This is a genomic window from Mycobacterium sp. SMC-4, from assembly GCF_050205565.1.
In the GTDB taxonomy this organism is placed as follows: Bacteria; Actinomycetota; Actinomycetes; order Mycobacteriales; family Mycobacteriaceae; genus Mycobacterium.
The window spans coordinates 57,672-112,991 of sequence record NZ_JBNMQU010000007.1; the positions used below are offsets into that span (position 1 = coordinate 57,672).

The 55,320-nt window shown below is 68.5% G+C and carries 57 protein-coding genes (2 of these 57 running past the window's edge); 22 read left to right on the plus strand and 35 right to left on the minus strand.

The features are described from left to right. The 6 genes from ACQI46_RS13710 to ACQI46_RS13735 form a co-directional block, all read right to left on the minus strand. On the minus strand, positions 1-250 hold the 5' portion of the coding sequence (locus ACQI46_RS13710) for a sulfate/molybdate ABC transporter ATP-binding protein (protein WP_427094784.1). The gene continues 776 nt to the left of window position 1, outside the view; the window shows 250 of its 1,026 coding nt (coding positions 1-250); the start codon lies at positions 248-250; its stop codon lies off the left edge, out of view. Between the two features lie 43 nt (positions 251-293). Continuing rightward, the gene (cysW, locus tag ACQI46_RS13715) at positions 294-1,088 is read right to left on the minus strand and encodes a sulfate ABC transporter permease subunit CysW (RefSeq protein ID WP_427094785.1); all 795 of its coding nucleotides are present in this window, start codon (positions 1,086-1,088) and stop codon (positions 294-296) included. Positions 1,089-1,102: 14 nt separating this feature from the next. Beyond that, the gene (gene cysT / locus ACQI46_RS13720) at positions 1,103-1,948 is read right to left on the minus strand and encodes a sulfate ABC transporter permease subunit CysT (protein ID WP_427094563.1); all 846 of its coding nucleotides are present in this window, start codon (positions 1,946-1,948) and stop codon (positions 1,103-1,105) included. Then, positions 1,945-2,970 carry a sulfate ABC transporter substrate-binding protein gene (locus ACQI46_RS13725; RefSeq protein WP_427094564.1) on the minus strand — a complete coding sequence of 342 codons (1,026 nt, stop codon included), beginning with the start codon at positions 2,968-2,970 and terminating at the stop codon, positions 1,945-1,947. The genes cysT and ACQI46_RS13725 overlap by 4 nt, the downstream gene beginning before the upstream one ends. Before the next feature lie 112 nt (positions 2,971-3,082). Further along, positions 3,083-3,175 carry an Ms4533A family Cys-rich leader peptide gene (locus tag ACQI46_RS13730; RefSeq protein ID WP_427063580.1) on the minus strand — a complete coding sequence of 31 codons (93 nt, stop codon included), beginning with the start codon at positions 3,173-3,175 and terminating at the stop codon, positions 3,083-3,085. A gap of 109 nt (positions 3,176-3,284) precedes the next feature. Continuing rightward, positions 3,285-3,500, minus strand: coding sequence for a hypothetical protein (locus ACQI46_RS13735; protein ID WP_427094565.1), 216 nt, complete (start codon positions 3,498-3,500; stop codon positions 3,285-3,287). 172 nt (positions 3,501-3,672) lie between these two features. Here ACQI46_RS13735 and ACQI46_RS13740 point away from each other — a divergent pair, with 172 nt between their 5' ends. Further along, positions 3,673-5,679 carry a glycoside hydrolase family 15 protein gene (locus ACQI46_RS13740; RefSeq protein WP_427094566.1) on the plus strand — a complete coding sequence of 669 codons (2,007 nt, stop codon included), beginning with the start codon at positions 3,673-3,675 and terminating at the stop codon, positions 5,677-5,679. A 74-nt stretch (positions 5,680-5,753) separates the two neighbouring features. Next, complete coding sequence (locus tag ACQI46_RS13745) at positions 5,754-6,014, plus strand: ANTAR domain-containing protein (RefSeq protein WP_427094567.1); 261 nt, start codon at positions 5,754-5,756, stop codon at positions 6,012-6,014. 8 nt (positions 6,015-6,022) lie between these two features. Here the strand turns inward: ACQI46_RS13745 and ACQI46_RS13750 are convergent, their stop codons facing one another. Further along, positions 6,023-6,742: a sensor domain-containing protein gene (locus ACQI46_RS13750; RefSeq protein ID WP_427094568.1), complete on the minus strand. Its 720-nt coding sequence runs from the start codon at positions 6,740-6,742 to the stop codon at positions 6,023-6,025. A gap of 371 nt (positions 6,743-7,113) precedes the next feature. On the opposite strand from ACQI46_RS13750, the gene ACQI46_RS13755 reads away from it, so the two are divergent. The 6 genes from ACQI46_RS13755 to ACQI46_RS13780 are packed head-to-tail and all read left to right on the plus strand — an operon-like array spanning position 7,114 to position 13,828. Continuing rightward, on the plus strand, positions 7,114-7,848 hold the full coding sequence (locus ACQI46_RS13755) for a GntR family transcriptional regulator (RefSeq protein ID WP_427094569.1): 735 nt from the start codon (positions 7,114-7,116) through the stop codon (positions 7,846-7,848). After that, a complete protein-coding gene (locus ACQI46_RS13760; RefSeq protein WP_427094570.1) occupies positions 7,848-8,075 on the plus strand; it encodes a 4Fe-4S dicluster domain-containing protein in 228 nt (75 codons plus the stop codon). Before ACQI46_RS13755 ends, ACQI46_RS13760 begins: the two co-directional genes overlap by 1 nt. 14 nt (positions 8,076-8,089) lie before the next feature. After that, entirely contained in the window at positions 8,090-9,511 is a 1,422-nt protein-coding gene (locus tag ACQI46_RS13765) for an ABC transporter substrate-binding protein (protein WP_427094571.1), read from the plus strand. Beyond that, positions 9,508-10,371: an ABC transporter permease gene (locus tag ACQI46_RS13770; protein ID WP_427094572.1), complete on the plus strand. Its 864-nt coding sequence runs from the start codon at positions 9,508-9,510 to the stop codon at positions 10,369-10,371. The genes ACQI46_RS13765 and ACQI46_RS13770 overlap by 4 nt, the downstream gene beginning before the upstream one ends. Before the next feature lie 5 nt (positions 10,372-10,376). Next, entirely contained in the window at positions 10,377-11,111 is a 735-nt protein-coding gene (locus tag ACQI46_RS13775) for an ABC transporter ATP-binding protein (protein ID WP_427094786.1), read from the plus strand. After that, positions 11,111-13,828: a fumarate reductase/succinate dehydrogenase flavoprotein subunit gene (locus tag ACQI46_RS13780; RefSeq protein WP_427094573.1), complete on the plus strand. Its 2,718-nt coding sequence runs from the start codon at positions 11,111-11,113 to the stop codon at positions 13,826-13,828. Before ACQI46_RS13775 ends, ACQI46_RS13780 begins: the two co-directional genes overlap by 1 nt. A 143-nt stretch (positions 13,829-13,971) precedes the next feature. Here ACQI46_RS13780 and lepA read toward each other — a convergent pair whose 3' ends face one another. Continuing rightward, positions 13,972-15,861, minus strand: a complete 1,890-nt coding sequence (lepA, locus tag ACQI46_RS13785) for a translation elongation factor 4 (protein ID WP_427094787.1) — start codon at positions 15,859-15,861, stop codon at positions 13,972-13,974. Between the two features lie 68 nt (positions 15,862-15,929). Between lepA and ACQI46_RS13790 the strand changes: the two genes are divergently transcribed. Then, entirely contained in the window at positions 15,930-16,544 is a 615-nt protein-coding gene (locus ACQI46_RS13790) for a type II toxin-antitoxin system PemK/MazF family toxin (RefSeq protein ID WP_427094574.1), read from the plus strand. A gap of 101 nt (positions 16,545-16,645) precedes the next feature. Here the strand turns inward: ACQI46_RS13790 and ACQI46_RS13795 are convergent, their stop codons facing one another. Further along, on the minus strand, positions 16,646-17,251 hold the full coding sequence (locus tag ACQI46_RS13795; RefSeq protein WP_427094575.1) for a GNAT family N-acetyltransferase: 606 nt from the start codon (positions 17,249-17,251) through the stop codon (positions 16,646-16,648). A gap of 28 nt (positions 17,252-17,279) precedes the next feature. Then, positions 17,280-17,708 carry a CBS domain-containing protein gene (locus ACQI46_RS13800; protein ID WP_427094576.1) on the minus strand — a complete coding sequence of 143 codons (429 nt, stop codon included), beginning with the start codon at positions 17,706-17,708 and terminating at the stop codon, positions 17,280-17,282. Positions 17,709-17,837: 129 nt separating this feature from the next. Between ACQI46_RS13800 and ACQI46_RS13805 the strand changes: the two genes are divergently transcribed. Beyond that, a complete protein-coding gene (locus ACQI46_RS13805; RefSeq protein WP_427094577.1) occupies positions 17,838-18,698 on the plus strand; it encodes a ribonuclease Z in 861 nt (286 codons plus the stop codon). Here the strand turns inward: ACQI46_RS13805 and ACQI46_RS13810 are convergent. Genes ACQI46_RS13810 through ACQI46_RS13820 form a run of 3 tightly spaced genes read right to left on the minus strand, consistent with a single transcriptional unit; the run spans position 18,682 to position 22,021 of the window. Beyond that, positions 18,682-19,521, minus strand: coding sequence for a transglutaminase family protein (locus tag ACQI46_RS13810; protein WP_427094578.1), 840 nt, complete (start codon positions 19,519-19,521; stop codon positions 18,682-18,684). The two genes, ACQI46_RS13805 and ACQI46_RS13810, sit on opposite strands and share 17 nt — an antisense overlap. A 1-nt stretch (position 19,522) precedes the next feature. Next, positions 19,523-20,497: an alpha-E domain-containing protein gene (locus ACQI46_RS13815; protein WP_427094579.1), complete on the minus strand. Its 975-nt coding sequence runs from the start codon at positions 20,495-20,497 to the stop codon at positions 19,523-19,525. Positions 20,498-20,506: 9 nt separating this feature from the next. Then, positions 20,507-22,021, minus strand: a complete 1,515-nt coding sequence (locus ACQI46_RS13820; RefSeq protein ID WP_427094788.1) for a circularly permuted type 2 ATP-grasp protein — start codon at positions 22,019-22,021, stop codon at positions 20,507-20,509. A gap of 313 nt (positions 22,022-22,334) precedes the next feature. Between ACQI46_RS13820 and rpsT the strand changes: the two genes are divergently transcribed. Continuing rightward, positions 22,335-22,595 (plus strand): 30S ribosomal protein S20, encoded by a 261-nt coding sequence (gene rpsT, locus ACQI46_RS13825; RefSeq protein ID WP_427094580.1) that lies wholly within the window; start codon positions 22,335-22,337, stop codon positions 22,593-22,595. A gap of 6 nt (positions 22,596-22,601) precedes the next feature. Here the strand turns inward: rpsT and holA are convergent, their stop codons facing one another. Genes holA through ACQI46_RS13840 form a run of 3 tightly spaced genes read right to left on the minus strand, consistent with a single transcriptional unit; the run spans position 22,602 to position 25,832 of the window. Continuing rightward, positions 22,602-23,543 carry a DNA polymerase III subunit delta gene (gene holA, locus ACQI46_RS13830; protein ID WP_427094789.1) on the minus strand — a complete coding sequence of 314 codons (942 nt, stop codon included), beginning with the start codon at positions 23,541-23,543 and terminating at the stop codon, positions 22,602-22,604. 14 nt (positions 23,544-23,557) lie between these two features. Continuing rightward, positions 23,558-25,018: a ComEC/Rec2 family competence protein gene (locus ACQI46_RS13835; RefSeq protein ID WP_427094581.1), complete on the minus strand. Its 1,461-nt coding sequence runs from the start codon at positions 25,016-25,018 to the stop codon at positions 23,558-23,560. A gap of 4 nt (positions 25,019-25,022) precedes the next feature. Continuing rightward, positions 25,023-25,832 (minus strand): helix-hairpin-helix domain-containing protein, encoded by an 810-nt coding sequence (locus tag ACQI46_RS13840; RefSeq protein ID WP_427094582.1) that lies wholly within the window; start codon positions 25,830-25,832, stop codon positions 25,023-25,025. A gap of 131 nt (positions 25,833-25,963) precedes the next feature. Here ACQI46_RS13840 and ACQI46_RS13845 point away from each other — a divergent pair, with 131 nt between their 5' ends. From ACQI46_RS13845 to ACQI46_RS13855, 3 genes are read left to right on the plus strand one after another with little or no spacing between them, the layout of a single operon-like run. Beyond that, a complete protein-coding gene (locus tag ACQI46_RS13845) occupies positions 25,964-26,596 on the plus strand; it encodes a hypothetical protein (protein ID WP_427094583.1) in 633 nt (210 codons plus the stop codon). After that, positions 26,597-27,718 (plus strand): acyl-CoA dehydrogenase family protein, encoded by a 1,122-nt coding sequence (locus ACQI46_RS13850; RefSeq protein WP_427094584.1) that lies wholly within the window; start codon positions 26,597-26,599, stop codon positions 27,716-27,718. Then, on the plus strand, positions 27,715-28,713 hold the full coding sequence (locus tag ACQI46_RS13855) for an acyl-CoA dehydrogenase family protein (protein WP_427094585.1): 999 nt from the start codon (positions 27,715-27,717) through the stop codon (positions 28,711-28,713). Before ACQI46_RS13850 ends, ACQI46_RS13855 begins: the two co-directional genes overlap by 4 nt. A 1-nt stretch (position 28,714) precedes the next feature. On the opposite strand, the gene ACQI46_RS13860 is transcribed toward ACQI46_RS13855, so the two are convergent. The 9 genes from ACQI46_RS13860 to ACQI46_RS13900 are packed head-to-tail and all read right to left on the minus strand — an operon-like array spanning position 28,715 to position 36,432. Then, the gene (locus ACQI46_RS13860; protein WP_427094586.1) at positions 28,715-29,521 is read right to left on the minus strand and encodes an SDR family NAD(P)-dependent oxidoreductase; all 807 of its coding nucleotides are present in this window, start codon (positions 29,519-29,521) and stop codon (positions 28,715-28,717) included. Further along, complete coding sequence (locus tag ACQI46_RS13865; protein ID WP_427094587.1) at positions 29,518-30,369, minus strand: DegV family protein; 852 nt, start codon at positions 30,367-30,369, stop codon at positions 29,518-29,520. Before ACQI46_RS13865 ends, ACQI46_RS13860 begins: the two co-directional genes overlap by 4 nt. Before the next feature lie 6 nt (positions 30,370-30,375). Next, positions 30,376-31,110 carry a diglucosylglycerate octanoyltransferase gene (gene octT, locus ACQI46_RS13870; protein ID WP_427094588.1) on the minus strand — a complete coding sequence of 245 codons (735 nt, stop codon included), beginning with the start codon at positions 31,108-31,110 and terminating at the stop codon, positions 30,376-30,378. Next, a complete protein-coding gene (gpgP, locus tag ACQI46_RS13875) occupies positions 31,110-31,781 on the minus strand; it encodes a glucosyl-3-phosphoglycerate phosphatase (RefSeq protein ID WP_427094589.1) in 672 nt (223 codons plus the stop codon). Before gpgP ends, octT begins: the two co-directional genes overlap by 1 nt. After that, the gene (gene rsfS, locus ACQI46_RS13880; RefSeq protein ID WP_427094790.1) at positions 31,778-32,167 is read right to left on the minus strand and encodes a ribosome silencing factor; all 390 of its coding nucleotides are present in this window, start codon (positions 32,165-32,167) and stop codon (positions 31,778-31,780) included. The genes gpgP and rsfS overlap by 4 nt, the downstream gene beginning before the upstream one ends. After that, the gene (gene nadD, locus ACQI46_RS13885; RefSeq protein WP_427094590.1) at positions 32,164-32,823 is read right to left on the minus strand and encodes a nicotinate-nucleotide adenylyltransferase; all 660 of its coding nucleotides are present in this window, start codon (positions 32,821-32,823) and stop codon (positions 32,164-32,166) included. Before nadD ends, rsfS begins: the two co-directional genes overlap by 4 nt. Before the next feature lie 7 nt (positions 32,824-32,830). After that, positions 32,831-34,273, minus strand: coding sequence for a vWA domain-containing protein (locus tag ACQI46_RS13890; RefSeq protein ID WP_427094591.1), 1,443 nt, complete (start codon positions 34,271-34,273; stop codon positions 32,831-32,833). Next, the gene (locus ACQI46_RS13895; RefSeq protein ID WP_427094592.1) at positions 34,273-35,169 is read right to left on the minus strand and encodes an AAA family ATPase; all 897 of its coding nucleotides are present in this window, start codon (positions 35,167-35,169) and stop codon (positions 34,273-34,275) included. Before ACQI46_RS13895 ends, ACQI46_RS13890 begins: the two co-directional genes overlap by 1 nt. A gap of 15 nt (positions 35,170-35,184) precedes the next feature. Next, positions 35,185-36,432, minus strand: a complete 1,248-nt coding sequence (locus ACQI46_RS13900; protein ID WP_427094593.1) for a glutamate-5-semialdehyde dehydrogenase — start codon at positions 36,430-36,432, stop codon at positions 35,185-35,187. Between the two features lie 63 nt (positions 36,433-36,495). Between ACQI46_RS13900 and ACQI46_RS13905 the strand changes: the two genes are divergently transcribed. From ACQI46_RS13905 to ACQI46_RS13915, 3 genes are all read left to right on the plus strand, one after another. Continuing rightward, entirely contained in the window at positions 36,496-37,374 is an 879-nt protein-coding gene (locus ACQI46_RS13905) for a ribokinase (protein WP_427094594.1), read from the plus strand. Continuing rightward, complete coding sequence (locus tag ACQI46_RS13910; protein ID WP_427094595.1) at positions 37,371-38,189, plus strand: enoyl-CoA hydratase/isomerase family protein; 819 nt, start codon at positions 37,371-37,373, stop codon at positions 38,187-38,189. The genes ACQI46_RS13905 and ACQI46_RS13910 overlap by 4 nt, the downstream gene beginning before the upstream one ends. A gap of 65 nt (positions 38,190-38,254) precedes the next feature. Then, the gene (locus ACQI46_RS13915) at positions 38,255-39,637 is read left to right on the plus strand and encodes a WS/DGAT/MGAT family O-acyltransferase (RefSeq protein ID WP_427094596.1); all 1,383 of its coding nucleotides are present in this window, start codon (positions 38,255-38,257) and stop codon (positions 39,635-39,637) included. Positions 39,638-39,644: 7 nt separating this feature from the next. Here ACQI46_RS13915 and ACQI46_RS13920 read toward each other — a convergent pair whose 3' ends face one another. Then, positions 39,645-41,687: an NAD(+) synthase gene (locus ACQI46_RS13920; protein ID WP_427094597.1), complete on the minus strand. Its 2,043-nt coding sequence runs from the start codon at positions 41,685-41,687 to the stop codon at positions 39,645-39,647. A gap of 43 nt (positions 41,688-41,730) precedes the next feature. Between ACQI46_RS13920 and ACQI46_RS13925 the strand changes: the two genes are divergently transcribed. From ACQI46_RS13925 to ACQI46_RS13945, 5 genes are all read left to right on the plus strand, one after another. Continuing rightward, the gene (locus ACQI46_RS13925; RefSeq protein ID WP_427094598.1) at positions 41,731-42,270 is read left to right on the plus strand and encodes a cysteine hydrolase family protein; all 540 of its coding nucleotides are present in this window, start codon (positions 41,731-41,733) and stop codon (positions 42,268-42,270) included. Positions 42,271-42,305: 35 nt separating this feature from the next. After that, a complete protein-coding gene (locus ACQI46_RS13930; RefSeq protein ID WP_427094599.1) occupies positions 42,306-43,148 on the plus strand; it encodes an NAD-dependent protein deacetylase in 843 nt (280 codons plus the stop codon). After that, the gene (locus tag ACQI46_RS13935) at positions 43,145-43,780 is read left to right on the plus strand and encodes a hypothetical protein (RefSeq protein WP_427094600.1); all 636 of its coding nucleotides are present in this window, start codon (positions 43,145-43,147) and stop codon (positions 43,778-43,780) included. The genes ACQI46_RS13930 and ACQI46_RS13935 overlap by 4 nt, the downstream gene beginning before the upstream one ends. Positions 43,781-43,824: 44 nt before the next feature. Next, positions 43,825-45,150: an HNH endonuclease signature motif containing protein gene (locus tag ACQI46_RS13940; protein WP_427094601.1), complete on the plus strand. Its 1,326-nt coding sequence runs from the start codon at positions 43,825-43,827 to the stop codon at positions 45,148-45,150. Positions 45,151-45,261: 111 nt separating this feature from the next. Continuing rightward, a complete protein-coding gene (locus ACQI46_RS13945; RefSeq protein WP_427094602.1) occupies positions 45,262-46,221 on the plus strand; it encodes an alpha/beta fold hydrolase in 960 nt (319 codons plus the stop codon). Between the two features lie 35 nt (positions 46,222-46,256). Here ACQI46_RS13945 and proB read toward each other — a convergent pair whose 3' ends face one another. From proB to ACQI46_RS13990, 9 genes are all read right to left on the minus strand, one after another. Further along, the gene (proB, locus tag ACQI46_RS13950; RefSeq protein WP_427094603.1) at positions 46,257-47,393 is read right to left on the minus strand and encodes a glutamate 5-kinase; all 1,137 of its coding nucleotides are present in this window, start codon (positions 47,391-47,393) and stop codon (positions 46,257-46,259) included. Next, the gene (gene obgE / locus ACQI46_RS13955) at positions 47,393-48,832 is read right to left on the minus strand and encodes a GTPase ObgE (RefSeq protein WP_427094604.1); all 1,440 of its coding nucleotides are present in this window, start codon (positions 48,830-48,832) and stop codon (positions 47,393-47,395) included. Before obgE ends, proB begins: the two co-directional genes overlap by 1 nt. An 86-nt stretch (positions 48,833-48,918) precedes the next feature. Next, a complete protein-coding gene (rpmA, locus tag ACQI46_RS13960) occupies positions 48,919-49,185 on the minus strand; it encodes a 50S ribosomal protein L27 (protein ID WP_427060742.1) in 267 nt (88 codons plus the stop codon). A gap of 17 nt (positions 49,186-49,202) precedes the next feature. Then, the gene (rplU, locus tag ACQI46_RS13965) at positions 49,203-49,526 is read right to left on the minus strand and encodes a 50S ribosomal protein L21 (RefSeq protein WP_427094605.1); all 324 of its coding nucleotides are present in this window, start codon (positions 49,524-49,526) and stop codon (positions 49,203-49,205) included. A 158-nt stretch (positions 49,527-49,684) separates the two neighbouring features. Next, entirely contained in the window at positions 49,685-52,729 is a 3,045-nt protein-coding gene (locus tag ACQI46_RS13970; protein WP_427094606.1) for an Rne/Rng family ribonuclease, read from the minus strand. A gap of 333 nt (positions 52,730-53,062) precedes the next feature. Continuing rightward, positions 53,063-53,473, minus strand: coding sequence for a nucleoside-diphosphate kinase (ndk, locus tag ACQI46_RS13975; protein ID WP_427094607.1), 411 nt, complete (start codon positions 53,471-53,473; stop codon positions 53,063-53,065). 21 nt (positions 53,474-53,494) lie between these two features. Next, positions 53,495-53,884 (minus strand): DUF4233 domain-containing protein, encoded by a 390-nt coding sequence (locus ACQI46_RS13980; protein ID WP_427094608.1) that lies wholly within the window; start codon positions 53,882-53,884, stop codon positions 53,495-53,497. Further along, positions 53,881-55,299 (minus strand): bifunctional tetrahydrofolate synthase/dihydrofolate synthase, encoded by a 1,419-nt coding sequence (gene folC / locus ACQI46_RS13985; RefSeq protein ID WP_427094609.1) that lies wholly within the window; start codon positions 55,297-55,299, stop codon positions 53,881-53,883. The genes ACQI46_RS13980 and folC overlap by 4 nt, the downstream gene beginning before the upstream one ends. After that, a protein-coding gene (locus tag ACQI46_RS13990) for a valine--tRNA ligase (RefSeq protein WP_427094610.1) crosses the window boundary here: on the minus strand, positions 55,299-55,320 show its 3' portion. It continues 2,672 nt past the right edge of the window; the window shows 22 of its 2,694 coding nt (coding positions 2,673-2,694); the start codon falls outside the window, past its right edge; its stop codon occupies positions 55,299-55,301. The genes folC and ACQI46_RS13990 overlap by 1 nt, the downstream gene beginning before the upstream one ends.

The window sequence follows — 55,320 nt, forward strand, 5'->3', positions numbered from 1 at the left end:
CGGCGTAGTGCTGGAACACGAACCCGATGCCACGCTTCTGCGGCGGCACGTTGGTGACGTCGCGGCCGTTGATCGTGATGCTGCCGGTGTCCGGCTGGTCCAGTCCGGCGATGGCCCGCAGCAGCGTCGACTTGCCGGATCCGCTGGGCCCCAGCAGGGCTGTCAACGAACCCGCGGGCACGTCGAAGTCCACGTTGTCGAGCGCGGCGAAATCGCCGTAGTGCTTGTTGGCACCTTTGACGGTGATCATCGACTGGGTCATGGGCCGTCTGCTCCAAACTCCTCGGAAGCCATCATTTTGCCGCCCGTTTGCGGCGTGCGTCGAGAATCACCTGGGCGATGAGCACCAGCACCGCGACGGTCATCAACAGCGTCGAGATCGCGTAGGCGCCGTATTCGGCGCCGCGGGTGTAGCGGTCGTGCACCAGCAGGGTCAGCGTCTGCGAGGAACCGGGCAGGTTCGCCGCGACCATGAGCACCGCACCGAACTCGCCGAGCGTGCGGGCGATGGTCAGCACGACACCGTAGGTCAGACCCCACCGGATCGAGGGCAGCGTGATCCGCCAGAAGGTCTGCCACCACGTCGCACCGAGGGTGGCCGAGGCCTCCTCCTGGTCGGTGCCGATCTCGTGCAGCACCGGTTCGACCTCGCGGATGACGAACGGGACGGTGACGAAGATGCTGGCCAGCACGATGCCCGGGAAGCCGAAGATGATGGTCAGGCCCGCGTTGTTCTCGACGAAGCCGAACAGCCCGGCCGAACCCCACAGCAGGATCAGCGCGACACCGACGACCACCGGGGACACCGCGAACGGCAGGTCGATGACCGCCTGCAGCATGCTTTTGCCGCGGAACTTGTTGCGCGCCAACACCAGTGCTGTCGGCACCCCGAACAGAACGTTGAGGGGCACGACGATCGCGACCACCAGCAGCGACAGGTTCAGCGCCGAGATCGCCGCCGGGGTCGAGATCGAGGCGACGAACGCGCCCAGGCCCGGCGCGAAGGTGCGCCACAGGATCAGCCCCACCGGGACCACCACCAGGATCCCGATGTAGGTCAGGGCCACCCACCTCAACAGATGGCGCATCACCGGGGACAGCGTCACTGCTCGCGCTCCCTCCGGGCGGCCCGCGCGCCGATGGCGCGCAGGATGAACAGGATCACGAACGAGATCGCCAGCAAGACGATCGAAACCGCCGCCGCGCCGACGCGGTCGTCGTTCTCGATCAGCGTCCGGATCCACTGCGACGACACCTCGGTTTCGCCGGGCACGGCGCCGCCGATGAGCACCACCGACCCGAACTCCCCGATCGCCCGGGAGAACGCCAGTCCCGCACCCGAGAGCAACGCCGGCAGCAACGACGGCAGGATCACCTTCGTCAGGATCGTGAAGTTGTTGGCGCCCAACGACGCAGCAGCTTCCTCGACCTCGCGGTCGAGCTCGAGCAGCACCGGTTGCACCGAGCGCACGACGAACGGCAACGTGACGAACAGCAGCGCGACACCCACGCCCCAGCGGGTGTGCTGCAGGTGGATGCCGACCGGGCTGCTCGGCCCGTACAGCGCCAGCATCACCAGGCTCGCGACGATGGTCGGCAACGCGAACGGCAGGTCGATGACCGCGTCGACCAGCCGCTTACCGCGGAAATCGTCTCGAGTCAGAACCCACGCCACCAACAGCCCGAAGAACGCGTTGACCACCGTGACGCCGATCGAGATGATCAGCGTCACCCGCAGCGAGGCCACCGCCGACGGCGACGACACCGCCGCCCAGAACGCCTCGGCGCCACCCTCGGCGGACTGCCACAGGATGGCCGCCAGCGGCAGCAGGACGATCAGCGACAGCCACATCGTGGCGGCGCCGACCCGCAGGGAAGTGTTGCCGTACCGGCTCCCCCGCGTCCCCGGCGACGGCTGGGTCGCCGCCGGGTCGAGCGCAGTCGTCATCCAGTGGCCTGCTTGTAGATCTTGGTGATGGTGCCGTTGTCCTTGTCGAACAGTTCGGCGTCGATCTTGGCCCACCCGCCGAGGTCGTCGATGGTCCACAGCTTCTCCGGGGCGGGGAACTTGTCGGCGAACTGCTCGGCGACGGCCGGGTCGACCGGCCGGAAGTTGGCCTCGGCCCACAACCGCTGCGCCTCGGCGGTGAACTGGAAGTTCAGGAAGTCGGTGGCCTTGTCGAAGTGCTTGCTGGTGTTCACCACCGCGACCGGGTTCTCGATCTTGAAGGTCTGCGGCGGGTTGACGTACTCCAGGTCGAAGTTCAGCGCCTCGTTCTCGTAGGCCAGCAGCACGTCGCCGCTGCCCTGCTTGAACACGTCGGTGGCTTCCCGACCCGAACCCGGACGCAGCCGGACGTGCTCGGTGACGAGCTTGTTGACGAAGTCGATCCCGGCCTTCGGATCCGCTCCGCCGCGCGACGCCCAGGCGTACGGCGCCAGCAGATTCCACTTGGCCGCCCCGGAGCTGAGCGGGCTCGGTGTGATGATCTCCAGTCCCGGCTGCAACAGGTCGTTCCAGTCCCGGATGTTCTTCGGGTTGCCGGGGCGCACCGCGAAGCTGACCACCGACCCGAACGGGATGCCCTTGGTGACGCCGACGTTCCAGTCCTGATCGACCTTGCCGGCCTTGACCAGGCGGGTGATGTCGGGCTCGACGGAGAAGTTGACGATGTCGGCGGGCTTGCCGGCCTCCACGGCGCGTGACTGGTCGCCGGAGGCGCCGTAGGACCCGGTCACCGCGACCCCTTTGCCGTCCTCGGTCGCAGCGAACGCCGGTGCCACCTTGGCCCAGCCCGGTTCGGGGACCGCGAAGGCCACCAGGGTCAGCGTCGTTTCGGCGTTCTCCGCGCCTCCACCTTCGCCGGCCACATCACTGGCGCCACCCCCGCAGGCGGCCAGCAGCGTCGCCGAGAGGGCGAGCGCGGCGGCTGCCCGCAGGCGCCCACCGGATCTGGAAATCTTGTGCATGGATGACCTTTCGACGTTCGGACTTCGGGGATCCGTTCGTCGGAAGGTAAGCGGCCACTGATGGCGTCACGCCACAGCCGTCACCGACACTCGAGCCGCGAACGGACAAGGGTCAGCGACAACAACAGACATCTGCAACGGCGGAAAAGCCCACGGCGATGAGAGCCACGATGTGGCCGCTCTTGTTGCCGGACGCCGATTGCATGGCGCGAAGAATAACAGGTGGCCAGCTCAGCGCGTGAGCAACCACATCACGATGACCAGAACGATCAGCGCGACCAGCGCCAAGGTCACCCTGGACCGCGGCATCCCACTCATGCGTCGCCTCCGTCTGTCTCGCTGGTGCGCCCGCTGCCGTGGCGGGCCTGTCGGCGGAGCCGGATTCCGTGGCCGAGGGCGACGTCCAGCACCACGGCCACGCCGTAGGCCAGCGCCAACACCACCGGCATCACCACGGCGGTCTGCACCACGAAGGGCAGACCGGTCAGCCACAGCTCGACTCCGTCCCACCAGTTGAGGAACCCGTCCACCCGGCCAGCCTAGGCGCGTGGGTTCTCCTCCCCGCCGCCCCTCCGCCGAACTTGCATTCCACGCGCGTCAAGTCGGCATTTGACGCGCGTGGAACGCAAGTTCGGCGGGGTGAGGTGCGGGCGATACGCGCCCAGCTAGACGCCGTAGCGGTCGGCAGTCGATGATGAGCAAATGGTTGTGCAGCAGTCCGAGGCATCCGGTGAGACCTTCCGCAATGGCGAGTCCGCATTGACCCTGACCCCCGCGACGGCGCCCTACCAGTCGACGAGTCCGCTGCGGAACCCGTTCCCGCCGATCGCCGACTACGCGTTCCTGTCCGACTGTGAGACGACGTGCCTGATCTCGTCCGCCGGGTCGGTGGAGTGGATGTGTGTGCCGCGGCCCGACTCGCCGAGTGTGTTCGGCGCGATCCTGGATCGCGGCGCCGGACATTTCCGGCTGGGCCCCTACGGGGTGTCGGTGCCCGCGGCGCGCCGCTACCTGCCGGGGAGCCTGATCCTGGAAACCACCTGGCAAACTCACACTGGCTGGCTGATCGTGCGTGACGCGCTGGTGATGGGACCGTGGCACGACCTCGAGTCGCGGTCGCGCACGCACCGGCGCACCCCGATGGACTGGGACGCCGAGCACATCCTGCTGCGCACGGTGCGCTGTGTCAGCGGCACGGTCGAGTTGGTGATGAGCTGTGAGCCGTCGTTCGACTACCACCGCAACAGCGCCACGTGGGAGTACTCCTCGCATGCCTACGGCGAGGCGATCGCGCGGGCCCGCCAGGACCCCGACTCGCATCCGACGCTGCGGCTGACCACCAACCTGCGCATCGGACTGGAGGGTCGCGAGGCGCGGGCCCGGACTCGCCTGAAGGAGGGCGACAACGTCTTCGTGGCGCTGAGTTGGTCGAAACATCCGGCCCCGCAGAACTTCGAAGAGGCCGCCGACAAGATGTGGAAGACCAGCGAGGCGTGGCGGCAGTGGATCAACGTCGGTGACTTCCCCGACCATCCATGGCGGGCGTATCTGCAGCGCAGCGCGTTGACGCTCAAAGGTCTGACGTACTCGCCGACCGGCGCCCTGTTGGCCGCGCCGACGACGTCGCTGCCGGAAACCCCTCAGGGCGAACGGAACTGGGATTACCGCTACGCGTGGGTGCGCGATTCGACGTTCGCGCTGTGGGGCCTGTACACGCTGGGACTCGACCGCGAGGCCGATGACTTCTTCGCGTTCATCGCCGATGTCTCCGGCGCCAACAACGGCCAGCGGCATCCGCTGCAGGTGATGTACGGCGTGGGCGGCGAACGCAGCCTGGTCGAAGAGGAACTCAACCATCTGTCCGGCTACGACAACTCGCGCCCGGTGCGGATCGGCAACGGCGCCTACAACCAGATGCAACACGACATCTGGGGCACCATGCTGGACTCGGTGTATCTGCACACCAAGTCCCGCGAGCAGATCCCCGACACGTTGTGGCCGGTGCTCAAGGAGCAGGTCGAGGAGGCCATCAAACACTGGCGCCTGCCCGACCGTGGCATCTGGGAGGTGCGCGGCGAGCCGCAGCACTTCACCTCCAGCAAGATCATGTGCTGGGTCGCGTTGGACCGCGGCGCCAAACTCGCAGAGCTGGAAGGCGAGAAGTCGTATGCGCAGCAGTGGCGGGAGATCGCCGAGGAGATCAAGACCGACGTCCTGGCCCACGGCGTCGACTCCCGCGGGGTGCTGACGCAACGGTACGGCGACGACGCTCTGGACGCGTCGCTGCTGCTGGCGGTCCTGACCCGCTTCCTGCCGCCGGACGATCCGCGGATCCGCGCCACGGTGATGGCCATCGCCGAGGAGCTGACCGAGGACGGCCTGGTGCTGCGGTACCGCGTCGAGGAGACCGACGACGGGCTCTCCGGCGAGGAGGGCACGTTCACCATCTGTTCGTTCTGGCTGGTGTCGGCGCTGGTCGAGATCGGTGAGATCGAACGGGCCAAGCACCTGTGTGAACGGTTGTTGGGCTTCGCGAGTCCGCTGCATCTCTACGCTGAGGAGATCGAGCCGCGCACCGGCCGCCACCTGGGCAACTTCCCGCAGGCGTTCACGCATCTGGCGCTGATCAACGCGGTCGTGCACGTCATCCGCGCCGAGGAGGAGGCCGACAGTTCGGGCAATTTCCAGCCGGCCAATGCCCCGGTGTAACGGTGTCGTCGCGGTTTGAACTCTGCCCGCGCAGAAGACTCCCGCCGTTCACCGAAGGGGTGGACGATACCGGCATGAGTTTCTCCGGGACAGACCACACGTCTCGTCAGGTCATCGACGTCGCCGTCGGCATTCTCGTCGGCCTGCGCGGCTGCTCGCGCCGGGCGGCCTTCGACGAGTTGGTGGCAGTCGTGCACCAGACCGGCATCGGCCTCGGGACGGTCGCGTCGGGACTGGTCGCGGTGGCCAGCAATTCGGCCTCGGCCGATCACGCCGAGGCGTTCAGCATCTGGGGCGATCTGATCCAGCGGCGGACCGCCGTCGGCGCGGTCTGAGCGCTCCCTCAGCGGCGCGCGTCGATCTTGTCGACGATGAGATCGGCGACGCCGACCGCGCCGCCGCGGTCGCCGGTGACGCGCGGATCGGTCAGCTCCACCTCGACGATGCAGTCGCCGGCCACCGCCACCGCCCGCTGACCACCGGGCGCCGCAACGCCCTGCGTCGCGTGCAGGACGCTGGCCGACACGATCGTGCCCGCCAGTGCCACGTCGGTGATCCTGCTCAGTTCCTCGGGTTGCTGCCGGGTCAACGTCTGCCCGTTGCAGCGGTGCCAGTCGTCGGCCAGTGTCGCGAAGAAGTCCTGGGCTGCTGTCGCCGACGCCATCTGCACGATGCCGAAATGGCCGGTGACGGGTGGGCCGTCGAACCCGCCGCCGGCCCACGTGTTGGTGGCCACCGACTGCACCGGGCTGTCGTCGTAGACGACGTCCTGGAGCCGGTAGGCCGCGCTGACACAGTCGGCCGGCACGGCCTGGGTCTCGTCGACGCTGCGCAGCAGTACGTCGGCGTCCCCCTCGACCGGTTTGCCCAGCAGCCCGGCAGCCCCGGTGCCCAACTCGGCGGCCAATTCCTGGGCGGTGGGCAGGAAGCCGCCCAGCGGGATCGCCGGGGACGGCTGCGCAGCCTCGGCTATCCGTACGACGGGCCGGTTGTCGACGGGCGCGGCTGAGCACCCGGCGACCACCAGGCACGCCGCGGCGGCAAGGACCGCTCGCTTCGACATACCACTTCGATAGCACGCCGCAGCCACGCGCGCGACCGGTTCGCCCCAGAACGCTGCTCCCCCTGCACCGCGAGCGCGCGTGTCTGTCCCCCGACACGCCGGCGCCGAGCAGCAGTCAGCGCGCGCTCGTCGACCGCGAGCGGCACCGATTTTCGCTCAGCCCGATCAGAAGTCGCGCCCGGCCTCCCGAGGTGGCGCAATGGTGTCCCAACCCGGAGTCGACGCAGGTCACCGCAGTCGGCCGGCGGCGCAATGCCGCAACGTCCGCCATGGTCCCGGATCGACGCCTTTCCCGCCCCGGGCAGGTGCGAATTAGCGTCGCCACAGCACTTTTCACCGCTCGCGCAGCCCACGACGAACGAGGTGACCCGGTGGCCGAACCCACTCCGCTGCGTCGGCCGCGCGCCGACCAGGCGCGGCTGGTCGCCGACATCCTGCGCCATCAGATCCACGCCGGTGGCTACCCCGACGGGCTACCCGCCGAATCGGATCTGGCTGCGGAGTTCCTGGTGTCACGCAACGCGGTGCGGGAAGCGCTGACCGTGCTCAAGACCGAAGGTCTCATCGATCGCGAACCCAAGGTCGGCACCCACGTGGCCATCCGCAAGTACGACCACGGCCTCGACGCCCTCGTCGGACTCAAGGAGACCTTCAAGGACTACGGCGAGATCCGCAACGAGGTGCGCGCGACCATGACGGTCACCGCTCCACCCTCGGTCGCCAACAAGCTCGAGGTGCCTGCCGGCGAGCCCGTCCTGTTCGTCGAGCGGCTCCGCTACCTCGGAGACCTGCCACTGAGCCTGGACATGACCTACCTGACGCACGACATCGGCGAGGCCGTCGCCGGCCACGCGCTCGAGACCAACGACGTGTTCGCGCTGATCGAACTCGTCACCGGTCGGCGACTCGGGCAGGCCACCGTCGCTGTCGAGGCGGTGCCCGCGGATCCGCACTCGGCGGCCATCCTGCACGTACCCGCCAACTCGCCGCTACTACTGATGGAGCGGTTGACCCACCTCGACGACGGCAGGCCCGTCGATCTCGAATACATCCGGATGCGCGGTGACCGAATCACGCTGCGCAGCAATCTGATCAGGGGAAACTGATGGCTCAGGTCAACCAACGCGTCGATGTGCCCGTCACCGTCGACGAATCGCTGTGCATCCAGGGATGCACGCTCTGCGTCGACATCTGTCCGCTGGACTCACTGGCAATCAACCCCGAGAGCGGCAAAGCGTTCATGCATGTCGACGAGTGCTGGTACTGCGGGCCGTGCGCCGCTCGCTGTCCCACCGGCGCCGTCACCGTCAACATGCCTTACCTCCTCCGCTGACCACAGGACAGACCATGAAACGCACACTTGCCACCGTCCTCGTCGCCGCGACCGTCATCCCGCTGGCCGCGTGCTCGCTGGACTCGGCCGCACAGTCCGATGACACCGTCCGCGTCGTCGTCGGATACCAGTCCAAGACCATCAACACCGTGACCGCGGGAACCCTGTTGCGGGCCAAGGGCTTTCTCGAGCAGCGTCTCGCCGATGCCGGCGAATCCTCGGGCGTCGACTACGTCGTCGAGTGGCAGGACTACGACACCGGCGCGCCGATCACCGCACAGATGGTCGCCGAGAAGATCGACATCGGCTCCATGGGCGACTACCCCCTGCTGATCAACGGGTCCAAGACCCAGGCCAACGAACGTGCCCGCACCCAATTCGTGTCCGTCACCGGATACAGCCCCACCGGCGCGTTGAACATGATCGTCGTCCCGCCCGACTCGACCGCGCGCACCGTCGCCGATCTCGAAGGCCAAAAGGTCTCGGCCAGTGTGGGATCGGCGGGCCACGGCACCCTGGTCCGCGCGCTCGACAACGCCGGGATCGACCCGAGAAGCGGCGTCGAGGTCCTCAATCAACAGCCCCAGGTGGGTGCGTCGGCCTTGGAATCCGGCCAGGTGCAGGCACTCTCGCAATTTGTCGCGTGGCCGGGGTTGTTGGCTTTCCAGGGTAAGGCGAAGCTGCTTTATGACGGCGCCGAAGGCAACTATCCGACCTTTCACGGCGTCGTTGTGCGGCGCGACTACGCCGATCGGCACCCGGAGGTGCTCGACGCGTTCCTGCAGGCCCAACTCGACGCCACCGAGTTCCTCAACGCCAACCCGCTCGAGTCCGCGCAGCTGGTCGCCGAGGGCAGCGGGCTGCCCGAGGAGGTGGTCTACCTGTACAACGGGCCGGGCGGAACGAGGTTCGACACCACGCTCAAGCCGTCGCTGATCGAAGCATTCAAAGGTGATGTGCCCTACCTGCAGTCGATCGGCGAGTTCGCCCCGCTGAACATCGACGAGTTCGTCTCCGACACCGCGATCCGCAAGGCGTTCACCGATCGCGGACAGGACTACGACGCCGCGGTGGCCAACACCGCGAACCCGTCGACGCTGCGCGGGCAGGACCCGGTCTGCGACATCCCCGTCGCCGACGCCGGCCTCGCCGGTGAACTGTGGATCGGGGGACGTGACACCACCCAACCCGCCGCCACCCCCGACTGCCTGCTGCGCGCCGTGCGGGAGGCCACCGCGGCCGGGCAGACCGTGCGCGCCGCCTACGTTCCCGACACCGAGTTCGGCACCCGCTGGTTCGCCGACAAGTCGGTGTGGGTGAAAGACGGTGATCGCCACCTGCCGTTCGGCACCGCCGCCGGCGCGCAGCGCTACACCGCCGCGCACCCGGATGCGGCGGTCGTCGACTACCAGCAGGCCCTGGCGGGAGCCGTATGACCACCCCGCCGGCGGTTCTGACCGCCGATGCCCCCGTGGTGCCTGCGCCGACGCGGCCCGCAGTCCGGTCGGCGCGCCGCTCCCGCTGGGCCTCCTGGCTGGTGCGCAGCGCGTCGGTCGCCGCGGCGGTGGTGCTGTGGCAGCTGCTGACCGCCAACGACGTCCGGCTGTGGCTGCGGTTCGACACCCTGCCCACCGTCGCCGAGGTGCTCTCCGCATTCGGCAACCGCGTCGAAACCACCGACTACTGGCTGGATTTGGGGCAGTCGCTGATCCGCATCCTGACCGGTTTCGCACTGGCCGCAGTGGCGGGCGTGGTCACCGGGATCCTGCTCGGCCGTTCAACCAAGTTCGCCAATGTGTTCGGCCCGCTCACCGAACTGGCGCGGCCCATCCCGGCCATCGCGATCGTGCCCGTGGCGATTCTGCTGTTCCCCACCGATGAGGGCGGAATCGTGTTCATCACGTTTCTCGCCGCCTACTTCCCGATCATGGTCAGCACCCGCCACGCTGTGCGTGCGCTGCCCACCCTGTGGGAGGACTCGGTGCGCACCCTGGGCGGCAGCCGCTGGGACGTGATCCTGCGGGTCGTGCTGCCGGGCATCCTGCCCGGCGTGTTCGGCGGCCTGTCTGTCGGCATCGGCGTCGCATGGATCTGCGTGATCTCCGCCGAGATGATCTCCGGACGACTCGGCGTCGGATATCGCACGTGGCAGGCCTACACGGTGCTCGCCTATCCCGACGTGTTCGTCGGCATCATCACCATCGGCGTACTCGGATTTGCCACCTCGGCCGCCGTGGAGATCGTCGGCCGGCGAGTCACCCGCTGGCTGCCCCGCGGTGAGGAGAAGTCCCAGTGACCGGAATGAACCTGCAATTGCGTGACCTCGTGCTGAGCTACGGCGGGGCCCCCGTTGTCGACGGACTCGGCCTCGACGTGGCGCCCGGCGAAATCCTGGTGCTGACAGGTCCGTCGGGCTGCGGCAAGTCGACGGTGTTGCGAGCGCTGGCCGGCCTGCTGGCCCCGGATGCCGGCGAGGTGCTCGCGGACGGCCTGCGTGTCACCACGACGTCCCGCGATCGGGCGATGGTGTTCCAGGACAATGCCCTATTGCCCTGGCGCACTGTGCAATCGAATGTCGAGCTTGCGCTCAAGCTCGCGGGTCGGCCCCGTCACGGGCGTCGCGAGGAAGCACTGAAGTGGATTGCCGACGTCGGTCTGACCGGATTCGAAAAGTACCTGCCCAAGAGCCTGTCCGGCGGGATGCGCCAACGTGTACAACTCGCCAGAGGGCTCGCCGGGGCGCCCCGAGCGGTCATGATGGACGAACCATTCGGAGCGCTGGACACCCAGACCAGGGCCACGATGCAGCGTCTGCTGATCGACACCTGGCGGAGCCATCCGACCACGGTCGTGTTCGTCACCCACGATGTCGATGAGGCATTGCTGATCGGGGACCGTATCGCCGTGCTCGGCCGGGCGGGAGACCCGTTGCGGGCACTGCTGGAGGTGCCCTCTCCACGTGACCCGACGGTGCCGCGCACCGCGCTGCGCGCTGAAGTGGTTGCCGCCCTGGACTATTCGGAGATTGCTGTCTGATGCACATTCCCTCACCTGCCGACGCGATCCGCCTGGACTGCGACGTCTTGGTCATCGGCGGCGGAACCGCGGGCACCATGGCCGCACTGACCGCCGCGGAGAACGGTGCCCAGGTGCTGCTGCTGGAGAAGGCCCACGTCCGGCACTCCGGAGCACTGGCCATGGGGATGGACGGGGTGAACAACGCCGTCATCCCCGGCAAGGCCACCCCGGAGGACTACGTCGCCGAGATCACCCGCGCGAACGACGGAATCGTCAACCAGCGCACCATCTATCAGACCGCCACCCGTGGGTTCGCGATGGTGCAGCGGCTCGAGCGGTACGGGGTGAAGTTCGAGAAGGACGAGCACGGGGAGTACGCCGTGCGTCGTGTGCATCGCTCCGGCTCCTACGTGCTGCCGATGCCCGAGGGCAAGGACGTCAAGAAGGCGCTCTACCGGGTGCTACGGCAGCGGTCGATGCGGGAGAAGATCCAGATCGAGAACCGACTGGTGCCGGTGCGGGTGCTCACCGACGACCTGGGCGAGCGAAGCGACGGCAAGGCAGCACGCCGTGCGGTCGGGGCGGCGGCACTCAACAGCCGAACCGGCGAGTTCGTCGTCGTCGCCGCCAAGGCGGTGATCCTGGCGACCGGCGCCTGCGGGCGGCTCGGTCTGCCCGCGTCCGGTTACCTGTACGGGACCTACGAGAACCCGACGAACGCCGGTGACGGTTACTCGATGGCATTCCATGCGGGCGCGGAGCTGTCGGGCATCGAGTGCTTCCAGATCAATCCGCTGATCAAGGATTACAACGGCCCGGCGTGCGCGTATGTGGCCAATCCGTTCGGCGGCTATCAGGTCAACGCGCTCGGCGAGCGGTTCGTGGACTCCGACTACTGGTCCGGCCAGATGATGGCCGAGGTCAAGACCGAGATCGAGTCCGCGCGTGGGCCGATCTACCTGAAGGTCACCCATCTGCCCGACGAGACACTGACCGCGCTGGAGAACATCCTGCACACCACCGAACGGCCCACCCGCGGCACGTTCCACGCCAACCGCGGTCACGACTACCGCACCCACGACATCGAGATGCACATCTCCGAGATCGGTTTGTGCAGCGGACATTCCGCGTCCGGGGTGTGGGTCGACGAAAACGCCCGCACGACGGTTCCGGGCCTGTACGCCGCCGGCGATCTGGCGTGCGTCCCGCACAACTACATGATCGGCGCGTTCGTCTACGGGGATCTGGCCGGCGCCCACGCAGCTTCCACACTGTCGGACGTGGCGGCCCCGCAGCGGTTGCCGGATGACCAGATCGCGCAAGCACATGAATTGATCTACCGGCCGCTGGGCAACCCGGACGGTCCGCCGCAGCCACAGGTCGAGTACAAGCTGCGTCGATTCGTCAACGACTATGTGGCGCCGCCGAAGACGGCGACGAAGTTGTCGCTGGCGGTGGAGGCGTTCCAACGGATGCGCGACGAGATCGCCGCGATGGGTGCCCACACCCCGCACGAGTTGATGCGCGCGGTCGAGGTGTCGTTCATCCGGGACTGCGCCGAAATGGCTGCCCGGTCATCGCTGACCCGCACCGAGTCCCGCTGGGGTCTGTACCACGACCGCAGCGACCTTCCCGAGCGCGATGACGACCAGTGGCGCTACCACCTCAACCTGCGCAAGACCGCCGACGGGGACATCGAATTCCTGAAGCGGCCCGTCGCACCGTACTTCGTGTCGGTCCCGGGCCTGGACGGCCTACCCACCGGGGAGACCGATCCCATTCCCGTGGCCGAACCGGAACTGGCCGCAGGACGGGCGCCTGCCTCGGAGGTGTCGCGGGTACCCGCCCCTGCAGCCCCACCGCCATCACCTCGGATCGCCGCGGTGCTGGCGCTCGACGAGCCCTCGGTCACCGCCCTGGCGCCGTTCCTGGCCGATGCGGATCCCGGAGTGCGGCGCACAGCGGTCGACGTGCTCACCGAGACGCTGTGCGACGGCTATGACGTGCCCCTTGTCCGGGCCCTCGACGACAGCGATGTCGAGGTGCGTCAGGTCGCCGCGGAAGGCATTCGCGAGCTCGTCGAGGTGCTCCCCCACCCGGTCGCGGTGCGACCGCACGCGGACTCCCCCGACGGGGTGGTGCGCGGTGCCGCGGTGTACGTGCTGGCCGCACGCCGCGTCGGCGACCCCCGGTTGTACCGTCGGCTGGCAGCCGACCCGGATCATCGGGTCCGCATCGAGGCGATTCGCGCGCTGGTGTCCGTCGACGACGTCGACGGCGTCGCCGCAGGCCACACCGACCCCAATCGCGAGGTGCGCATCGCCGTCGCCAACGGTCTCGGCACGCTGCGCGCCGGCACGGAGACGGTGCGCACGCTCATCACCGACACCGATCCGCTGGTGCAGGCGGCCGCGTTGGCGGCGATGGGCACCATCGGCTGGGACGACACCGATACCTCCGCCGTCGAGCGTGCGCTGGCGGCCTCGGCCTGGCAGATCCGGCAGGGTGCCGCTCGGGCATTGGCCGGGGCCCCGTCACCGACGGCGGCGGTGCCTCCGCTGGCGCAGGCCCTCGGCGACCCGCATCTCGATGTCCGTAAAGCAGCCGTCCTGAGCCTGACTCGGTGGGCGCCGTCGGAAGAGGCTGCGCGACAAGCCCTCACGGGCGCGCTCGACGACGGCGACGCCGACGTGCGCGCCTATGCCCGGCGGGCTCTGGAGGAGACCGTCACCTAGCACCGCGAGCGCGCGTGTCTGTCCCCGACACGCCGGTGCGTGGCGGCAGTCAGCGCGCGCTCGACGGCCGCGAGCGCGCCGCAAATGCCCACCAATGACGGAGTGTCGAAGGACAGACACGCGCGCTCGCGGAACGGGGTGCGTTACTTCTTGGCCGGCTTGTCGGAGGCGGCCTCGGTGGACAGCGCGGCGACGAACGCCTCCTGCGGGACGTCGACCCGGCCGATGGTCTTCATCCGCTTCTTGCCTTCCTTCTGCTTCTCGAGCAGCTTGCGCTTACGGGTGATGTCACCGCCGTAGCACTTGGACAGCACGTCTTTGCGGATGGCCCGAATGTTCTCGCGGGCAATGATTTTCGATCCGATCGCCGCCTGCACCGGCACCTCGAACTGCTGGCGCGGAATCAGCTCCTTGAGCTTGGTGGTCATCTTGTTGCCGTAGGCCGCCGCGCCGTCCTTGTGCACGATCGCCGAGAACGCGTCGACGGCCTCGCCCTGCAGCAGGATGTCGACCTTGACCAGCGCGGCCTCCTGCTCACCGGCCTCCTCGTAGTCGAGGCTGGCGTAACCGCGCGTGCGTGATTTCAGCGAGTCGAAGAAGTCGAAGATGATCTCGCCCAGCGGCATCGTGTAGCGCAACTCGACGCGTTCGGGCGACAGGTAGTCCATGCCGCCGAGCTCACCGCGGCGGGACTGGCAGAGCTCCATGATGGAGCCGATGAACTCGCTGGGCGCGATGATCGTCGTCTTCACGACCGGCTCGAAGACGCTGCGCACCTTGCCTTCCGGCCAGTCCGACGGGTTGGTGACGGTCAGTTCGGTTTCATCGTCTTTGATGACGCGGTAGACGACGTTGGGCGCGGTCGAGATGAGGTCGAGGTCGAACTCGCGCTCGAGGCGTTCGCGGGTGATCTCCATGTGCAGCAGTCCCAGGAAGCCGCACCGGAACCCGAAGCCCAGCGCCACCGACGTCTCCGGCTCGTAGGTCAGGGCCGCGTCGTTGAGTTGCAGCTTGTCCAGCGCGTCGCGCAGCACCGGGTAGTCCGACCCGTCCACCGGATACAAACCCGAGTACACCATCGGCTTGGGTTCGCGGTAGCCGGTGAGAGGCTCGGTGGCCCCGTGGCGCACGGTGGTCACCGTGTCCCCGACCTTGGACTGCCGGACGTCCTTCACCCCGGTGATGAGGTAACCGACCTCGCCGACCCCGAGTCCGTCGGAGGGTTTCGGCTCGGGAGAGACGATGCCGACCTCGAGCAGCTCGTGAGTGGCGCCGGTGGACATCATCTTGATCTTCTCGCGCGGGTTCAGTTTGCCGTCCACGACGCGGACGTAGGTGACGACGCCGCGGTAAATGTCGTAGACGGAGTCGAAGATCATCGCCCGCGCGGGCGCGTCGGCCTCCCCGACCGGCGGCGGGATCAGCCGCACCACCTCGTCGAGCAGCTCGGGCACTCCCGCGCCCGTCTTGCCGGACACCCGCAGCACATCGGACGGTTCGCAGCCGATGATGTGGGCGATCTCGCCGGCATAGCGATCGGGGTCGGCGGCAGGGAGGTCGATCTTGTTGAGCACCGGGATGATCGTCAGATCCCGGTCCAGCGCCAGGTACAGGTTGGCCAGCGTCTGAGCCTCGATGCCTTGGGCGGCGTCGACCAGCAGCACCGCACCCTCGCAGGCCTCCAGCGCGCGCGACACCTCGTAGGTGAAGTCGACGTGGCCGGGGGTGTCGATCAGATGCAGCACGAACTGCTCACCGTTGACTTCCCACGGCAGCCGCACGTTCTGCGCCTTGATGGTGATGCCGCGTTCCCGCTCGATGTCCATTCGGTCGAGGTACTGCGCGCGCATGTCGCGGTCGGAGACCACACCGGTGATGCCCAGCATCCGGTCTGCCAGCGTCGACTTGCCGTGGTCGATGTGGGCGATGATGCAGAAGTTCCGAATCTGCGCCGGCGCAGTGAACGTCTTGTCGGCGAAGCTACTGATGGGAATCTCCTGGTGAGCGTGGTTTCTGCGGCCGGGTAAGGCCAGTCCAGCCTAGCGAGCCGGTCCGCCTCCGACACAATCGAGCGTCCGGATCACCCCTATGCTTGGCGGGTATGGCGCCATCACCGGGCTATCTGAAGACCTTGCAGCGATTCCTGGTCAAGAACACCGAGAACCTCGTCTTCAACGAGGCGCCCAAACTCGTCCGCCAACTGCAGAAGTCGGAGACCCTGCAGCGCGGCATCGCCCAGGGCATTCGTCTCGGACTCGACGTGCTCGCCGCCGGCCAGCCCGCGCCGGCCACGCCGGCGCTGCCCACGGGCCGGCCGGTCTCACGCAACTTCGTCCCGACCGCGCACCGGGCACGGAAGGTGTCCTACTCGCCCGACCTCGACGGCCGCGCCGATCCGGGCGAGATCGTCTGGACGTGGGTGGTCTATGAGGACGACCCGAGCCGCGGCAAGGACCGGCCGGTGCTGGTGGTCGGCCGCGACCGCCAGATTCTGCTCGGCCTGATGCTGTCGAGCCAGGAACATCACCGCGACGAACCGAACTGGGTCGGTATCGGCAGCGGGACCTGGGACTACGACGGACGCCCCAGCTGGGTGCGGCTGGACCGCGTGCTCGACGTGCCCGAGGAAGGCATCCGGCGCGAGGGCGCGATCCTGGCACGCGAGATGTTCGACGTCGTCGCCGCGCGGTTGCGCGCCGACTATTCCTGGAGCTGATTTCGTCCCGCGAGCAGGAAACCTCACCGTGGCTGCCGCCACATCTGCCTCACCGTGGCTGCCGCCACATCTGCCTCACCGTGGCTGCCGCCACATCTGCCTCACCGTGGCTGCCGCCACATGGGCCACATCGTCGGCCCGCCCTCGGGCAGCGTGATCTCGCCGGTCACTTCGAACCCGAACCGCATGTAGTAGCCGATGTTGGACTCCTTGCTGGATTCCAGGTAGACGGGCGCGCCTTCCGCGTCACAGCGGTCCAGACGGGAGCGCATCAGCGCCTGCCCGAAACCTGCGCCCCGGACCGTCGGGTCGCTACCGATCACGGCGAGATACCAGTGCGGCTCCTCGGGGTGGTACTGCTTCATCAGCTCGGCCATCGCCTGCCCGCGTTTGACCTGACGTCCCATCGCCAGCAGGAACGCCGGCATCATCCGCAGCTCTTCGCGCGGCGTCTGCTTCCAGCGGCCCGGCGGATCCCACAGCGCGGCGGCATCGAGCCCGCCGTCGCGACCGGCGATCTCAGTCGCGTCGGCGCCGAAGAAGTGGTGGCGCGTCATCGCGGCGAAGACCCGCGGCAATGCCTTCGCCCGCCGGGTGTCGTCGGGAACCATCCACATCATCACGGGATCGTCGAAGAACGCGCGGCCCAAGACCCGCGACAGCGGCTTCACGTCGGCGCGGCGAGCGGGCGCGACTGCGATCGTCATGAGTGGTCAGACTACGGGGAAACCCTGGTCAGCCCTGGGTGATGTAGGCCTGCAACTGCTGGTGTTCGTGCTCGAGTTCTTCCATCCGGGTCTTGACCACGTCGCCGATGCTGACGATGCCGGCCAGCCGTCCGTCCACCATGACCGGGACGTGACGAACGCGGTTGGTCGTCATCAGCGCGGCCAGGCTGTCCACCGAATCGTCAGGCGAGCAGGTCGCCACCAGCGAGGTCATGATGTGCGCGACGGGTCTCCGGAGCAGTTCGGCGCCGAGCTCCGGGAGTTTGCGCACGACATCGCGCTCGGACACGATGCCCTGCACCCCGTCCGGTGACACGACCACCATCGCGCCGATGTTCTGGACCGCCAGTTCGGTCAGCAGGGCGGCGACCGACGTCTCGGGGGTGATGGTGGCCACCGCGTGACCCTTGTTGCGCAGCACGTCAGCGATTCGCATCGGCAACCTCCTGGTGACCCAGCTCACACCACAGTCCCACCAGGCTAGATCTCCACCCCCATGCGAGCCAACCCCCGGGGAAAAGCCAATCCGGCCCTGCGCCGCGCGGTTCCCGGTATATGTGGCCCCATGATCGAAGTCACCCTCCTCGGTACCGGCAGTCCGATTCCCGACGCCCGCCGTGCGGGCCCGTCGACTCTTGTGCGGGCCGGTGAGCAGATTTTCCTGGTCGACTGTGGGCGCGGCGTGCTGCAACGGGCGGCAGCCGTCGGCGTGGGCGCCAACAACCTGAGCGCACTGTTGATCACCCATCTGCACAGCGACCACATCACCGATCTCGCCGACGTGCTGATCACCCGGTGGGTGTCGAACTTCGATCCGAACATGCCCCCGCTGCCGATCATCGGCCCGCCCGGCATCGCCGAGGTCGTGGAAAGCGCACTGCGCACGATGCGTTTCGACATCGGCTACCGCATCGCCCACCACGATGACCTCACCGCCCCGCCGCAGGTCGAGGTCGAGGAAGTCACCGACGGTGTGGTGTGGGGCCGCGAAGGCGTGCAGATCCGGGTGGCCCCGACCGATCACCGGCCGGTGGAGCCGACGATCGGGTTCCGCGTCGAGCACGGCGGTGCGTCGGTCGTGCTGGCCGGTGACACCGTGCCGTGCTCGACGCTCGACGAATTGTCCTCCGGTGCAGGCGCATTGGTGCACACCGTGATCCGCGAGGATCTGATCGACGCGCTGCCGATGCAGCGGTTCCGGGACATCTGCGGCTATCACTCGTCGGTGGAGCAGGCCGCCGAGACGGCGGCACGCGCCGGTGTCGGCATCCTGATCCTGACCCACTACGTGCCGTCGATCCACCCCGGTCAGGAGGAGGACTGGCGGGCGCTGGCCGCCACCGCGTTCGACCGGCAGATCGAGATCGGCGACGACCTGCACCGGGTGGAGGTGCACCCGGGAGTTTGCGCTAAGCCAGCCGGGTGATCTCGACGATGACGTCGAGATCGGTGGAGCCTTCGCCGGAGTAGACGCCCTTGAGGGGGCTGACGTCGGAGTAGTCGCGGCCGACGCCGACGCTGATGTACTGCTCGTTGATCTCCGAATCGTTGGTCGGGTCGTAGTTCCACCATTCGCCGGTCCACGCCTGGATCCAGGCGTGGCTCTGGCCGTCGACGGTGTCGCCGATCTCGGCGTCACGATGAGGGTGCAGGTAGCCGGACACGTAACGCGACGGGATTCCCATACCGCGCAACAACATCAGCGTCAGATGCGCGAAGTCCTGACACACGCCCTTGCCTTCGCGCAACGCCTCGACCGCCGAGGTGTGCACACCGGTGGTGCCGGGCACGTACTTCAACTCGGCCTGCACCCAGCGGGCGGCCTCGATCACCGCTTCCACCGGTTCGTGATACTTCGCGATGCGCCGGCCCACGCGTTCGATGCGCTTGCTCGCCGGGGCGTAGTGCGTCGGCGCCAGCACCTCGAAGTACTTGTCCATCACCGGTTCGCTGGCCAGGTCCGACCAGGTGACCTTGGTCTGCGGCTCCTCGGGCTTGTCGGTTTCGACCACCGAGGACGCCGTCACCTCCAGTTCGGTGTGCGGCGCGTGCAAGTCGAAAGCGGTCACCGCGGTGCCCCAGTAGTCGACGTAGCGGTAGGACCGTGTCGCGGGCACGGTTTCGACGCGGTTGAGGATGACGTTCTGCCGGTTGTCCGAACGCGGCGTCAGCCGGGCTTCGTTGAACGACGCGGTGACCGGCGATTTGTAGGCGTATCCCGTCGAGTGCACCACTCGCATCCGCCACATATCAGACCTCTCCTTCTTCGATCACCAGCGCGTTGTGGCCGGCGTCGGTCCAGGCCACCCACGGTGCGGAGTGGAAGTACTGCAGCGCCAACGCTTCTCCGACATCGAAGCAGGTCTTCTGCAGACCGGCCAGCCGTGCCTCGAGCGACTCGAGCACCGCGTCGGGCTGCAGGAACTCCAGCTCGCTGCGCGCCCGGCCGAGCAGGCGTTGCGCCTCGGCGGTGGCGCCGAGACGGCCGTGCGGCCGCTTGAGGAGCTCGTCGAGGCTGTGTTCGGCCAACTTCAACGAGTAGAAGATCGAGCGCGGGAACAAGCGGTCCAGCAGCATGAACTCGACCACCCGGCCGGCATCGAGGACACCGCGGTAGGTACGCAGGTAGGTGTCGTGCGCGCCGGCCGAGCGCAACAGCGTCACCCAGGCCGGGGACGACGCGCTGTCACCGACCCGGGACAACAGCAGACGTACGGTCATGTCCACCCGCTCCAAAGCCCGCCCCAGCACCATGAACCGGTAGCCGTCGTCGCGGGACAGCGTCGAGTCGGCCAGCCCGGCGAACATCGCGGCCCGGCCCTCCACATAGGCGAGGAACTCGTGGGGCCCGAACCGTTTGGCGGCGCGTTCCCGTTCCGGAAGCGCGTTGTAGGTGCTGTTCAGACACTCCCAGATCTCGGTCGAGGTCACTTCCCTTGCCCCGCGGGCGTTTTCGCGGGCGGCCGAGATGGCTTCGACGATCGAGCAACCGCCGTAGGTTTCGCGGCTGAACGCGACGATGTCGGTCAGCGACCACACGTCGAGCGGCTCGTCCGGGGGCGCGATCCCCAGCACCCGCAGCAGGGTGCGCGACGCCCAGTCGGGGTCGACACTGGAGTCCTCGAGCAGCTGGTGCACGGTCACGTCCAGGATCCGCGCGGTGTCGTCGGCGCGTTCGACGTAGCGTCCGATCCAATACAGCGATTCGGCGTTTCTGGCCAACATGGCGGTCTCCTACTGCTGCTGTTGCTGCGGGCTGCTGCTGCTGTCCACTCCGGCGTCGGCTCGGGGGTTCTTGTCGTTGGCTGCGTGCGGCAGCGAACGCACCACCTCGGCGGCGGCGAGCTCCCGATCGGCGTCCGAGCGACGCGACGCCAACACCCAGGTGTCCTTGGAGCCACCGCCCTGACTGGAGTTGACCACCAGTGAGCCCTCCGGCAGCGCCACCCGCGTCAGCCCGCCCGGCAGCACCCACACCTCGTCACCGTCGTTGACCGCGAACGGGCGCAGGTCGACGTGGCGCGGCGCGAGGGTGTCACCGATCTGTGTCGGCACCGTGGACAACTGCATCACCGGCTGCGCGATCCAGCCGCGAGGATCGGCGGTGATCTTCTTGGTGATCGCGGCCAGCTCTTTCTCCGAGGCGTCCGGCCCGAACACGATGCCGTAGCCGCCGGACCCTTCGACCGGTTTGATGACCAGTTCGTCGATCCGGTCGAGCACCTCTTCGCGCTCCTCGTCCAGCCAGCACCGGAAGGTGTCGACGTTGGCCAGCAGCGGCTTCTCGCCCAGGTAGTACTCGATGATCGTGGGCACATAGGTGTAGACGAGCTTGTCGTCGCCGACGCCGTTGCCGACCGCGCTGGAGATCACCACGTTGCCGGCGCGCGCCGCGTTGAGGATCCCGGCCACACCGAGCACCGAATCGGGCTTGAACTGCATCGGGTCGAGGTAGTCGTCGTCGATGCGGCGGTAGATGACATCGACCTGACGTTCGCCTTCGGTGGTGCGCATGTAGACGGTGTTGTCGCGGCAGAACAGGTCGCGTCCCTCGACGAGCTCCACGCCCATCTGCCGGGCCAGCAGCGAGTGCTCGAAGTAGGCGGAGTTGTAGACCCCGGGAGTGAGGACCACCACCGTCGGGTCAGCGACGTTGTTGGCCGCGGCATTGCGCAACGCGCGCAGCAGATGCGACGAGTAGTCGCCGACGGCGCGCACCCGGTGGGTGGCGAACAGGTTCGGGAACACCCGCGCCATGGTGCGTCGGTTCTCCATGACGTAGGACACGCCGGACGGGGACCGCAGATTGTCCTCGAGAACGCGGAAGTTGCCTTGCTCGTCGCGGATCAGATCGATGCCCGCAACGTGGATGCGCACACCGTTGGGAGGCACGATGCCAACGGCTTCGCGGTGGAAGTGCTCGCACGAGCTGACCAGCCGGCGCGGGATGACCCCGTCTCGCAGGATCTCCTGCTCGCCGTAGATGTCGTCGAGGTACATCTCCAATGCCTGCACCCGCTGACGGATGCCGCGTTCCAGCCGCGTCCACTCCGCCGCGGAGATGACGCGCGGCACCAGATCCAGCGGAAACGGCCGCTCCTGGCCCGACAGCGAGAACGTGATGCCCTGATCGATGAACGCGCGACCCAACGCCTCGGCGCGGGCCGCCAACTCGGAGGCGTCCGAAGGGGCCAACTCCTTGTGGATGCCCTTGTAGGGACCTCGCACGCTGCCCTGCCCGTCGAACATCTCGTCAAAGGCTTCGGCATATTTGCCGACGGCGTTGTAACCCCCGAAGACGCCGTTGTGCCGCTTGGCGGCTCTGGTGGTGTTGCGTGGCGTCCGTGCAGTTTCAGTCGGCAACGTGTCCCCTGCTCTGTGATGAGTTTGCGGTGCGCGAGAACTCGCCTGCCATGCTGCAACACATCAGCCGTTTCGGCAGGCCAGGCAGCCTCGCTTTGGGACATTTACCCGCTCGCTGCTAACCTGAACAGTCGCTGCGCCTGTACGGGCGCTCACAGACTCCAGTTACCCAGTCGAGATTTTGCGAAGGAATACACGCGTGGCCAACATCAAGTCGCAGGAGAAGCGGAACCGCACCAACGAGCGCCGCAGACTGCGCAACAAGTCGGTGAAGTCGTCGCTTCACACGGCGGTCCGTGGATTCCGTGAGGCCGTCGAGTCCGGCGACAAGGAAAAGGCCGGCGAGCTGCTCGTCGCCACCAGCCGCAAGCTGGACAAGGCTGCCAGCAAGGGCGTCATCCACAAGAACCAGGCCGCCAACCGCAAGTCGGCGCTGGCTCGCGCGCTCAACAAGATCTGACGGTCGTCAGTCGCTGACCAGCGACGCGACCTTGCGCACCGCGTTCTCCAGCGCGTAATCGGCGTCCGCGGCCGCGCCTTTGACATCGGCGTTCAGCGCGGCCACCAGGCGCATCGCCTCGGCCACCGAATCCCGCGACCAGCGACGCGCCTGCTTCTGCGCCTTCTGCACCCGCCACGGCGGCATGCCCAGCTCTCCGGCCAGCTGGAAGTGGCTCCCCGACAACGGGGCCACCCGCGCAATGGTGTGCACCGCCTCGGCCAGGGCGTCGGCCAGCACCACATGCGGCTCGCCGGCCATCATGGCCCAGCGCAGCGCTTCGGCGGCACCGGCGACGTCCCCGGCCACCGCCTTGTCGGCGATGTCGAATCCCTTCACCTCGGCCTTACCCGAGTGGTAGCGGCGCACCGCGGCCGCGTCGACGTTTCCACCGGTGTCGGCGACGAGCTGCGAGCACGCCGCGGCCAGCTCACGGATGTCCGAACCGATCGCGTCGAGTACCGCGGAGATGGCATCGTCGCCGACCTTGACGCGCAACGCCTTGAATTCCCGCCGGACGAAATCGGCACGCTCGGACGCTTTGGTGATCCGCGCGCACGGATGCACCTGCGCACCGAGCTTCTTCAGATGCTCGGCCATCGCCTTGGCGCGCCCACCGCCGGAGTGCACGACGACCAGCAGGGTGCCCTCGGGCAGGTCGGCCGCCGCGTTCTGGATGAGCACGACGGCGTCCTTGCCGGCCTCTGCGGCCGCTTCCAGCACCACGACTCGTTCATCGGCGAACAGAGACGGACTGAGCAGTTCGGCGAGCTCGCTGACGTTGACTTCGCCTGCACGCAACCGGTTGACCGGCACGTCAGCCGTGCCGGCGGCCTCGCGTGCCTGCCGTAGCACCGCCGACACGGCCCGCTCGACCAACAACTCCTCGTCTCCCAGAACCAGGTGCAGTCCCGTCAGTGCAGTCACCGCACGATGGTGTCACGCCGGGCCGACACGACCCAATGCCAACCCGCCGCGACCCCGACCGCCGCAAGCGTGATCATCGCGACCCCGGCCAGGCCCGAAGGGACGGGCACCGAGGCCGCGGGCAGGGCCGACGACCAGCGTGCGACGCCGAGCAGCCACCACACTTCGGGCCCCGTGAACCGGATCAGCAGCTCGGCCCCCGCGGGCCACAACGGGCACAATGCGGCGGCCGCCGTGCCCAGCACCGTGATCGGCGGGATGACCGGTGCCGCAGCGAGATTGGCGAGCACCGCGACCAGGCTCACCGATCCCGAGATGCCGGCGACGAGCGGCGCGGTGACGACCTGCGCGGCGAACGCGACACTGACCGCCGCCGCCAGCGGCCGGGGCCATCCGCGGTCGGTGAGGCGCCGCGTCCATACCGGAGCGATCAGTACCAGCGCAGCGGTCGCCGACACCGACAGTGCGAAACCGGCGTCGACGGCCAGCTCGGGTGTGCCGACCATCAGCGCCACCACGGTGCCCGCCAGCGCGGGAAGGGCCTGGCGTCGGCGGTGCGACAACACCGCCAGCAGGGTGATCGCACCCATCACCGCCGCCCGCAGCACGCTCGCCGACGGCTGGACGACGATCACGAAACCAAGAAGCGTGACCGCGGCCAGGGCGACCGCCGCCCGCGGTCCCACCACGGCCGCGGACAACAGCACCGCTCCGCACACGATGGTCACGTTGGCGCCGGAGACCGCCGTGAGGTGCGTCAGTCCGGCCACCCGGAACTGCGCGGTGGTCTGTTGCGGCACCGTCGAGGTGTCGCCGAGGACGAGCGCCGGCAGCATCGCGGCCTGGTCGGCGGGCAGCGCGGACCGCGCGGCTGCGGCGAAGTCGCTGCGCACCGCGTGCGCCACCTGCTGTACCGGCGCGGCGGCCCCGTGCACGGGCCGGCCTCTGGCGGACAGCACGGCGACGGAGAGGTCACGCCGCTTCGGAGCGCTCACCACGGCCCGGAACGCCGCCGGCTGACCCGCTTGCAGGCGCGCGTAGTCCGCACCCGAGGCGAAGACCAGCACGCGACCGTCCGACGGCGCGCCGTCGAGGCGGTGCAGTGCGCCACGGAACATCGTGCGTCCCCCGGCGAGCACCCGCGGTGTCTCGGAGGGTGCGACCACGACCTGGACCGAGAACCCGATCGCGGCGGTGATCGGGTGGTGGCGCGCCGCAGCTTCGCGCATGGTCACCGCGACCGCGAATCCCCCGCCCACGAGCGCCACCGCGACCACCGCCGCGACCCAGCGGGGCCGCTCCTCGGCGCCCGCGCGCCCCGCTGCCCACCACCCGGTGGCCGCGGTCGCGGCGACCGCACCGAGTGCGGTGGCCGCAGCACCGGCGCCGGCCCACGTGATGCCCGCGGCGGTGACCGCCCAACTGGTCAGCGCGGCCGGGACCAGCCGTAGATCCACCGCGTCACACCCGCACGAGGTCTCGCAACTTGTCCAACCGGGCCGGTCCGATGCCGTCGACGTCACCGAGCTGATCGACACTCTGGAACCGCCCGTTCGCGTCGCGCCAGGCCACGATCGCGGCCGCGGTCACCGGTCCGATGCCGGGCAGCGTGTCGAGCTGTTCGACGGTCGCCGTGTTGAGGTCCACCAATGCCGTTGCAGCACCGGGCTTCTCAGCGGGCAGGCCGGACGGAGTGGCCGAGGATTCCGCCACCACCGAGCTGCCCATCTGCCCGGGTTGCCCGGGTGGCGCTTCCAGGCCGACCACGATCTGTTCGCCGTCGGCGACCCGGCGGGCCATGTTCAGTCCGAGAACGTCGGCCCCGTCGACCGCACCGCCGGCAGCCTCGAGCGCATCGGCGATCCGGGCGCCGGGTGGCAGCGTCACCAGGCCCGGGGTGTGAACCAGCCCGACGACACTGACCACCACGGGCTCCGCCGGCCCCGGGGCGGCCGGGGTGGCGCCGGTCGACGTCGGCACCGCCTCGACCGGCGGCAGCTTGGCCGAGACGACCGCTGCCGGCTGGTCGCCGATCAGTGTCACCACGGTGACCAGAACAGCGACCACCCCGACGGCACCGAGCGCGAGCATTCCGGCTCGACCCGGGTCGGCCCGGATGCGTGCCAGCCACGCCGCCGGCGCAGACGGCGTCTGGTCGGGCAACCAGCGCGACAGCGACTGATCCGCCTGCTCGTCGGCGTCGCCGTCGCCCTGCTCGCCCTCGGGGCCCAGGCGCCGGCGCAACCGTTCAGTGGGCAGTTCGGTGGACATGGGCCGACGGTATGCCCGGACCCGGACGTATCGGGCCGGCGTCGCGGCGGGAACAGCGGGTCTGTGGAGGAACTCTGCTTTGGGGACGGCCATGGCTACGATGACTCTCCGAGATGAACCGACGAGCCCCGATGATCGCTGGTGTCGCGTTCGCGGTGCTCTACGCCACGGCCGTGCTGATCCTGCCGGCGATGAGCGACGATCCCTCGGCGCTGCGCGCGCAGGCGCTGATGCTGGCGTTCGCGGCATTGGCACTGGGATTCCTGGCCGCAGCGGTGCGGGAACGGCTGACCGGACCGCCGGCGCACCTGTTCACGATCGGTTCGACGTTACTGCTGGCGCAACTGTGCGTCGCGATCTGGCTGACCGCAGGCCCGGCGATCCGCCCCGGTCAGGTCAACGGCGCCACCGCGGCCACCCTGGACGACATCGGCTCGTTGTGGCTGCCCACGGCGACGATCGCCAACATCATGGTGGCGACACCGATCCTGCTCGCCGCCAACGAGGATCGGCTGCCCCGCTGGCTCGGGGTGGGTGCGGCGATCTTCATCGTCGAACAGCTCATCGAGACCATCACGATCATCGGCCCACCCGGCAGCTTCATCTCCCCCGGCGGGCCGATGAACCTCTACCTGGGCGGGACGCTGACGGCTGCGTTCGTCCTGGCCGTGGGCGTGGCGGTATCACTGCCCGAGGATCCTGAGCAGCCGGACCCGGAGACCGAACCGTCCGCACCGCAGGACGAGGAACCGGTAGGAGACTGAATGGCCCTGTCCCCTTTGGTCCCGCGCTCGACCATCGAGCCGGTCTCTGCCCGTGCGCTGCGCGCTGAGGTCCGGGCCTTCTTGGCCGAACAACGTGCCGTAGGTGCGTTCACCCCGGCCGTCGACGCGTGGCTGACCGCATGGGACGAGGACTTCACCGCCGCGTTGGCGGCACGCGGCTGGCTCGGCATGACGGTGCCCACCGAGTACGGCGGCCACGGCCGCACGTTCCTGGAACGGTTCGTCGTCACCGAGGAACTCCTGGCCGCGGGGGCGCCGGTCGCCGCGCACTGGATCGCCGACCGCCAGATCGTGCCGTCGCTGCTCAAGTACGGAACCGATGTGCAGAAGACGCGCTTCCTGCCGGCGATCGTGCGCGGCGAGTGCTTCTTCGGTATCGGCATGAGCGAACCGGACTCCGGATCCGACCTGGCCAGTGTGCGGACCCGGGCCGAACGCGTCGACGGCGGATGGACCCTCACCGGCACCAAGGTGTGGACCTCGGGCGCACACCGGGCCCATGCGTTCATCGCGCTGGCTCGCACCGCATCGGTGGATTCCGCCAACCGGCACGCCGGGCTGAGCCAGTTCATCGTCGATCTGCGCGGACCGAACGTCGACATCCGCCCGATCGAATCGATGAACGGCGCCCACCATTTCAACGAGGTGATCCTCGACGGCGTCTTCGTTCCCGACGACATGGTGTTCGGTGAGATCGGCAACGGTTGGCACCAGGTCACCTCGGAGCTGGCCTTCGAGCGCAGCGGACCCGAGCGGCTGCTGTCGACGTTCGTGCTGCTCGACGCCTGCGCTACGCGGCACCAGCCGACCGACCCCGCGCTGGGGCGATTGGTCGCTCGGATCGCCGGACTGCGCCAGATGTCGGCGGCGGTGGCCGGTGCGCTGCAACGCGACGAGCCCGCCGACATCCCGGCCGCCGTGGTCAAGGTGCTCGGCACCTCGACCGAAGGTGACATCGCCGAGTATGCCCATCTGACGGCCGACCCGGAACTTCTGGAGATGGCCTGCGCCGCAGTGGATCAGCGTCCGGGGTTCACCTTGCGGGGCGGTACCAACGAGGTGCTGCGCGGCGTGATCGCGCGCGGTCTGGGGATCCGATGAACGCCGCCGGAGTCGACCCGGCACTGGTCGACATGATGGAAGCGGTGTTCGCCCAACATGGCCGCAACACCGATCTGCAACAGCTGTGGGACCGGCTCGGCGAGCTCGGCCTGGTCCGTCTGACCGGTCCGGAATCATCCGGCGGCAGCGGCGCCGGCTGGGCCGAAGCGGCGGCGCTGCTGACGGCCGCGGTGCGCCACGGCGCGCGCGTCCCGTTGGCCGAGCACGACTTACTGGCCTGCTGGTTACTGGATGCGGCGGGTGTCTCCGGTGACGACGCGCGGCGCACGGTCTGCGTCGTCGACGCGGACGGGGTGGCCCCCGCCGTGCCGTGGGCTTCGGCCGCCCAACGCATCGTCATCGTGGCGTCGGACGGTGCCGGGTACGTGGTGGCCGACCGTGACGTGGACGAGGTCTCGATCACCCCGGGCGCGAACATGATCGGCGAACCGCGCGACACGGTCGCCGTCCACCGCACCGAGGGCGCCACACCGCTGCCCGCCGGATTGGTGGAGCAGCTGCGGTTGCGGTCGGCGTTGGTGCGCGGCATCCAGGTGTGCGCAGCCTTGGACTGCGCACTGGAGTCCGCGGTCGAGCACGCCACGTCGAGGGAGCAGTTCGGTCGACCGCTGGCCAAGTTCCAGGCGGTGCAGCACCTGATCGCCGACATGGCCGCCGAGGCGGCGCTGGCGCGGTCGGCCACCGAGGCCGCGCTGCTGGCTGCAGTCGACGACGATTGGTCCACACCACAGTTGAGTTTCCTTGTCGCCGTGGCCCGCTCGTGCGCCGGACATGCGGCGTCGGTGGTGGTACGCAACGCGCATCAGGTGCACGGCGCCATCGGGACCACCAAGGAACACCGACTGCACGAGTTCACCCGCGCGGCACTGGCGTGGCGCTCGGAGTTCGGCACCGTGAGCGAGTTCGACGAACAGCTCACCCGCGCGGCGGCCGCCGCCGGGCCAGGCGGTCTGTGGCCGACGATCTGTCCGTGACTCAGCGCACGACGACGGAACTGGGTTCGCGTGGGGCGCCGAGCATGTCGCGGTGCGAGGGCGGCCGGCGGCCGCCTTCGTCGCTGATGCCGTAGCGTTCGGCGACCTCGGCGGCGATCAGCGCGTGACCGCTGAACTCGCTCGCGCCGGCATCGCGATAGAGCGCGTCGATGACGTGCCCGGCGAACTCCGGGGTTTCGGCGTGTGCGCTGAAGTCGTTGAGCGCCTGGGAATTTCCGCCGAATGCCGACCGTAGCCGCTCGGTGAGCAGGATGCCCAGCCACAGCGACACCACGGTGACGGCGGTGTCGGCGAAGTCGACGGCCATGTCGGCGACCATCTTGTCGACGCCGGCCTTCTGCGCTCCGTAGGCGGGTCCGTGCATGTAGCACACCGACCCAGGCGATGACGTGAACACCATCAGCGCATGATCTCGGGCCGCCAGCAGCGGCGCGGCGTGCCATGCCGCAACGTAGGATGACCGCAGCCCGACGTCGAGCACGTCGGCCAGGTCGAGTGGCTTCTGCCAGAACGGTTTCTGGTCGACCAGCTGGTCGGAGATCGCGGCGGCGTTGTTGACCAACAGGTCGAGGCGGCCGCACTCGGTCTCGACGCGCTCGAAGACCCGGCCCACGGCGGCGTCGTCGCGGTGGTCGACCGCGACACCGATTCCCCACGACGGGTTCTCGGCGATGGTACGGCCGGTGCCGTACACCCGCCAGCCGTGCGCGGCCAATGCGGTGGCGATCCCCTGACCGGCGCCCCGGCTGGCGCCGGTCACCACGGCCACGGGTGCGGTGTCGTTCATGAGGTCACCGTAGGCGCGTCCACGCGGACGGCGACGCCGACCGCGCCGGCACCGACATGGACCGCCAGCAGCGGCCCCATGTCGGCGACCGTCAGCGAGGACAGCTGCGGAAGCCGTTCTGTCAGCGCGGCCCCGAGCGCGTCGGCGGCGTCATGGTTGTCGACGTGGTGCACCACCGCTTCGGCGGTGCGCTCCCCGACCGCCTCCGCGACGCGGTCGATCATCGCGGCGTGCGCCCTGGTGACCGTACGGATCCGCTGGTCGAGCACCAGCCGGCCGTCGACGTCCAGCCGCAACAACGGTTTGAGCGCCAGCGCGGTGCCCAGCCACGATGCGGTCGTGCGGATGCGTCCGCTGCGGCGCAGGTTGTCCAGCCGGTGCACCACCAGGAAAACGTGGGTGTGGTTGATGGCCGCCCGAGCGGCGGCCTCGACGGAGTCGAGGTCATTTCCGGCCCGGGCGCTGCGGGCCGCCGCCACCGCGGTCAGACCCACGCCCATCGCCGCCGAACGTGAGTTGACCACTCGCACCGACGGACCGAACTCGCGGGCGGCGACGACGGCTGCGCTGTAGGTACCCGACAGCGCAGCTGACAGGTGCACGGCGACGACACCGTCGCCGTCGCTGTCGGCCAGCGCCTGACGGTAGGCGTCGGAGAGGTCGGCCGGGGTGGCACCGGCCGTGGTGACCTTGGGCCGGTCGTGCACATCGAACGGGATCTCGTCGCATCCGTCGCGCAGGTCCTCGCCGTCGATCAGCACGTGCAACGGCACCTCACGGATGTTCCAGCGCGAACGTTCGTCAGGTTGCAGACGTGCCGACGAATCGGTGACCACTACGACCGGCATGGACCGCTACCCATGCGAATCGGCAACATGCACACCAGCTTCGGCCAGCCCCTTGACCATCAACTCCGCGACCGCCTGATGGGCCTCGAAATTCCAGTGGATGCCGTCGGGGTTGCCGCGTCCGCTGAGCACCTCGTGCTCGACCGCGGCCTTGAGGTCGACCAGCGGCACGTCGTGTTCGGCGGCCCACCGGGTGATCGCAGCGACGGTGCCGGGCCGACCGTGATGGGCCATGCCGTAGGTCGGCGCGATGTGCACGGACGGCAGCGACGCCACCACGGGAATACCGGGTCGGTTGAAGTCGATTGCAGCCCTTGTCATCTCGAGGTACTCGACAGTCAGGTGCGGCGGCAGCGCCGCCCGCGCGACCGGTGAGAGGCGCGGCTGCACCCAGCCGTATCCGTCCCGGACCCAGCGCCGCAGCGTGGCCGGTCGCACATAGCGGATGAGTTCGCGCAACGCGGTGGGCAGCGGCGAGGGCAGCGAATCCATTCCCGAGGTCGCGAAGATCACCGCACCGGCACGCGGCAACGCAGCCCACGAGCGCGGATCCTGAGTGGCCGCCCACCACACGTCACGGCTTGTCCAGCCGATGCGGCCGATCAGCTCCACATCCCAGTCCAGTTGGCGGGCAACGATGTTCGGCCAGATCCGGGGATCATCGGACGGCAGCCCCCCGGTCGGTCCGTAGTAGGACAACGAATCGCAGAAGATCAACAGCGTGCGACGCGGGCTGGTCATCAGAGAACGTCCCCTGCGACCTGCGCCGAGGCGTTCCACACGTCCAAGCGCCACCGGATGTCGTCGAAGGACTCCGGCGAACCGTCGGCGCGCGTATGCCCGGCCAGCTGTACCCAGCTGGCGTTGCCCATGCCGCCCAGAACCGGCCAGTTGTCGACCGGCAGCCCCAGCAGTGCGGCCGTCAGCGCCGCGATGAGCCCGCCGTGGGCCACCAGCACCACCGGCCGGTCGGTCTGTCCCCACTCACCATGCTGGGCCACCAGTTCCCGGACCAGCGGCATACTCCGCTCGGCGACGTCCACGCGGCTTTCGCCGCCGTGCGGCGCCCAGCGGGCATCGTCGCGCCACGCCAGCCGGGCTCCCGGCGCGATGGCGTCGACCTCGAGATGGGTCATTCCCTGCCAGTCCCCGAGATGGGTCTCCCGCAGCCGGGAGTCGATGCTTACCGGCAGGCCGGCGCGGTCACCGAGCGTGACGGCGGTGTCCAGCGCGCGCCGCAGATCCGAGGACACGATCAGCAGGGGCTGTCGCTTGGCCAGGGACTCGGCCGCGGCCACGGCCTGGTCGCGACCGAGGTCGCTGAGGTCGGTGTCCAGCTGCCCCTGCATCCGACTGCCGGCGTTGTACTCGGTCTGGCCGTGCCGCAGCATGACCAACCGGCGGATCGTCATTCGGCGTCCCCGGCGGTATCGCCCGCCTCACCGAGATCCACCTCCACCGTGGGGCAGTCGCGCCAGAGCCGGTCCAGCGCGTAGAAGTTGCGCTCGTCCTGATGCTGAATGTGCACGACGATGTCGACGTAGTCCAGCAGCGTCCAGCGGCCCTCGCGGGTGCCTTCCCGTCGCGCCGGTTTGTACCCGGCCAGCCGCATCTTCTCTTCGACCTCGTCGACGATCGCGTTGACCTGACGGTCGTTGGATCCCGATGCGATGACGAAGCAGTCGGTGATGACAAGTTGGTTGGACACGTCGATGACGACGATGTCCTCGGCGAGTTTGGCCGCCGCCGCCCGTGCGGCGACGCTCGCCATGTCGATGGCTTCCTGTGTGGCGGTCAGAAATGCTCTCCTTCACATGCGGGGCTGGGGCTGCGGTACAGATTGCGCTTGGCGACATACTGCACCACTCCGTCCGGCACCAGGTACCAGATGGGCCGCGACTGCTCGGCGCGCTCGCGGCACTCGGTCGACGAGATGGCGAGGGCCGGCACCTCGACCAGGTGCAGCGCGTCGGACGGCAACTCGTCGAGCGCCCCGGTGATGTGGCTGCCGTCGAGTTCGTAGCCGGGCCTGCTGACGCCGATGAAGCTGGCGATCGAGAACATCTCTTCCCAGTTCTGCCAGGACAGGATCGACGCCAGCGCATCGGCGCCGGTGATGAAGAACAGATCAGCGTCAGGATTCTGTAGGTGCAGGTCGCGCAGGGTGTCCCGGGTGTACGTCGGCCCGCCGCGGTCGATGTCGACCCGGCTGACCGAGAAGCGCGGGTTGGATGCGGTGGCGATCACCGTCATGAGGTAGCGGTCCTCGGCGGCGCTGACTCCTCCGCTGCGTTTCTGCCACGGTTGGCCGGTCGGAACGAACACCACTTCGTCGAGGTCGAACTGGTCGGCAACCTCGCTGGCCGCCACCAGATGCCCGTTGTGGATGGGATCGAAGGTGCCGCCCATCACACCCAGCCGTCGGCGTCGTCGGCCGCCTGTCTGCTCGGACATCGCGGGCTCAGACCGGGAGCAGAGCGTCGATCACCGACGCCAGCTGCTTGGCCGATCGGCACTCGTGCATGGTGATCAGGTCCTCGTAGCGCGGCACCGCCGAGTCACCGCTGCCCCACAGGTGCCGCGGTTCGGGGTTGAGCCAGTGGGCATGCCGGCTGGCGTTGACCATGTGCGCCAGCAACTCGGTTTCGGGGTTGCGGTAGTTGTTGCGGCCGTCGCCGAGGATCAGCAGGGAGCTGCGCGGCGAGAGCACGTTCGGAAACTTGTCGAGGAACGACACGAACGCGTGGCCGTAGTCGGAGTGTCCGTCGCGGGTGTAGACGCCGGCTTCGCGGGTGATGCGCTGCACGGCCACGGCGAGGTCGGCGTCAGGCCCGAACAGCTCGGTGACCTCGTCGGTGGTGTCGATGAACGCGAAGACGCGCACCCGGCTGAATTGTTGGCGCAGCGCGTGCACCAGCATCAGCGTGAAGTGGCTGAAGCCGGCCACCGAACCGGACACGTCGCACAGTACGACCAGCTCGGGGCGGGCGGGGTGGGGCTTCTTCAGCACCACGTCGATCGGGACCCCGCCGGTGGACATCGACTTGCGCAGCGTTTTGCGTAGGTCGATCTCCCCGGCCCGGGACCGGCGACGGCGTGCCGCCAGGCGGGTGGCCAGGGTGCGGGCCAGCGGGGCGACCACCCGGCGCATCTGCAGCAGCTGCTCCCCGGACGCGCGCAGGAACTCGACGTTCTCGGACAGTTGCGGAACACCGTAGGTCTGCACGTGGTTGCGGCCGAGTTGTTCGGCGGTGCGCCGCTTCGTCTCGGCCTCCACCATCCGGCGCAGCTGGGTGATGCGCTGCGCGGCAAGGGCTTTGGCGATCTGCTCCTGGGTCGGCGTGGGCTCGTCGCCGTAAGGGGCGAGGAGGCCCGCCAGCAACCGGCCTTCGAGGTCGTCGAGGCTCATCGCCTTGAGCGCCTGGTAGGACGAATACGAGGGCCCGCGACTGGAGTTGTAGCGGCCGTAGGCTTCCACGATCTGGGCGATCATCGCCGCGAGCCGTTCGTCGAGATTGGCCAGTTCTTCGTTGTCGCTGAGCATGTCGACCAGCGCGCTGCGCAGCGCCTCGATGTCCTCGGGCGGCAACCCGTCGTCGGAGTCGGGGTCGGCTTCGTCGTCGAGCACCGTCTTGGCGCCGAGTGCGGCCGGGAAGTACAGGTCGAACAGGACGTCGTAGGTCTCGCGATGGTCCGGGCGCCGCAGCACCGCGCACGCGATGCCTTCACGCAGCACCCGCCGGTCCCCCAACCCCAGGGTGGCCATCACCCGCCCGGCGTCCACGGTCTCCGACGGTCCCACCGAAATACCTTGCGCCCGGAGCGCTTCGACGAACTCGACGAGATGGCCGGGGATGCCGTGCGGAGCCAACGGCTGCGAGGGGCGGGTGCGGCGGACGGCCATCAGTTCAGCCTCAGCTCCCCCGCGGCCTTGATCTGGTCGGACTGGTGCTTGAGCACCACGCCTAGGGTGGCCGCGATGACCTCGTCGTCGATGGTGTCCAGGCCGAGCGCCAGCAGCGTGCGGCCCCAGTCGATGGTCTCGGCCACCGACGGCAGCTTCTTGAGCGCCATCCCGCGCAGGACACCGATGATCCGCACGAGTTCGTCGGCCAGGTGCGCGGGCAGTTCCGGCACGCGCGACAGCAAAATTCGTCGTTCCAGATCGGCGTCGGGGAAATCGATGTGCAGGAACAGGCAACGGCGCTTGAGCGCCTCGGACAGTTCCCGGGTGGCGTTGGAGGTCAGCACGACCAGCGGGCGCCGCTCGGCGGTGATGGTGCCGAGTTCGGGCACCGTCACCGCGAAGTCGCTGAGCACCTCCAGCAGCAGGCCTTCGATCTCGATGTCGGCCTTGTCGGTCTCGTCGATCAGCAGCACGGTCGGCTCGGTGCGGCGGATCGCCGTCAGCAGCGGACGACTGAGCAGGAACTCTTCGGAGAAGACGTCGTCTTTGGTTTGATCCCAGGCTTGGGCGTCGCCACCGGCAGCGGCGTTGCCGGCCTGGATGCGCAGAATCTGCTTGGCGTGGTTCCACTCGTACAGTGCGCGGGACTCGTCGACACCCTCGTAACACTGCAGCCGGACCAGACCGGAGCCGGTGGACTGCGCGATCGCGCGGGCCAACTCGGTCTTGCCGACACCGGCCGGACCTTCCACCAGCAGTGGCTTGCCCAGCCGGTCGGCAAGGAACACCGCGGTCGCGGTCGCGGTGTCGGGCAGATAGCCGGTTTCGGCCAGCCGGTTGGCGACATCGTCGATGTCGGCGAACAACGGCACGGTGTGTGCGGGAAGGCTCAAGTTTTACTCCTAGGCTCAGGCCGGACGGGTGTGGCCGTCGCCCCACACGATCCATTTGGTCGACGTCAGCTCGGGTAGCCCCATCGGGCCGCGGGCGTGCAGCTTCTGGGTGGAGATGCCGATCTCGGCGCCGAAACCGAACTGCTCTCCGTCGGTGAATGCGGTCGACGCGTTCACCATCACCGCGGCGGCGTCGACACGCTGGGAGAAGCGTTGTGCCGCAGCGAGATCAGCGGTCACGATGGCCTCGGTGTGGCCGGTGCCGAAGTTGTTGATGTGAGCGATGGCGCCGTCGACTCCGTCGACGACGGCCATTGCGATCTCCATCGCGAGGAATTCGGCGCGCAACTGCTCCTCGGAGGGGTCGGCGTGCACGGTCACCCCGGCATCCTGCAGCGCCGCGGTCAGCCGCGGCACGGCGATGTCGGCGATGGCGGCGTCGATCAGCACCGTCTCCGCGGCGTTGCACACACTGGGCCGGCGCGTCTTGGCGTTGAGCAGCAGGCGCTCGGCCATGTCGAGGTCGGCGGCCTTGTCCACGTAGACGTGGCAGTTGCCGACACCGGTCTCGATGGTGGGCACCTGAGCGTCGCGGACGACCGCGTCGATCAGGCCGGCGCCGCCACGCGGGATGACCACGTCGACGAGTCCGCGCGCCTGGATCAGGTGAGTGACGCTGGCCCGGTCCGCGCTGGGCAGCAGCTGCACCGTGTCGCACTCGAGCTGTTCAGTTGCCAGCGCCGCCCGCAGCGCGTTGACGAGCGCCTCGTTGGACCGCGCGGCCGACGAACTGCCCCGCAGCAGCACCGCGTTGCCCGACTTCAGCGTCAACCCGAACGCGTCGACGGTGACGTTGGGGCGGCCCTCGTAGACGATGCCCACGACGCCGAGCGGCACCCGCTGTTGGCGCAGCTGCAAACCGTTGACCAGGGTGCTGCCCCGCAGCACCTCCCCGACCGGGTCGGGCAGGCTGGCCACCTGCCGCAGACCGTCGGCGATGCCCTCGATGCGGGTCGGGTTCAGCGCCAGCCGGTCGAGCATCGCCTCGGGTGTGCCGGCGGCACGCGCGGCTTCCAGGTCGGCGGAGTTCGCGTCGAGGATCGTGCGGGTGTTCATCAGGACGTGGTCGGCGGCCGTGCGCAGCGCACGGTTCTTGACCTCGGTGCTCAATGTCGCCAGAACGCGGGCCGCGACGCGGGCGCGTCGGGCGGCGTCGTGGACCTGCTTGCGCAAATCAGGTGCTGATGGTGCTTGCACACTCATCAGGCCAGCGTATCGGGTCTCGCGCGGTTGCCCCGGGCAAGGGTGACGGTAACGTCTGCGAAGGTGACGCGGGTGTGCGTGGTCGGCAGTGTCAACGCCGACCTGACGTTTTCTGTGACCGAACTGCCCCGCCCCGGTGAGACCGTGCTCGCGTCCGGGCTGACCACGGCGCCCGGCGGCAAAGGCGGCAACCAGGCGGTGGCCGCGGCCCGCGCCGGCGCCGACGTCGCACTGGTGGCGGCGGTGGGCACCGACGCGGCCGCCGACCAGCTTCGCCGCCACCTGCAGGACAACGGCGTCGAAACCGCCGCGGTGAACGCGGTGCCGGGACCCAGCGGCAGCGCGGTGATCGTCGTCGACGCAGGCGCCGAGAACATGATCGTCGTCGCTCCGGGCGCCAACGCCGCCCTCGACGCCGACGCCCTCGGGCTGCGGCAGGCCGTCACCTCGGCCGACGCGGTCCTGATCCAGCTCGAGATCCCGCTCACCACCGCGGTCGCCGCGGCCGGCCTCGCGCGTGACGGCGGCGCAACCGTCCTGGTCAACGCATCGCCGGCGGGGCACGACCCTGCCGAACTGGAACTGTTGGCCGATGTCACCGACGTCGTGATCGTCAACGAGAGCGAAGCGCCGGTGTGGCTCGACGACGCCCGCCTGCGGGTCGGACATCTGGTCATCACCCGCGGCGCACGGGGCGCCCGCCACATCGCCGGCGGGCAGACACACGACGTGCCGGCGGTCGATGTGCAGCCGGTCGACACCACTGGGGCCGGTGATGTGTTCGCCGGCGTGCTGGCCGCGTCGTGGTCCGACGGGGCCGACGTCGCGCTGCGCCGCGCATGTGCGGCCGGCGCGCTGGCGACGCTGGTGCCCGGTGCCGGCAACTGCGCGCCCTACAGTAAGGCGATCGACAGCGCTATGACAGGAGCATCGCCACGATGACCAACCCGCCCCGCCCACCCGACGGCGACTGGCTCGGCACACCGTTTCTGAAGTTCACCCGGGAAGCGGGGTTCGGGGTGTGCACGCTGGACCGGCCCGAGGCGCGCAACGCGATGACCCCGGCGATGTACTTCGGCATCCGCTACGCGGTTCGTCACGTCGATGCCGATCCCGACCTGGCCGGTCTGCTGATCACCGGCACCGGCGACGTCTTCGCCCCCGGCGGCGACATGGGCGGCGGCGACGGCTCGGACAACTGGCTGACGTTCGGCTCGGCGCTGGGCATGGACGTCACCCCGTTCGAGACGCTGCGCCAGTCCGCCAAGCCGGTGGTCGCCGCCGTCAACGGGCTGTGTCAGGGCGGCGGGCTGCAGATCGCGCTGTGCTCGGACATGGCGGTGGTCAGCGACCGGGCCACCTTCCGGGTGCCGGAGCTCTACCGGGGCATCGCCGACACCTATTACAGCCACATGCTGGCGCGGCTGATCGGACCGGTCCGCACCCGCGACCTGATGTTCACCGGTCGCACGCTGTCGGCGGACGAGGCGCTGGACTGGGGTCTGGTCGCCCGCGTGGTGCCACACGAGGACCTGCACGACGCGGCCCGCGAGGTCCTCGCGCAGTGCTGCCGCACCGCGCCGCATGCCCGCACGGTCATCAAGTCCAGCCTGGACAACTATCTCGGCCTGTACGACCGCATCGGAATGCAGGCCAGTCTCGGCACCCCGGAATCCATCGAGGGGTTCATGGCGTTCAAAGAGCGCCGCTCGCCGAACTGGGTGCATCCGGACCTGCGCACCGACGGGCGCCTGTAGTCCCGATCCTCAGCTGAGGACCAAAGGCTCTGTCGGCGGCAGGCCCTCGGTGTCACGGTGAGCTGATGGACCACCTGACCACCCTGGACGCGGGTTTCCTGGAGGCCGAGGATTCCGATCCTCATGTCAGCCTGGCCATCGGCGGAGTGGCGGTCATGAATGGTCCGCTCCCTGACTTCGGCACGCTCACAACGGTTCTGGAGCAACGGCTGTCGAAGACGCCCCGACTGAGGCAACTGCTGCGGACCCACCCGCTGGATCTGTCCGCGCCGCAGTGGGTGGCCGATCCGGCGTTCGACATCACCCACCACATCCGGCGGGCGGCGCTGCCGAAGCCTGGTGACGACGAGGCGCTGCACCGACTGATCGCCGACATCATGGAGCGGCGCCTGGACCGCGAGCGCCCGCTGTGGGAGTGCTGGGTCATCGAAGGTCTGACCTCGCAGCGCTGGGCCCTGCTGATGAAGATCCACCACTGCCTGGTCGACGGCGTCGCCGCCACCTACCTGCTGACCGCCCTGTGCGACGAGGTGCCGAGTCCGAAAAGCGATCTCGTCCCGACCTCCGATCCTGCGCACACCCTGCCGCGCCTCGACCCGGTCGCCTGGCTGACCGGCGCCGTCAACGGCGTCGTCGGCCTGAGCAGCGTCGCCGCCAAGGCGGTCCGTGGAGTACTCGACCTTGCCGGTGGCTTGCTGAGCCCGTCGCCGTCGGCGCTGAACGGGCCGGTAGGAGTGATGCGCCGCTACACCGCCGCCGAGGTGTCCCGCGACGAGGTCGACCGCATCTGCTCGCACTTCGACGTCACGGTCAACGACGTGGCGCTGACCGCCATCACGGCCAGCTACCGCGCACTCCTGCTCAGCCGCGGCGAACGGCCGCGCCGCGATTCCCTGCGGACGCTGGTGCCGGTCTCGGTGCGCAGCGCCGACGCCGCCGGCGTGCCCGACAACCGCGTCTCCGTGCTGCTGCCCTGCCTGCCGGTCGACGAAAACGACCTGGTGAAGCAGTTGCAGGCGGTGCACGCCCGGCTGACGCAAGCCAAGAGCAGCGGGCAACGTCAGGCCGGCAGCGCAGTGATCGCCGCCGCGGGCCTGATCCCGTTCGCGGTGTCGGCGTGGGCGGTGCGGGCGCTGACCCGTTTTCCGCAGCGCGGAGTGGTGGCCCTGGCCACCAACGTGCCGGGTCCGCGGACACCGCTGACGGTGATGGGACACGAGGTCACCCGGCTTCTGCCGATTCCGCCGCTGGCGCTGCAGTTACGCACCGGGATCGCCATCCTGAGCTACGCCGACCGCCTGAGCTTCGGGGTGCTCGCCGACTATGACGCGGCACCCGACGTCGACGTGCTGGCCTGCGGGATCGAGGACGCGGTGACGCGGCTGGCCGAACTGACGACGGTGCCGCACCGCACCACCGCGCTGGGCACGCTGGCCCTGCTGCACTGAGGGAGCATCAACCCTCGGGAACCGACCGTTCGATCTCGTCGAGCCAGGTGCGCGCCGACATGTCCGACGGGGCACGCCAGTCACCGCGCGGCGACAACGACCCGCCCGCAGACACTTTCGGTCCGTTGGGCAGCGCCGAGCGTTTGAACTGGCTGAATGAGTAGTACCGCTGCGCGAACACCTGCAGCCAGTGCCGAATCTCTTTGAGCGAGTACGACGGCCGCTTGTCGTCCGGCAGTCCGGCGGGCCAGTCCCCGCGCTGCGGGTCGCTCCACGCATGCCAGGCCAGAAACGCCACCTTCGACGGCCGGAATCCGTAGCGCAGCACCTGGAACAGCGAGAAGTCCTGGAGGACATACGGTCCCACCTTGCCCTCGCTGCTCTGGATCTCCTCGTCCTCGCCGGCGGGCACCAACTCCGGGCTGATCTCGGTGTCGAGCACCGACTGCAGCACCTCGTTGACGGTGTCATCGAACTGGTTCGACGAGATCACCCACCGAATCAGATGTTGAATCAACGTCTTCGGCACGCCCCCGTTGACGTTGTAGTGCGACATCTGGTCGCCCACCCCATAGGTCGACCAACCCAACGCGAGCTCGGAGAGGTCGCCGGTGCCCAGCACGATGCCGCCGCGCTGGTTGGCCAACCGGAACAGATAATCGGTCCGTAGGCCGGCCTGGACGTTCTCGAAGGTGACGTCGTAGACCTTCTCCCCGCGCGCGAACGGATGATCCATCTCCGAGAGCATCAACTGCGCGGTTTCGGAGATGTCGATGGTCTCGAAGGTCACCCCGAGTGCTTCGGCCAGCCGGGTCGCGTTGTTCCTGGTGCGATCCCCGGTGGCGAAGCCCGGCAGCGTGAACGCCAGGATGTCGCTGCGCGGCCGCTCCTCTCGGTCCATCGCCCGGGCCGCGACGATCAGCGCGTGCGTGGAATCCAGACCGCCGGACAGGCCCAGCACGATCTTGGGGAAATTTAACGCGCGCAGGCGCTGCTCGAGCCCGGCCACCTGGATGTTGTAGGCCTCGTAGCAGTCCTGTTCGAGCCGGTCGGGATCAGAGGGCACGAACGGGAACCGTTCCACCTCGCGCAGCAGGCCGATGTCATCACCGGGTGGGTCGAGCCGGAACTCGATGCGCCGGAACGCGTCGTCGTCGATGACGTGATGACGGCGGTTGTCGTCGAAGGTGCCCATCCGCACCCGCTCGTTGCGCAGCAACTCGACGTCGACGTCGGCCACCGAACGTCGCGGGCCCGTCGGGAACCGTTCGGACTGGGCCAGGCACACGCCGTTCTCCCAGATCATGGTCTGCCCGTCCCAGGACAGGTCGGTGGTGGACTCGCCGGCACCGGCGGCGGCGTAGACGTATGCGGCCAGACAGCGCGACGACGCCGACCGGGCGAACAGGCAGCGGTCGTCGGCGCGGCCGATGGTGATGGGACTGCCCGACAGGTTGGCCAGCACCGTCGCTCCGGCCAGCGCGGCCTCCGCACTGGGCGGGATCGGAACCCACATGTCCTCGCAGATCTCGACGTGCAGCACGAACGCCGGTACATCGGCCGCCGCGAACAACAGGTCCGACCCGAACGGCACATCGGTGCCGGCCAGCCGGATCTCGCCGCGTTCGTCGTCACCGGGGGCGATCTGCCGCTTCTCGTAGAACTCGCGGTAGTTGGGGATGTAGGACTTCGGCACCACGCCCAGCACCTGACCGCGATGGATGACGACCGCGGTGTTGTAGATCCGGTTGCGGTGGCGCAGCGGCGCTCCGATCACCAGCACCGGCAGCAGCTCGGCCGACGCCGCTGTGATCGACGCCACCGCCTCCTCGACCGCCTCCAGCAGAGCATCCTGCAGCACGATGTCCTCGATCGAGTAGCCCGTCAGGGTCAGCTCGGGGAACACCGCCAAAGCCACACCGTCGTCGTGGCATTCGCGCGCCAGCTGCAGCACCGCGTCGGCGTTGCCCGCGGGGTCGGCCAGAGCGGTGTGGTGGGTGCACGCCGCGACGCGGACGAAGCCGTGCCGGTAAGCGGAGTAGAAATCCATGCCCACATTGTTGCCCGCAACCGCCACGGGGTATGCAAGCGACATGACCAAGACCGCGGTGCTGATCATCGACATGATGAATACCTACGACCACCCCGACGCCGAGAAACTGGCGCCGAACGTCGAGGCGATCGTCGACCCGTTGGCCAAACTCATCGCCGATGCCCGTGGCCGAGACGACGTGGACCTCATCTACGTCAACGACAACTACGGTGACTTCACCGCCGAGTTCAGCGACATCGTGCGGTCGGCGCTCGACGGCGAACGTCCCGACCTGGTCAAACCGATCGTCCCGCAGCAAGGGTTCCGGGTCATGACCAAAGTGCGGCACAGCGCGTTCTACGCGACCTCGCTGGCATACCTGTTGACTCAGCTGGAACCCGAGCGGGTCGTGTTGACCGGGCAGGTGACCGAACAGTGCATCCTCTACACCGCGCTGGACGCCTACGTCCGGCACTTCCCGGTGGTCATCCCCCGCGATGCCGTCGCCCACATCGACCCTGACCTGGGTGATGCGGCGTTGCGCATGATGGAGCAGAACATGAGCGCAGAATTGATCGCTGCCTCGGATTGCCTGCACTGATTTCGGTGTCGTCGGCGATGCCTACTGTGGAGGTCGTGGAGTCCCCCGAACTGGTCGCGCTGCTGCGCGGTTGTCGTGTCGCGGTGCTCACGGGCGCCGGCATGTCCACCGACTCGGGCATCCCCGACTATCGGGGCCCGGACTCCCCGCCCAGCAACCCGATGACCATTCAACAGTTCACCTCCGATGCGGTGTTCCGGCAGCGGTACTGGGCCCGCAACCACGTCGGCTGGCGCCACATGGACGACAAGATGCCCAACGCCGGGCATCGCGCGCTGGCCACGTTGGAGCGCGCCGGGGTGGTCACCGGGCTGATCACCCAGAACGTCGACCTGTTGCACACCAAGGCCGGCAGCCAAGCGGTGGTGAACCTGCACGGAACGTATGCGCGGGTGATCTGTCTGCAGTGTGGTCACTCGATGTCGCGGGCCGCGCTGCACGACCTGCTCACTGCCGCGAACCCGGGGTTCCTGGAACGCGCCGAAGCCGTCGGCGCCATCGCCGTCGCACCCGACGCCGACGCCATGGTCGAGGACACCTCGCACTTCCGCGTCGTCGACTGTCCGGCGTGCGGCGGCATGCTCAAACCCGACATCGTCTACTTCGGTGACAGTGTCCCCAAACCCCGTGTGGAGGTTGCTTTTTCGATGGTCGACAACGCCGACGCCCTGCTGGTCGCGGGATCGTCACTGACCGTGTACTCGGGGTACCGGTTCGTCCGGCACGCGGTTGCGCGCGGGATACCCGTGGCGATCGTCAACCGCGGACCCACCCGCGGCGACGACCTGGCGACAGTGAAGATCGACAACGGCTGCTCCCCCATGCTGGCGTTGTTGGCCAATGAGCTGCCCGCCGCGACGACTCCGGCCTCGGCATGACCACGGCACTGGCACGTCTGCGGCCGAACGCCGGGCCCGTCCGGGGCCGTTGGGGTTTCGGGCTGGGAGATCTCGTCGTGCAGATCAGCCGGGCCCCGGGCCCCCTCGACGAGGTGCTGCGTCAGCTCAACCACTTCGGCGCGCTGGTCATCAGTGCCGAATCGGTGGAGTTCGACGGAGACTCCGTGGACTGGTCCGACGTCAAGGACATCGAAACGCACAGTCTCCTCGGCTATCTCGTCTCCGGAGCCCTGGACCGCCAGCTCGGGAAGCTCCCGGTGCCGCGCTTCCCGGGGCGGCGGATCGCGCTCGGACTGGTCTCCGATGCGGCGCTGACGGCGCTCGTGGCGCTCACCGGAGACGCGCTGCGCCCCGTCTTCGATGTGCGGATCCCGGCGGAGGTCAACTACAAGGGCACGTTCCGGCGTCGCACGCTCAGTCCAGGAGTGGTGCCCACGCTGTTGATGGCCGATCCGGCGGTGCGCGAGGCGCTGATCCAGACTGCCAAGGCTCACGGCATCCCGGTGCGCCGCACCGACAGCGACGCCGTCGACGACGCCGAGGAACGCGCCCGACGGATCAAGACGGTCTGGACGCGTCTGGCCGCACTGTCCGAAAACCTCTCTCGCTGAGCCGGATACAGATTTTTGTCGGACCCCGTCGGCATGATGGGGGTATGTCTTCCGTCGAGGAGTTGGTCGGCCCCGAGGTGGGTCCGGCTGATCGCTTGGACGAGCTGTTCGACGAGCTCGCCGAGCTGACCGGCCAGCGTAATGCCATCGATGGGCGCATCGTGGAGATCGCTGCCGAGATGGAGGGGCGCTGTCTGTGGGGGATGACCGGGGCGCGGTCGCTGGCGGCGACGGTGGCCTGGAAGATCGGGTGTTCCTCGGGCAACGCCGAGACCATCGCAGCGGTCGCACAGCGTTTGGAGGCTTTCCCGTTGTGTGCGGCGGGGATGCGCGAAGGCAGGCTGTCGTTGGATCAGGTCGGGGTGATCGCCAAGAACGCCGCCGACGGCTCAGATGCCCACTATGCGCAGCTGGCCAGTGTGGCCACGGTGAATCAGTTGCGCACGGCGGTGAAATCGGAACCCAAACCGCCCAAGCCCAACCCGGAACCGCAGACCGGTATCAGCAAGTCCACCAGAGATGATGGCTACACGACTTGGCGGATCACCCTGCCCGCACCGGAATCGGCGAGGTTCGAGTCTGCGCTGGCGGCCCACCACGACGGCCTGATCACCGACTGGAAACACCAGCGCGGCAACGACACCGGCGACGACGACCCGGACGACAGCTTCAGCGCCAACCCCGACGATGACCAGTTGGGCTTCAACGATTTCGGTGACGACGGGCCGGTGCGGGTGCGCCCGCCGATGCCCAACCGGGTCGACGCATTCCTGGCGCTGGTCGACACAGGTTGGGACGCCGAAGTGGCGCACCGTCCGCACGGGCAGCGCACCACCGTCATCGTCCACCTCGATGTCAAGGACAAAATCGGGTCGCTGCATCTAGGGCCGCTGCTTTCCGACGGCGACCGCAGGTATCTGACCTGTGACGCGACCTGTGAGGTGTGGTTCGAACGCGACGGCCAACCCATCGGCGCGGGACGCGCCACCCGCACCATCAGCCGGCGGCTACGCCGTGCGCTGGAACGACGGCACCCGACCTGCGCGGTCCCCGGCTGCGAATCCACCCGCGGGCTGCACGCCCACCACTTGCGACACTGGGAAGACGGCGGTCCCACCGAACTGGACAACCTGGTGCTGCTGTGCCCGTATCACCATCGGGCCCACCACCGCGGCGACATCACCCTCACCGGACCGGCCACCGACCTCGTCGTCACCGACGCCGACGGTGACCCCCTGCACCCCGGCTCGCTGGCCAGGCCACCGAGCACACCCCCACCAGATGTTCCACCGTGTCGCGGCCCGCTCGGCGATCGCGTCGACTGGTGGTGCTACGACCCCTTCGAACCCCCACCCCCCACGGACAATTGAGTGCGGCGGCTATCGCCGCACCGAGGGCTCTCGTGAAGCTCGGCGGCATTGTCCGCCGGCTGACGACGACTCACGGTTGTCGGGACGCTGGTTGTGTGATTCAGTTCGCCGATGGGCGTGACGGTCACCGAGCGGGTCATCGGGACGAACGGTGTGCAGTTGCGCACGCTCGAGGCGGGCCGTCCCGGGGACCCACTTGTGGTGCTGGCCCATGGCTTTCCGGAGCTGGCCTATTCGTGGCGGCGCCAGATACCGGTACTCGCCGAGGCCGGATATCACGTGTTGGCGCCCGATCAACGTGGCTACGGCGGGTCATCGCGGCCCGATGCGGTCGATGCTTACAGCATCGACGCGTTGACCGGCGACCTGATCGGCCTGCTGAATTACGCCGGCGCTGAACGAGCCGCTTTCGTGGGCCACGATTGGGGCGCGATAGTCACGTGGAATCTGCCGTTGTTGTACCCCGACCGGGTCAGCGCGGTCGCGGGCCTGGGCGGACCGCCGGTACCTCGGTCACGGAAGCCGCCGACAACGGTCTGGCGCACCATTTTCGGCGAGAACTTCTTCTACATTCTCTACTTCCAGGAGCCCGGGGTTGCCGACGCCGATTTGGGGCGCGACCCGGCGACAACGATACGACGCGCGCTGGCCGGGCGGTCAACGCGTGAGGAGCTGGCCGCTGCTATGCAGCGGACAGGACCAGAAGGCTATGTCGACCGGCTGCCGGAACCGGAGGCTCTGCCGGTTTGGTTGAGTCAAGATGAACTCGACTACTACATCAGGGAATTCAGCCGCACAGGGTTCACCGGTGCGCTGAATTGGTATCGCTGTTTCGACCGAAACTGGGAGCTGACCGCCGACACACCGGCCACCACGATCACGGCTCCATCGTTGTCCATCATCGGCTCCGACGATCCGGTGCTGTCGTTCACGCGTACCGACCGCTATGCAGAGGTGGTCAGCGGGCCCTATCGTGAGCTGATCATCGACGACGCAGGACACTGCATTCAGCAGGAGCGGCCCGACGAGGTCAACCGGGCGCTGCTGGATCTGCTCTCCGGATCGCCGTGAGTCAGCCAACCGCGAACGGTTGACCCGCCGGAGAATCAGCCGGGAAAGACGCGGACCAAGTCGTCGGCGTGCACGGCAGGACGCCGCATCTCCGCCGGCAGGTCCGAGGTGGACCGACCCAGCATGGTGGCCAGTTCCCCTGCGTCGTAGGCGACCACTCCCCGGGCGACCACAGTCCCATCCTGGGCCTGCAATTCGACGACGTCGCCGCCGTAGAAGCGGCCTGACAGGGCCGTGATACCCGCCGGCAGCAATGACCGTCGTTGCTGCACAACAGCTTTGACCGCACCGTCGTCGAGGGTCAGGGTGCCGTTGGCTTCCGCGGCGTAGCGCACCCAGAACTTGCGCGACGACATTCGCTCGGCTCGCGGCGCGAACACCGTGCCCACCGAGGCGTCGGTGAGTGCCGACGCCGCGTCGGAGGCCGCGGCCAGCAGCACCGGAGTCCCGGCGTCGGCGGCCAGCAGCGCCGAGGACAACTTGGAGACCATGCCGCCGGTGCCCAGGCTGCTGCCCCGCCCGGCGGTGACGTCGTCCAGGTCCGCGGGTCCGGCCACCTCGGCGATGAACCGCGCGTTCCCCTTACGGGGGTCGCTGTCGTAGAGGCCGTCGATGTCCGAGAGCAGGATCAGCGCGTCGGCACCCACCAGGTGCGCGACCAGCGCGGAGAGCCGATCGTTGTCGCCGAATCGGATCTCGTTGGTCGCCACGGTGTCGTTCTCGTTGACGATGGCGACCGCGTGCAGGGCGCGCAACCGGTCCAGCGTGCGGGCGGCGTTGGTGTGTTGGACGCGCATCGAGATGTCGTGCGCGGTCAGCAGAACCTGGCCGACGGTGCGGTGGTAGCGAGCGAACGCCGTGCTCCACGAGTTGACCAACGCCACCTGCCCGACACTGGCCGCGGCCTGCTTGGTGGCCAGATCGGTGGGCCGCCGACTCAACCCGAGCGGCTCGATTCCGGCGGCGATCGCACCCGAGGACACGATCACCACGTCCGAACCGGACTTCATCCGCGCTTCGATCGCGTCGGCGAGATACTGCAGGCGGCTCGCGTCGAACTTGCCCTCCGGCGTGGTCAACGCTGTGGTGCCGATCTTGACGACCACCGAGCGGGCGTTGCGGATGGATTCCCGGTGCGCGGAGCGCGCCGGATCACCGGAGTGCGCGGTCATCACTCCCGGGTCTCCCGGCGGGCCTTGCGCGCTGCTTTTCGTTCGTCGGCCCCGACGCGGCCGGTCTGCTCGAGTCGCACATCGGTGCCACGGCCGGACAGATGGACGTCCACGCCGGCCGGTGTCTGCGGTTCCCAGTCGAAGGTCATGTCGCCGATGGTGACCGCGCACCCCGGTTTGGCGCCGAGTTTGAGCAACTGGTCTTCCACACCCAGACGCGCCAACCGGTCGCCGAGGTAACCGACGGCTTCGTCGTTGTCGAAGTTGGTCTGCGCGACCCAGCGTTGGGGGCGCGCCCCGCGCACGATGAACCCACCTTCGCCGTCGGGCTCGACCGAGAACGCCGTCTCGTCGACGGGGATGGGTCGGATCACCGGACGACGCGCCACCACCTCGGGTTGCGCGGCGCGATAGGCCGCCACCATGTCCCACAGAGCGAACGTCAACGGCCGCAACCCTTCCCGGGTCACGGTGGACACTTCGAAGACCGGCCAACCGAACTTCTCGGCGATGTCCTCGCGCAGAAACTCGGCGAGCTCGCGGGCGTCGGGGACGTCGATCTTGTTGAGCACCACCGCCCGTGGCCGCTGCGCGAGGTCACCGAGGGTGGAGTCGCCCTGAAGCGTCGGGGTGTAAGCGGCCAGCTCGGCTTCGAGAGCCTCGATGTCGGAGATCGGGTCGCGGTCGGATTCGAGTGTGGCGCAGTCGACGACATGGACCAGCACCGCGCACCGCTCGATGTGGCGCAGGAAGTCCAGGCCCAGTCCCCGACCTTCCGACGCGCCGGGAATCAGACCCGGAACGTCAGCGACGGTGAAGGTGTGCTCGCCCGCCGACACCACGCCCAGGTTGGGAACGAGGGTGGTGAACGGATAGTCGGCGATCTTCGGTTTCGCGGCCGAGATCGCCGACACCAGCGACGACTTGCCGGCCGAGGGGAATCCGACGAGGCCGACGTCGGCGACCGTCTTGAGCTCCAGGGTCAGCTCTCGGATCTGACCCTTTTCGCCGAGCAGAGCGAATCCCGGGGCTTTGCGAGCCCGCGACGCCAACGCCGCGTTGCCCAGGCCGCCGCGTCCGCCGGCGGCAGCTTCGAAGCGGGTGCCGGCGCCGACGAGGTCGGCCAACAGATGACCGTTCTCGTCGAGGACGACGGTGCCGTCGGGCACCTTCACCTCGAGGTCGTCGCCGGCGGCTCCGTCACGGTTGCTGCCCGCGCCCTGCTTGCCGGAGGGCGCGACGATGTGCGGGTGGAAGTGGAAGTCGAGCAGGGTGTGAACCTGCGGGTCGACGACGAACACCACGCTGCCACCGTGACCGCCGTTGCCGCCGTCGGGACCGCCGAGCGGCTTGAACTTCTCGCGGTGCACCGAGGCGCACCCGTTACCGCCGTTACCGGCCCGCGCGTGAACGACGACGCGGTCGATGAACCGGGGCATCGGACTTCCTTTCCAGGACGAAATCTCTCGTTTTGCGGGCGACGTGCGAGAGCCCGGCGAGCAAAACGGTGATCTCGACGGAGAAGTCAGGCCTCGCTGCGGGTGACGCGCACGATGTTGACGAACTTGCGTCCGCGCTTGGTGCCGAACTCGACGGCGCCGGGCGCGGTCGCGAACAGGGTGTCGTCACCGCCACGACCGACGTTGACGCCGGGGTGGAAGTGAGTGCCGCGCTGACGGACCAGGATCTCGCCGGCCTTGACGACCTGACCGCCGAACCGCTTCACGCCGAGACGCTGCGCGTTCGAGTCACGACCGTTGCGTGAGCTGGAAGCGCCCTTCTTGTGTGCCATGTCTGTCGCTCCCGTCCTTACTTGATGCCGGTGACCTTGAGCACCGTCAACTGCTGACGGTGGCCCTGGCGCTTGTGATAGCCGGTCTTGTTCTTGAACTTGTGGATCCGGATCTTCGGGCCTTTGGTGTGCTCGAGCACCTCACCGGTGACCGCGACCTTCTCCAGGGCCTTCGCGTCGGTGGTCACGTTCGCGCCGTCGACCACCAGGGCCACGGGCAGAGAGACCGAGGCACCGGGCTCGGCGTCGAGCTTCTCCACCTTGACGATGTCGCCGGCGGCCACCTTGTACTGCTTGCCGCCGGTCTTCACGATCGCGTACGTGGCTGTTTGCGCTGCCATCGTTGGTCTTCCTCTGCTTCGCGTGCGGGCGCGCATCACCCGAGGGTGTGCGTGCGGGTCTGGTGCGGGAAACTCATCCCGCTCTCCGGCCGGCCAGGGGCAGGCCCAGGAGACAACTGCTCAAGGTTACGTGACCAGCGGCTGGAGAATCAAACCGCTCAGTCGTTGGCGGGTGGCCCGGCCGGTCGAGCTGCCGCTCGCCGACGCTGCCGGCCCGGGCGGGACACGACGACAGGCACCTCGACCTCGTCGTCCTCATCCTCGTCCTCGTCTGAGTCGTCGTCCTCGGAGTCGTCCTCGTCGGAGTCGTCATCATCGGAATCGTCGTCTTCGGAGTCGTCGTCTTCGGAATCGTCGTCAGAATCGGAGTCGACGACGTCGATGTCGTCCTCGATCTCCTCCTCGTCGTCGTCGAGGTCGATCTCGTCTTCGTCCGACTCCTCAGAGTCGTCGGATTCGTCGATGTCCGCATCGTCGGCGTCCTCGTCCGTGTCGTCCTCATCGGAGTCGCGCGCCGTGACGGCGCGCCGCACGGCGTCCGGCTCGAGCTCGGCCACCTCTTCAGCGGTCTGCTCGTTGTCCTCGGAGCGATCGTCGTCGTCCTCGTCCTTGCCGTTCGCGGCGGCCATCGCCTTGAACATCGGGTGCTCACCCGGGCTGTGCGACGGCAGCTTGGCGACCTGCACATCCTGCGGCTCACGAGCGGCGCGCTTGCCACGCTTGCTGCGGCGGCTGCTACCGCCCCCGTTGTCCGACTTGCGTCCGCCGCCGCCTCCTCCAGAGGAGTTGGAGTCCACCGGGTCACCGTGCAGCACGATGCCGCGTCCACCACAGTGCGTGCACGAGGTGGAGAAGGCTTCGATGAGCCCGGTACCCAGACGTTTGCGCGTCAGCTGCACCAGCCCCAGCGACGTCACCTCCGACACCTGATGGCGGGTGCGGTCGCGAGCCAGGGCTTCGGTCAACCGGCGCAACACCAGGTCACGGTTAGATTCGAGGACCATGTCGATGAAGTCGATGACCACGATGCCGCCGATGTCGCGCAGCCGCAGCTGGCGCACGATCTCCTCGGCGGCCTCGAGGTTGTTGCGGGTGACGGTCTGCTCGAGGTTGCCGCCCGAGCCGGTGAACTTGCCGGTGTTGACGTCGACGACGGTCATCGCCTCGGTGCGGTCGATCACCAGGGTGCCGCCCGACGGCAGCCACACCTTGCGATCCATGGCTTTGGTCAACTGTTCGTCGATGCGGTGCACGGCGAAGACATCCGGCCCGTCGTTCGAGGCCGGCTCGTACTTGGTCAACCGCGGCATGAGCTCGGGCGCGACGTCCTCGACGTAGTCGTTGATGGTCTTCCACGCGTCGTCGCCCGAGACGATCAGCCCGGAAAAGTCCTCGTTGAACAGGTCGCGGATCACCTTGACCAGCACGTCAGGCTCTTCGTAGAGCGCGACCGCGGCGCCGGCCTTCTTGGCGGTGATCTCGGCGGCCTTGGCTTCGATCTCGTTCCACCGCTTCTGCAGGCGTTCGACGTCAGAACGGATGTCGTCTTCCTTGACGCCCTCGGAGGCAGTGCGGATGATCACGCCGGCATCCGACGGCACCACCTCGCGCAGGATCTCCTTGAGCCGCTGGCGTTCGGTGTCGGGCAACTTGCGGCTGATCCCGGTGGACGACGCACCCGGCACATACACCAGATAGCGGCCGGCCAGCGACACCTGCGTGGTCAGGCGGGCGCCCTTGTGACCGACAGGGTCCTTGCTCACCTGGACGACGACGTAGTCGCCGGGCTTGAGCGCCTGCTCGATCTTGCGGTTCTGCCCGCCCAGACCCGCGGCCTCCCAGTTCACCTCACCGGCGTAGAGCACGCCGTTGCGTCCGCGGCCGATGTCGACGAACGCCGCCTCCATCGACGGCAACACGTTCTGCACGATGCCCAGATAGATGTTGCCGACCAGCGAGGCCGAACCCGCCGAGGTGACGAAGTGTTCAACCACCACACCGTCTTCGAGCACGGCGATCTGGGTGTAGCGGGCGCCTTCGTGCGGCGGCTCGGTGCGGACCTTGTCGCGCACCACCATCACGCGCTCGACGGCCTCCCGCCGGGCCAGGAACTCGGCCTCGGACAGGATCGGCGGCCGGCGGCGGCCGGCGTCGCGGCCGTCGCGGCGCCGCTGCCGTTTGGCTTCCAGCCGGGTGGAACCGCTGATGCCCTGGATGGCGTCGGGATCGGAAGTGGACTTGTCGTTGCGGTCGTTCTTGCGGGGTTCGCGCTCGTGCACGACCGTGTTCGGCGGGTCGTCGGGTGAGGTGCCGTCGTTGTCGTCACCGGAGCCGGACTTGCGGCGACGGCGGCGCCGGCGACGGCGGGTGCTCGCGTCTCCGCCGTTGCCGTCGTCGTCGCCGCTGTCATCGTCGTCGTCGGAATCGGTGTCCGAGCTGTCGGTATCGGCCGGGGTCTCGCCGTCGCCGTCGGACGAGGCGTCGTCCCCGTTCTGCTCACCCCGACCGCGACCGCGCCCGCGGCGGCCGCGACGGCGCCGCTTGGCGGCGGGGCGACCACCCTGATCGTCGTCGGAGTCCTCGTCGGAATCCGCGTCGGCATCGTCGTCGGAGTCGTCGTCGTCGCTGTCGTCGTCGGGTTCGAACCGCACCGGTTGCGGTGCGACGAACAGCGGCAGGTAGTCGGCCGGCTCCGCGGCCGGCGCAGGTGGGGTCTCCAGGATGAGCCGGGACTCAGGCTCTTCCTCGACGGCGGCCGGCGCCTGGGGCTCGGGCTCTTCCTCGACGGCGGCCGGCGCCTGGGGCTCGGGCGCGTCCGCCTCGGCCGGCGGCTCGGGCGCGTCCGCCTCGGCTGCGGGCGCATCCGTCTCGGCGGGGGCCTCGGTTGCGGGTTCGTCCGCAGGCGGCGCCTCGGCGGAGGCTTCGGGTTCGGGCTGGGCTTCAGCTTCGGGCTGAGCGAGAACCTCGCGCACCCGGTCGGCTTCCTCGCGCCCGATGGTCGAATGCGCGCTGCGGGTACGGCCGTCGAGCTCGAGGAGTGCGTCGATGATGCGCCGGCTGGTGGTACCGAGCACCCGCGCCAGCGAATGGACTCTCAGGCGTTCCTGAGGTGCCTGCTTGGCTCCACCGGCAGAGACAGCTGGTTGCTGCACCTCTTCCGGGAGATCGTGGGTCGGAGCTTCAAAATTCTCATTGTCGGCCACGTATTCTCCTCAAGCCCCCGGGCGCGTCGTGTTGCTGACGCGGCCACGCGAGGGCTTCCGATTTGGCGTTCGAGCTCCGATTTCTCGGTTCCCCGAACTCGTTATGGTCTTGCTCCGAGTAGATCCCGCGGGATCAGGCTCAGTGCCGGTCTGAATGATGGCTGGACGGTCCGCGCCGCACCGCAGCAGCGATGGTCGCGCTCGTCGAAGTCTTCATTCGGGTGGCCGTCCCGGGTCTGTCAAGACGGTCACCCGAGCCCAGTATCCCACACCACAACACGTGGACCGTTCAGGCCGGGGTCCGTCGCGTCGGCAGCGGCTCCGGCCGCCCGGCTAACCGGCCGGGAACCAGAGATCGATCTCGCGGGCCGCGGACTCCGGCGAGTCCGAGCCGTGCACGAGGTTGAACTGCGTCTCCAGGCCCAGGTCACCGCGAATGGTGCCCGGGATCGCCTTCTCGACCGGATCGGTGCCGCCGGCCAACTGACGGAAGGCCGCAATGGCCCGCGGCCCCTCGAGGACGGCGGCAACCACCAGACCGGACGTGATGAACTCCAGCAGCGAGCCGAAGAACGGCTTGCCGTCGTGTTCGGCGTAGTGAGCGCGGGCCAGGTCGTCGCTGACGTTCTTCAGTTCGAGCGCCACGATGTCGAGGCCTTTGGCTTCGATCCGGCTGATGATCTCGCCGATCAGTCGACGCTGCACACCATCGGGCTTGATCAAAACCAGGGTTCGCTCAGTCACGGGCGACAGCCTACCGACTGGTTACTCGGGCTCGATCTGCTGGCCCGGCAGCAGCCCGCGCCGCTGCCGGCGGAGCACCTCGGCGCGCAGGTAGGCGATCAGCAGCCAGACGACGACGAACAGCAGTCCGATGAAGCCCAGTCCGGGATAGATCAGCCAGCCGACGACCAGCAGCAGTTGCACGGCCAGATTCGCCCAGATGGCCCAGGAGCGGCCCTGCACGCCGGCCATCAACACCAACAGCACCGCGACCCCGACGACGTAGCCCGTCGACAGCGGGCTCAGACCGCCGCCCACCGCGCCGATGACGGGCAGCGCGAGCAGGACGACGATCGCCTCCAGGATCAGCGTGCCCGCCATGACGCCGCGGAAGCTGCGCCACGGGTCGGGGGGCGAGGTCGGTGCGCTCATGCCGGGTCCTTTCCGAACAGGGTCCGCGCAGCACCGGCGGTCACCACCGAGCCGGTGATCACGATCCCGGCGCCGCTCATCGCGGCTCCTGTCTCGCTGTCGGCGCCGGAGTCCTCGACCAGCGCCGTGGCGGTCTCGATGGCGTCGGGCAGCGTGGCCGCCACCACCACCCGCTCGGGACCGAAGATCTCCTCGGCCTTGACGGCCAGCGCGTCGACCTCCAAGGCGCGCGGCGACCCGTTGTGGGTGACGACGAGTTGGTCGAAGGCCGGCTCCAGAGCCGCCAGCAGACCGTCGACGTCCTTGTCGGCCATCACCGACACCACGCCGACGAGATAGCGGAAGTCGAACTCCTCCCCCAACGCCTGCGCCAGCGCCGCGGCTCCGGCCGGATTGTGGGCGGCATCGATGAATACCGTTGGCGCGCTGCGCATCCGCTCCAGACGGCCGGGAGAGGTGACGCCCGCGAAGCCCGCGCGCACGGCGTCGACGTCGAGCTGGCGTTGCGCACCGGCGCCGAAGAACGCCTCCACCGCCGCCAGCGCGAGCACGGCGTTGTGCGCCTGGTGTTCGCCGTGCAGGGGCAGGAAGATATCGGAGTAGACCCCGCCGAGGCCCTGCAGCTCCAGCAGCTGACCACCGATCGCCAGCGCTCGGCTGAGCACGCGGAACTCGGAGTCCTCTCGTGCGACCGCGGCATCGGCGCGGACCGCTTGTGCGAGCAGGACCTCCATGGCCTCCGGATCCTGACGTCCGATCACCGCGACGGTGTCGGTGGGGACGAGGTCGTCACGCTGCTTGGTGATGATGCCGGCCTTCTCCCCGGCGATGGCGCTGATGCTGTCCCCCAGATAGTCGGTGTGATCCATCCCGATGGGCGTGATCACCGCGACCGGGGCGTTGACGACGTTGGTGGCGTCCCAGCGGCCACCGAGCCCGACCTCGACGACGGCCACGTCGACCGGGGCGTCGGCGAACGCCGCGAAAGCCATCGCGGTGACCACCTCGAACTTGCTCAGCCGGGGTCCACCGGAGGCTTCGGACTGTCGGTCGACCAGTTCGACGAACGGCTCGATCTCACGGTAGGTCTCGACGTAGGTGGCCGGGCTCACCGGGACGCCGTCGATGCTGATGCGTTCTACCGCCGACTGCAGGTGCGGGCTGGTGGTGCGGCCGGTGCGCCGGTGCAGCGCGGTCAACAACGCATCGACCATGCGAGCCACCGAGGTCTTGCCGTTGGTGCCGGCGATGTGGATCGACGGATAGCCCTGCTGCGGCGAGCCGAGCATCTCCATCAACGCCGAGATTCGCGCGGTGCTCGGCTCGATCTTGGTCTCCGGCCACCGCTGGTCGAGCAGGTGCTCGACCTGCAGCAGCGCTGCAACCTCGTCGGGAGTGGGCTCGGAGGTGCTCATCAGGGCTGCGCCGGTAGTGCG

What these genes read in the sequence shown, in the direction of transcription:
- ACQI46_RS13760 (WP_427094570.1), top strand. Translation starts at nt 7,848, where the DNA reads ATGGCTCAGGTCAACCAACGCGTCGATGTGCCCGTCACCGTCGACGAA.
- cysT (WP_427094563.1), bottom strand. Translation starts at nt 1,948, where the DNA reads ATGACGACTGCGCTCGACCCGGCGGCGACCCAGCCGTCGCCGGGGACG.
- ACQI46_RS13855 (WP_427094585.1), top strand. Translation starts at nt 27,715, where the DNA reads ATGAACGCCGCCGGAGTCGACCCGGCACTGGTCGACATGATGGAAGCG.
- ACQI46_RS13790 (WP_427094574.1), top strand. Translation starts at nt 15,930, where the DNA reads ATGGCGCCATCACCGGGCTATCTGAAGACCTTGCAGCGATTCCTGGTC.
- ACQI46_RS13840 (WP_427094582.1), bottom strand. Translation starts at nt 25,832, where the DNA reads ATGTCCACCGAACTGCCCACTGAACGGTTGCGCCGGCGCCTGGGCCCC.
- ACQI46_RS13900 (WP_427094593.1), bottom strand. Translation starts at nt 36,432, where the DNA reads ATGAGTGTGCAAGCACCATCAGCACCTGATTTGCGCAAGCAGGTCCAC.
- ACQI46_RS13800 (WP_427094576.1), bottom strand. Translation starts at nt 17,708, where the DNA reads ATGCGAATCGCTGACGTGCTGCGCAACAAGGGTCACGCGGTGGCCACC.
- ACQI46_RS13850 (WP_427094584.1), top strand. Translation starts at nt 26,597, where the DNA reads ATGGCCCTGTCCCCTTTGGTCCCGCGCTCGACCATCGAGCCGGTCTCT.
- ACQI46_RS13910 (WP_427094595.1), top strand. Translation starts at nt 37,371, where the DNA reads ATGACCAACCCGCCCCGCCCACCCGACGGCGACTGGCTCGGCACACCG.
- octT (WP_427094588.1), bottom strand. Translation starts at nt 31,110, where the DNA reads ATGACCAGCCCGCGTCGCACGCTGTTGATCTTCTGCGATTCGTTGTCC.
- gpgP (WP_427094589.1), bottom strand. Translation starts at nt 31,781, where the DNA reads ATGACGATCCGCCGGTTGGTCATGCTGCGGCACGGCCAGACCGAGTAC.
- ACQI46_RS13780 (WP_427094573.1), top strand. Translation starts at nt 11,111, where the DNA reads ATGCACATTCCCTCACCTGCCGACGCGATCCGCCTGGACTGCGACGTC.
- ACQI46_RS13940 (WP_427094601.1), top strand. Translation starts at nt 43,825, where the DNA reads ATGTCTTCCGTCGAGGAGTTGGTCGGCCCCGAGGTGGGTCCGGCTGAT.
- ACQI46_RS13920 (WP_427094597.1), bottom strand. Translation starts at nt 41,687, where the DNA reads ATGGATTTCTACTCCGCTTACCGGCACGGCTTCGTCCGCGTCGCGGCG.
- ACQI46_RS13865 (WP_427094587.1), bottom strand. Translation starts at nt 30,369, where the DNA reads ATGCCGGTCGTAGTGGTCACCGATTCGTCGGCACGTCTGCAACCTGAC.
- ACQI46_RS13860 (WP_427094586.1), bottom strand. Translation starts at nt 29,521, where the DNA reads ATGAACGACACCGCACCCGTGGCCGTGGTGACCGGCGCCAGCCGGGGC.
- ACQI46_RS13945 (WP_427094602.1), top strand. Translation starts at nt 45,262, where the DNA reads ATGGGCGTGACGGTCACCGAGCGGGTCATCGGGACGAACGGTGTGCAG.
- ACQI46_RS13770 (WP_427094572.1), top strand. Translation starts at nt 9,508, where the DNA reads ATGACCACCCCGCCGGCGGTTCTGACCGCCGATGCCCCCGTGGTGCCT.
- ACQI46_RS13775 (WP_427094786.1), top strand. Translation starts at nt 10,377, where the DNA reads ATGAACCTGCAATTGCGTGACCTCGTGCTGAGCTACGGCGGGGCCCCC.
- ACQI46_RS13740 (WP_427094566.1), top strand. Translation starts at nt 3,673, where the DNA reads ATGGTTGTGCAGCAGTCCGAGGCATCCGGTGAGACCTTCCGCAATGGC.
- ACQI46_RS13725 (WP_427094564.1), bottom strand. Translation starts at nt 2,970, where the DNA reads ATGCACAAGATTTCCAGATCCGGTGGGCGCCTGCGGGCAGCCGCCGCG.
- nadD (WP_427094590.1), bottom strand. Translation starts at nt 32,823, where the DNA reads ATGTCCGAGCAGACAGGCGGCCGACGACGCCGACGGCTGGGTGTGATG.
- ACQI46_RS13795 (WP_427094575.1), bottom strand. Translation starts at nt 17,251, where the DNA reads ATGACGATCGCAGTCGCGCCCGCTCGCCGCGCCGACGTGAAGCCGCTG.
- obgE (WP_427094604.1), bottom strand. Translation starts at nt 48,832, where the DNA reads ATGCCCCGGTTCATCGACCGCGTCGTCGTTCACGCGCGGGCCGGTAAC.
- rplU (WP_427094605.1), bottom strand. Translation starts at nt 49,526, where the DNA reads ATGGCAGCGCAAACAGCCACGTACGCGATCGTGAAGACCGGCGGCAAG.
- ACQI46_RS13750 (WP_427094568.1), bottom strand. Translation starts at nt 6,742, where the DNA reads ATGTCGAAGCGAGCGGTCCTTGCCGCCGCGGCGTGCCTGGTGGTCGCC.
- folC (WP_427094609.1), bottom strand. Translation starts at nt 55,299, where the DNA reads ATGAGCACCTCCGAGCCCACTCCCGACGAGGTTGCAGCGCTGCTGCAG.
- rpmA (WP_427060742.1), bottom strand. Translation starts at nt 49,185, where the DNA reads ATGGCACACAAGAAGGGCGCTTCCAGCTCACGCAACGGTCGTGACTCG.
- ACQI46_RS13820 (WP_427094788.1), bottom strand. Translation starts at nt 22,021, where the DNA reads ATGTTCGACGGGCAGGGCAGCGTGCGAGGTCCCTACAAGGGCATCCAC.
- ACQI46_RS13980 (WP_427094608.1), bottom strand. Translation starts at nt 53,884, where the DNA reads ATGAGCGCACCGACCTCGCCCCCCGACCCGTGGCGCAGCTTCCGCGGC.
- ACQI46_RS13730 (WP_427063580.1), bottom strand. Translation starts at nt 3,175, where the DNA reads ATGCAATCGGCGTCCGGCAACAAGAGCGGCCACATCGTGGCTCTCATC.
- ACQI46_RS13810 (WP_427094578.1), bottom strand. Translation starts at nt 19,521, where the DNA reads ATGTGGCGGATGCGAGTGGTGCACTCGACGGGATACGCCTACAAATCG.
- ACQI46_RS13935 (WP_427094600.1), top strand. Translation starts at nt 43,145, where the DNA reads ATGACCACGGCACTGGCACGTCTGCGGCCGAACGCCGGGCCCGTCCGG.
- ACQI46_RS13765 (WP_427094571.1), top strand. Translation starts at nt 8,090, where the DNA reads ATGAAACGCACACTTGCCACCGTCCTCGTCGCCGCGACCGTCATCCCG.
- ACQI46_RS13805 (WP_427094577.1), top strand. Translation starts at nt 17,838, where the DNA reads ATGATCGAAGTCACCCTCCTCGGTACCGGCAGTCCGATTCCCGACGCC.
- ACQI46_RS13890 (WP_427094591.1), bottom strand. Translation starts at nt 34,273, where the DNA reads ATGGCCGTCCGCCGCACCCGCCCCTCGCAGCCGTTGGCTCCGCACGGC.
- ACQI46_RS13925 (WP_427094598.1), top strand. Translation starts at nt 41,731, where the DNA reads ATGACCAAGACCGCGGTGCTGATCATCGACATGATGAATACCTACGAC.
- ACQI46_RS13745 (WP_427094567.1), top strand. Translation starts at nt 5,754, where the DNA reads ATGAGTTTCTCCGGGACAGACCACACGTCTCGTCAGGTCATCGACGTC.
- ACQI46_RS13845 (WP_427094583.1), top strand. Translation starts at nt 25,964, where the DNA reads ATGATCGCTGGTGTCGCGTTCGCGGTGCTCTACGCCACGGCCGTGCTG.
- proB (WP_427094603.1), bottom strand. Translation starts at nt 47,393, where the DNA reads ATGACCGCGCACTCCGGTGATCCGGCGCGCTCCGCGCACCGGGAATCC.
- cysW (WP_427094785.1), bottom strand. Translation starts at nt 1,088, where the DNA reads ATGCGCCATCTGTTGAGGTGGGTGGCCCTGACCTACATCGGGATCCTG.
- ACQI46_RS13815 (WP_427094579.1), bottom strand. Translation starts at nt 20,497, where the DNA reads ATGTTGGCCAGAAACGCCGAATCGCTGTATTGGATCGGACGCTACGTC.
- ACQI46_RS13915 (WP_427094596.1), top strand. Translation starts at nt 38,255, where the DNA reads ATGGACCACCTGACCACCCTGGACGCGGGTTTCCTGGAGGCCGAGGAT.